General features: G+C 71.9%; 42 protein-coding genes, 1 pseudogene and 1 riboswitch. Of the genes and pseudogenes, 22 read left to right on the top strand and 21 right to left on the bottom strand.

Going from position 1 to position 43514, the window contains the following annotated elements:
- Window positions 1–134: 134 nt before the first annotated feature.
- Both VIW71_RS04745 and VIW71_RS04740 read right to left on the bottom strand, forming a co-directional pair.
- Window positions 135–1148: an AAA family ATPase gene (locus VIW71_RS04745; RefSeq protein ID WP_331620677.1), complete on the bottom strand. Its 1014-nt coding sequence runs from the start codon at window positions 1146–1148 to the stop codon at window positions 135–137.
- 46 nt (window positions 1149–1194) lie between these two features.
- Complete coding sequence (locus tag VIW71_RS04740) at window positions 1195–3195, bottom strand: trypsin-like peptidase domain-containing protein (RefSeq protein WP_331620676.1); 2001 nt, start codon at window positions 3193–3195, stop codon at window positions 1195–1197.
- A 223-nt stretch (window positions 3196–3418) separates the two neighbouring features.
- On the opposite strand from VIW71_RS04740, the gene VIW71_RS04735 reads away from it, so the two are divergent.
- From VIW71_RS04735 to VIW71_RS04725, 3 genes are all read left to right on the top strand, one after another.
- On the top strand, window positions 3419–3619 hold the full coding sequence (locus VIW71_RS04735; protein WP_331620675.1) for a DUF6104 family protein: 201 nt from the start codon (window positions 3419–3421) through the stop codon (window positions 3617–3619).
- A gap of 153 nt (window positions 3620–3772) precedes the next feature.
- The gene (locus VIW71_RS04730) at window positions 3773–4693 is read left to right on the top strand and encodes a DUF4097 family beta strand repeat-containing protein (protein WP_331620674.1); all 921 of its coding nucleotides are present in this window, start codon (window positions 3773–3775) and stop codon (window positions 4691–4693) included.
- A gap of 1 nt (window position 4694) precedes the next feature.
- On the top strand, window positions 4695–5657 hold the full coding sequence (locus VIW71_RS04725) for a PadR family transcriptional regulator (RefSeq protein ID WP_331620673.1): 963 nt from the start codon (window positions 4695–4697) through the stop codon (window positions 5655–5657).
- Window positions 5658–5670: 13 nt separating this feature from the next.
- On the opposite strand, the gene VIW71_RS04720 is transcribed toward VIW71_RS04725, so the two are convergent.
- Entirely contained in the window at window positions 5671–6633 is a 963-nt protein-coding gene (locus tag VIW71_RS04720; RefSeq protein ID WP_331620672.1) for a zinc-binding dehydrogenase, read from the bottom strand.
- Window positions 6634–6710: 77 nt separating this feature from the next.
- Window positions 6711–7106: a superoxide dismutase, Ni gene (gene sodN, locus VIW71_RS04715; RefSeq protein ID WP_329136320.1), complete on the bottom strand. Its 396-nt coding sequence runs from the start codon at window positions 7104–7106 to the stop codon at window positions 6711–6713.
- 138 nt (window positions 7107–7244) lie between these two features.
- On the opposite strand from sodN, the gene sodX reads away from it, so the two are divergent.
- Entirely contained in the window at window positions 7245–7679 is a 435-nt protein-coding gene (gene sodX / locus VIW71_RS04710) for a nickel-type superoxide dismutase maturation protease (RefSeq protein ID WP_331620687.1), read from the top strand.
- On the opposite strand, the gene VIW71_RS04705 is transcribed toward sodX, so the two are convergent.
- From VIW71_RS04705 to VIW71_RS04690, 4 genes are all read right to left on the bottom strand, one after another.
- Complete coding sequence (locus VIW71_RS04705) at window positions 7583–8215, bottom strand: CGNR zinc finger domain-containing protein (protein WP_331620671.1); 633 nt, start codon at window positions 8213–8215, stop codon at window positions 7583–7585. The two genes, sodX and VIW71_RS04705, sit on opposite strands and share 97 nt — an antisense overlap.
- A 73-nt stretch (window positions 8216–8288) precedes the next feature.
- On the bottom strand, window positions 8289–9041 hold the full coding sequence (locus VIW71_RS04700) for an amino acid ABC transporter ATP-binding protein (RefSeq protein WP_331620686.1): 753 nt from the start codon (window positions 9039–9041) through the stop codon (window positions 8289–8291).
- A 14-nt stretch (window positions 9042–9055) separates the two neighbouring features.
- Window positions 9056–10042 carry an amino acid ABC transporter permease gene (locus VIW71_RS04695; protein ID WP_331620670.1) on the bottom strand — a complete coding sequence of 329 codons (987 nt, stop codon included), beginning with the start codon at window positions 10040–10042 and terminating at the stop codon, window positions 9056–9058.
- 1 nt (window position 10043) lies between these two features.
- Window positions 10044–11006: an ABC transporter substrate-binding protein gene (locus VIW71_RS04690; RefSeq protein ID WP_331620669.1), complete on the bottom strand. Its 963-nt coding sequence runs from the start codon at window positions 11004–11006 to the stop codon at window positions 10044–10046.
- 434 nt (window positions 11007–11440) lie between these two features.
- On the opposite strand from VIW71_RS04690, the gene VIW71_RS04685 reads away from it, so the two are divergent.
- Window positions 11441–12700 (top strand): NAD(P)-dependent malic enzyme, encoded by a 1260-nt coding sequence (locus VIW71_RS04685; RefSeq protein WP_414720656.1) that lies wholly within the window; start codon window positions 11441–11443, stop codon window positions 12698–12700.
- A gap of 323 nt (window positions 12701–13023) precedes the next feature.
- Here the strand turns inward: VIW71_RS04685 and VIW71_RS04680 are convergent, their stop codons facing one another.
- The gene (locus VIW71_RS04680) at window positions 13024–13899 is read right to left on the bottom strand and encodes a MurR/RpiR family transcriptional regulator (protein WP_331620668.1); all 876 of its coding nucleotides are present in this window, start codon (window positions 13897–13899) and stop codon (window positions 13024–13026) included.
- Between the two features lie 670 nt (window positions 13900–14569).
- Between VIW71_RS04680 and VIW71_RS04675 the strand changes: the two genes are divergently transcribed.
- From VIW71_RS04675 to VIW71_RS04660, 4 genes are all read left to right on the top strand, one after another.
- On the top strand, window positions 14570–15529 hold the full coding sequence (locus VIW71_RS04675; protein WP_414720655.1) for a 1-aminocyclopropane-1-carboxylate deaminase/D-cysteine desulfhydrase: 960 nt from the start codon (window positions 14570–14572) through the stop codon (window positions 15527–15529).
- A 48-nt stretch (window positions 15530–15577) separates the two neighbouring features.
- Window positions 15578–16084, top strand: coding sequence for a GNAT family N-acetyltransferase (locus VIW71_RS04670; protein ID WP_331620667.1), 507 nt, complete (start codon window positions 15578–15580; stop codon window positions 16082–16084).
- A gap of 155 nt (window positions 16085–16239) precedes the next feature.
- Complete coding sequence (locus VIW71_RS04665; RefSeq protein WP_331620666.1) at window positions 16240–16653, top strand: anti-sigma regulatory factor; 414 nt, start codon at window positions 16240–16242, stop codon at window positions 16651–16653.
- 173 nt (window positions 16654–16826) lie between these two features.
- The gene (locus VIW71_RS04660) at window positions 16827–17750 is read left to right on the top strand and encodes an RNA polymerase sigma factor SigF (protein ID WP_331620683.1); all 924 of its coding nucleotides are present in this window, start codon (window positions 16827–16829) and stop codon (window positions 17748–17750) included.
- 84 nt (window positions 17751–17834) lie between these two features.
- On the opposite strand, the gene VIW71_RS04655 is transcribed toward VIW71_RS04660, so the two are convergent.
- Window positions 17835–18311 (bottom strand): hypothetical protein, encoded by a 477-nt coding sequence (locus VIW71_RS04655; protein ID WP_331620665.1) that lies wholly within the window; start codon window positions 18309–18311, stop codon window positions 17835–17837.
- 48 nt (window positions 18312–18359) lie between these two features.
- On the opposite strand from VIW71_RS04655, the gene VIW71_RS04650 reads away from it, so the two are divergent.
- The gene (locus VIW71_RS04650; RefSeq protein WP_331620664.1) at window positions 18360–19328 is read left to right on the top strand and encodes a diacylglycerol/lipid kinase family protein; all 969 of its coding nucleotides are present in this window, start codon (window positions 18360–18362) and stop codon (window positions 19326–19328) included.
- Window positions 19329–19650: 322 nt separating this feature from the next.
- Window positions 19651–19908 (top strand): WhiB family transcriptional regulator, encoded by a 258-nt coding sequence (locus tag VIW71_RS04645; protein WP_093742218.1) that lies wholly within the window; start codon window positions 19651–19653, stop codon window positions 19906–19908.
- Between the two features lie 278 nt (window positions 19909–20186).
- On the opposite strand, the gene VIW71_RS04640 is transcribed toward VIW71_RS04645, so the two are convergent.
- Together VIW71_RS04640 and VIW71_RS04635 are read right to left on the bottom strand one after the other, a co-directional pair.
- Entirely contained in the window at window positions 20187–21635 is a 1449-nt protein-coding gene (locus VIW71_RS04640) for a sensor histidine kinase (protein WP_331620682.1), read from the bottom strand.
- A 503-nt stretch (window positions 21636–22138) separates the two neighbouring features.
- Window positions 22139–23185: an SIS domain-containing protein gene (locus VIW71_RS04635; protein WP_331620663.1), complete on the bottom strand. Its 1047-nt coding sequence runs from the start codon at window positions 23183–23185 to the stop codon at window positions 22139–22141.
- A 177-nt stretch (window positions 23186–23362) separates the two neighbouring features.
- Between VIW71_RS04635 and nagB the strand changes: the two genes are divergently transcribed.
- Window positions 23363–24148: a glucosamine-6-phosphate deaminase gene (gene nagB / locus VIW71_RS04630; RefSeq protein ID WP_331620662.1), complete on the top strand. Its 786-nt coding sequence runs from the start codon at window positions 23363–23365 to the stop codon at window positions 24146–24148.
- Window positions 24149–24368: 220 nt separating this feature from the next.
- On the opposite strand, the gene VIW71_RS04625 is transcribed toward nagB, so the two are convergent.
- Both VIW71_RS04625 and VIW71_RS04620 read right to left on the bottom strand, forming a co-directional pair.
- Complete coding sequence (locus tag VIW71_RS04625) at window positions 24369–25898, bottom strand: glycoside hydrolase family 3 protein (RefSeq protein ID WP_331620681.1); 1530 nt, start codon at window positions 25896–25898, stop codon at window positions 24369–24371.
- A 17-nt stretch (window positions 25899–25915) separates the two neighbouring features.
- Window positions 25916–26074, bottom strand: a pseudogene (locus tag VIW71_RS04620) (carbohydrate ABC transporter permease); the annotation flags it as partial.
- Window positions 26075–26660: 586 nt separating this feature from the next.
- Between VIW71_RS04620 and VIW71_RS04615 the strand changes: the two are divergent.
- From VIW71_RS04615 to mctP, 3 genes are all read left to right on the top strand, one after another.
- Window positions 26661–27431 carry a GntR family transcriptional regulator gene (locus VIW71_RS04615; RefSeq protein WP_331620680.1) on the top strand — a complete coding sequence of 257 codons (771 nt, stop codon included), beginning with the start codon at window positions 26661–26663 and terminating at the stop codon, window positions 27429–27431.
- A gap of 113 nt (window positions 27432–27544) precedes the next feature.
- Entirely contained in the window at window positions 27545–27799 is a 255-nt protein-coding gene (locus VIW71_RS04610; RefSeq protein WP_331620661.1) for a DUF3311 domain-containing protein, read from the top strand.
- Window positions 27796–29451, top strand: coding sequence for a monocarboxylate uptake permease MctP (gene mctP, locus VIW71_RS04605; RefSeq protein ID WP_331620660.1), 1656 nt, complete (start codon window positions 27796–27798; stop codon window positions 29449–29451). Before VIW71_RS04610 ends, mctP begins: the two co-directional genes overlap by 4 nt.
- A 275-nt stretch (window positions 29452–29726) precedes the next feature.
- Here mctP and VIW71_RS04600 read toward each other — a convergent pair whose 3' ends face one another.
- Window positions 29727–29951 (bottom strand): hypothetical protein, encoded by a 225-nt coding sequence (locus tag VIW71_RS04600; RefSeq protein ID WP_331620659.1) that lies wholly within the window; start codon window positions 29949–29951, stop codon window positions 29727–29729.
- Between the two features lie 164 nt (window positions 29952–30115).
- Window positions 30116–30211, top strand: a riboswitch (adenosylcobalamin-variant (AdoCbl-variant) riboswitch).
- Between the two features lie 140 nt (window positions 30212–30351).
- On the opposite strand from VIW71_RS04600, the gene VIW71_RS04595 reads away from it, so the two are divergent.
- Together VIW71_RS04595 and VIW71_RS04590 are read left to right on the top strand one after the other, a co-directional pair.
- Window positions 30352–32865, top strand: coding sequence for a ribonucleoside-diphosphate reductase subunit alpha (locus VIW71_RS04595; protein WP_331620658.1), 2514 nt, complete (start codon window positions 30352–30354; stop codon window positions 32863–32865).
- Window positions 32865–33911, top strand: a complete 1047-nt coding sequence (locus tag VIW71_RS04590; protein ID WP_414720654.1) for a ribonucleotide-diphosphate reductase subunit beta — start codon at window positions 32865–32867, stop codon at window positions 33909–33911. The genes VIW71_RS04595 and VIW71_RS04590 overlap by 1 nt, the downstream gene beginning before the upstream one ends.
- Window positions 33912–34110: 199 nt before the next feature.
- On the opposite strand, the gene def is transcribed toward VIW71_RS04590, so the two are convergent.
- The 4 genes from def to VIW71_RS04570 form a co-directional block, all read right to left on the bottom strand.
- Window positions 34111–34734 carry a peptide deformylase gene (gene def, locus VIW71_RS04585; RefSeq protein ID WP_331620657.1) on the bottom strand — a complete coding sequence of 208 codons (624 nt, stop codon included), beginning with the start codon at window positions 34732–34734 and terminating at the stop codon, window positions 34111–34113.
- 207 nt (window positions 34735–34941) lie between these two features.
- On the bottom strand, window positions 34942–35946 hold the full coding sequence (locus VIW71_RS04580) for a tetratricopeptide repeat protein (protein WP_331620656.1): 1005 nt from the start codon (window positions 35944–35946) through the stop codon (window positions 34942–34944).
- A 380-nt stretch (window positions 35947–36326) separates the two neighbouring features.
- Entirely contained in the window at window positions 36327–36629 is a 303-nt protein-coding gene (gene rsrA / locus VIW71_RS04575; protein ID WP_331620655.1) for a mycothiol system anti-sigma-R factor, read from the bottom strand.
- Complete coding sequence (locus VIW71_RS04570) at window positions 36626–37291, bottom strand: sigma-70 family RNA polymerase sigma factor (protein ID WP_414720653.1); 666 nt, start codon at window positions 37289–37291, stop codon at window positions 36626–36628. The genes rsrA and VIW71_RS04570 overlap by 4 nt, the downstream gene beginning before the upstream one ends.
- 349 nt (window positions 37292–37640) lie before the next feature.
- On the opposite strand from VIW71_RS04570, the gene VIW71_RS04565 reads away from it, so the two are divergent.
- Complete coding sequence (locus VIW71_RS04565; protein WP_331620654.1) at window positions 37641–38228, top strand: helix-turn-helix domain-containing protein; 588 nt, start codon at window positions 37641–37643, stop codon at window positions 38226–38228.
- On the opposite strand, the gene VIW71_RS04560 is transcribed toward VIW71_RS04565, so the two are convergent.
- Complete coding sequence (locus VIW71_RS04560) at window positions 38167–38853, bottom strand: alpha/beta family hydrolase (protein ID WP_331620653.1); 687 nt, start codon at window positions 38851–38853, stop codon at window positions 38167–38169. The genes VIW71_RS04565 and VIW71_RS04560 overlap by 62 nt on opposite strands.
- A complete protein-coding gene (locus VIW71_RS04555; RefSeq protein ID WP_331620652.1) occupies window positions 38850–39665 on the bottom strand; it encodes an SOS response-associated peptidase in 816 nt (271 codons plus the stop codon). The genes VIW71_RS04560 and VIW71_RS04555 overlap by 4 nt, the downstream gene beginning before the upstream one ends.
- A 61-nt stretch (window positions 39666–39726) precedes the next feature.
- On the opposite strand from VIW71_RS04555, the gene VIW71_RS04550 reads away from it, so the two are divergent.
- From VIW71_RS04550 to VIW71_RS04535, 4 genes are all read left to right on the top strand, one after another.
- A complete protein-coding gene (locus tag VIW71_RS04550; RefSeq protein ID WP_331620651.1) occupies window positions 39727–40440 on the top strand; it encodes a M50 family metallopeptidase in 714 nt (237 codons plus the stop codon).
- A 98-nt stretch (window positions 40441–40538) separates the two neighbouring features.
- On the top strand, window positions 40539–41873 hold the full coding sequence (aroA, locus tag VIW71_RS04545; RefSeq protein ID WP_331620650.1) for a 3-phosphoshikimate 1-carboxyvinyltransferase: 1335 nt from the start codon (window positions 40539–40541) through the stop codon (window positions 41871–41873).
- A gap of 9 nt (window positions 41874–41882) precedes the next feature.
- Window positions 41883–42884, top strand: coding sequence for a ribosome small subunit-dependent GTPase A (gene rsgA / locus VIW71_RS04540; protein WP_331620649.1), 1002 nt, complete (start codon window positions 41883–41885; stop codon window positions 42882–42884).
- A gap of 153 nt (window positions 42885–43037) precedes the next feature.
- Window positions 43038–43361 carry a DMT family transporter gene (locus VIW71_RS04535; protein ID WP_331620648.1) on the top strand — a complete coding sequence of 108 codons (324 nt, stop codon included), beginning with the start codon at window positions 43038–43040 and terminating at the stop codon, window positions 43359–43361.
- Window positions 43362–43514: the final 153 nt, after the last annotated feature.

Below are 43514 nucleotides of genomic sequence, written 5' to 3'. Positions count from 1 at the left end.
TCAGCGCGCCGACGAGGGTGGCCAGCGGGTCGGGGGTGGCGGCCCACTGGCCACCCCCGTCGGCGGCCGGGCCGGGGCGGCCCGGCGGTTCGGCTTCCGGGCGCCCTGCGGGACCGTTCTCCGCCATCGCCGCCTCACCTGGGCCGGTCGAGCCGCTGGATGAGCATGTCGGCCAGCCGGGTGCGGGACGGCGGCGCGGCATGGTGGGTGAGGTAGATCGCGTTCAGCAGCTGGTCGGTGGCGAGGAGTTCGCTGCGCGACCGTTCCAGGAAGCGCGTCACCAGGTCGTCGCCGACGGTCGCCGCCTCGTCGCCGAGGTGCGCCCGAACCACCGTGGAGAGCCGTTTGTGGTCGGGGCGGCCCATGTCCAGGTGGATGCAGCGGCGCAGCAGCGGCGGCGGGAAGTCCCGTTCGCCGTTGCTGGTCAGGATCACGAACGGGAAGGCGCGGCAGCGGATCCGGCCCTCGCGCAGGGTGACCCGGGTGCTGTCGTCGGTCAGCACGTCGACCTGCGGCTCGCGTTCGGCCAGCCGCTCCAGCTCCGGTATCCCGAACTCGCCCTCCTCCATCACGTTGAGCAGGTCGTTCGGCAGGTCGATGTCGCTCTTGTCCAGTTCGTCGATGAGCAGCACCCGCGGTTTCGCGGTGGGCAGCAGCGCGGTGCCGAGCGGGCCGAGCCGGATGTAGCTGCCGATACCGCCGGGCGGCGCGGTGCCGGCATTCGCCGCGATCTGGGTGTCCTGGAGCCGGGCGATGGCGTCGTACCGGTACAGCCCGTCCTGGAGCACGCTGCGGCTGACGATCGGCCAGTGCAGCACCCGGCCGAGACCGAGTTCGTACGCGACCGCGTGCGCCAGCGTGCTCTTGCCGGTGCCGGGGCTGCCGGTGACCAGCAGCGGGCGGCGCAGGTACAGCGCCGCGTTGACCATCTCCAGCTCCTCGGGGCTGGGGCGGTGCATCTCGGCCATGTGCCGGTACGCGCCCAGCCGCCGGGCCGAGGAGCTGTCCGGGCCGGGTCCGCGCTCGACCAGCGGGCCGCCGTCGAAGTCCCGCCAGGGAGGGGGTTCCGGCAGGCCGTCGATTCCGGTGTGGGGCTCTCCCGTGCCTCGGTAGATGAGCCACTCGCCGGCCGGGTCGGCTTCGGTCATGTCACTCACCTCGATGCCCCTTTCGATCCCGGGTGGTCGCTCGTTGTCATGGAGTCTCCAGCAGCTCGTTGGTTCCCGGTAGGGGCCGGGTCGGGTCGTCGTAGAACAACATCAGCCCGGCGGACCACCAGGCCTCGGGAGTCCCGTCCGCCACCTCGGAGCGCAGGGCGCGCAGCGCGGCCGGCAGCCCGCCGGCCGTTCTCGCGTCCCGTACCGTGCGGACCACCCCGCGGTGGAAGTCTGCGCACGGCGCGTGCGGTGCGACCGGCTCGCGGCGCCACAGGGCTACGGTGTGGCCGCCGCCGACCAGGTCGTGCAGCACCTCGCGGGCGTCGGCGCCGCTGCGGCACAGCACGGGCAGCGCCTCATGGGGCAGGGCGCGCAGTTCGCTCTCGCCGGGGACGTCCCGCTCGGTGATCTCGTCGCAGTCCAGGACGTCGGCGTCGGGGCGCTGCCGGTGCAGGGTCCGCCACCGCACGCGGCGCTCCTCGGTGACGTCCGGGTCCTCGTCGGGCGGCGGGTCGCTGCGGCGGGTGACCAGCGGGCGCAGTGCGCCGAGCGGGCGGTCGCCGGGGCGCAGCCGCCAGGTGTCGGCGGCCAGCGCCACCAGGGCGCCGGGGACGGCGAGTTGCAGGGTGGCGGTGTAACCCGGCTCGTCGCAGCGGCGGAACGCCTCGGCGAGCGGGTCGGCGAGCCGCCCGGGGAGGTCGGGGAAGGCGGTGCCGCGGAAGTCCTCCGCGACGCAGTCCACTTCGCCGTTCTCCGGCACGACGCAGACCCGCCAGTCGTACCGGTTGGGCTCCCAGGCACGGGGGATGATCTCCAGCAGGGCCTCGGTCCCGGCGCGGTGCCGGGGGACGGTGGGCGCGGTGGCCACGCCGCGGGCGCGCAGCCGGGCCTTGCGTTCGGTGACCAGCGTGCTGCGGAACAGCCGGGACAGGGCGTCGGAGTCGGCGGCGATCTCCTGGGCCCAGCGCCACAGGGCCCGTTCGGCGGCCTCCTCGGCGGGGTGGGCGCGGTCGGCGGTGGCGGCGAGGACCGCGTACCGCAGTACGGCCTCCAGTTCGGTGGTGCCGCGCCGCAGGTCGTACAGGAGGCCGAGGCCGTCGCGCCAGGCGCGGGGGGCGAGCGGGAGGCCCTGCACCGGGCTGCCGCGTACCTCGGTGACGATGTCCTGGAGGCCGCGGGTGCCGGACGGCGGCGGGAGCTGGGCGAGCATGCTGAGCAGGTGGGTGCGGCGGCCGGGGGTGAGGGCGCGGCCCGCGGCGGCGCCTGTCTCGCTGTGCGCGTCGGTCCAGGTGTTCTCGTGGGCGCGGACGAAGGAGTGGCGGTCGGCGTGGTGCAGGTCGTGCGCGGTCATCACCCGGTGGTAGAGGTCGTCGTGCGGGTCGGTGCTGACCGGCAGCCGCCGTAACTGCTGGATGCCGACGGCCAGTCCGCCGTCCCGTCCGGTGCGGCGGGACTTGAGCACCCCGATCACCTCGCCGCGCACCAGATCCACCACCGGACCGCCGGACATTCCCTGCGGTATCTCGTTCTCGTTGCCGAGCTTGAGTATCCCGCCGCTGCCGGCACCGAGCTGGCCGCTGATCGTGCAGCGGCCGTTGTACGACATCACGTCGCCGTCCATCGGGACCCACCCGAAGAACGCGACCTGGTTGGTCGTGTACCCCTTGGCGGTGCGCTCGGTGAGCCAGACGCACGGGTGGTCCACCGGGTCGAGCATCCGGACCAGGGCGAGGTCCGGAGCGGGCCAGCGGCCGGTGCCGGGGCGGTCGGCGGGCTCGGCCCACTCCACGACCCCGCTGAGCAGATCGTCGCCGTACCCGACCGACACCCGGCGGGGTTTTCCCGGCTCGGGCTCCTCCGGGCCGGCCAGCGCGACGTGGGCGCAGGTGAGCACCCAGTTGGGCGCGACGAAGAAGCCGCTGCCCAGAAACGGGTTCCCGGGCTCGGAGCCGTGGATGCGGACGGTGGCCGCGTTGACGAGGGGGACCAGGACCTCGGCCGGGTCGACCGGGTCCTCCAGCGCGCCCGCGGGGATCACCGCGCGCCCCCCGACTGCGCCGATCCGCCGGTTCCAGCCCTCAGCACGCCCCTCATTCCCCCCACTGGCCAGGTCGTGTCCGAAGGCTAGCCCGGCGCCCGGACCGGACGCGAGATCCCTCGGGAACACTGCCTATCCTTGCCGTGTACGTCCCGTCTCGTCCCCTGTTCTGGGCTGTTCCTGCCCGTCCGTCATCCGTCCCATCCCTGTTCCGGAGCAGATCTTGTACTTCACCGACCGCGGCATCGAGGAATTGGCCGACCGGCGCGGCGAGGAGGAGGTCACCTTCGAGTGGCTCGCCGACCGGCTGCGCGAGTTCGTCGACCTCAACCCCGAGTTCGAGATTCCGGTGGAGCGCCTGGCCACCTGGCTGGCGCGGCTGGACGAGGAGGATTCCTCGTACCAGGACGAAGGCCTGGAGTAGATCGAGCAGATCGAGCAGATCGAGTTGGCCGGGCAGGGCGCCCCCGCGTCCCGGCGGCGGCAGCCGGTCCCTTGACTTCCGCATTACGCGATATATCGTGTCTCCTGGCAGACGCGATATGTTGCGTTGCGCGGATACCCGAGGAGGGGCACGATGAGCGGCACGTCGGAGCGGACCGTCACCGAGCCGGAGAAGTTCGTCTTCGACGAGCATGTCGACGCCCTGAACGTCAGGATCGTGGGCGGCGCGGTCAACGTCGTCGGTACCGACGGCGGCCCCGCCCGGGTGGAGGTCACCGAGATCGACGGCCCGCCGCTGAAGGTCCGGTTGTGCGGCTCCACGCTCACCGTCGCCTACGACGACCTGCCGTGGAAGGGCTTCCTGAAGTGGTGGGACCGCGTGGGTCGGCGCCGGCACGCGGTGGTCTCGCTCGCGGTGCCGCAGCGCACCCGGGTGGAGGTCGGCGTGGTCGGCGCGGGCGCGGTGATCTCCGGCATCTCCGGGCCGACCAGCGTCCAGGGCGTCAACGGCGACACGACGCTGGTGGGCCTGACCGGCCCGGTACGGGCGCACACGGTGGCGGGCAGCGTCGAGGCGCAGTCCGTCTCCGGCGACATCGAGGTCAACACCGTCTCCGGTGACCTCACCGTGGTCGAGGGCAGCGGCTCCGCGGTGAAGGCCGACTCGGTGAGCGGCACCATGGTGCTCGACCTGGACCCCACCGCGGGCGCCGACGTACGCCTGACCACTGTCTCCGGCGCGATCGCGATCCGTGTCCCGGACCCCGGCGACGCCGAGGTGAACGCCAACACCACCTGCGGCAGCGTCAGTTGCGCCTTCGACGAACTGCACGTGACCAGCCGGTGGGGCGCCAGGAACATCAGCGGCCGGATCGGCAACGGCAGCACCCGGCTGCGGGCGTCCACCGTCTCCGGCGCGATCGCGCTGCTGCGCAGGCCACCGTTCGAGGAGGCCGAGGGCGCCGCGGACGCCCCCGGACCCGCCGGCCCGGTCGGCCCCGCCGGCATCCCAGGCCCGGAGGGCGACGCGCCCTCGTCCCGGAAGGACCGCTGACATGGCACCCGTCTTCGCGCACGGCCGGCTCCGGCTGTACCTGCTCAAGCTGCTCGACGAGTCGCCGCGCCACGGCTACGAGGTGATCCGGCTGCTGGAGGAGCGTTTCCAGGGGCTGTACGCGCCCTCGGCCGGCACCGTCTACCCGCGGCTGGCCAAGCTGGAGAAGGAGGGCCTGGTCACGCACTCCACCGAGGGCGGCCGGAAGGTGTACGCGCTCACCGACGACGGCCGCGCCGAACTCGCCTCCCGTGCCGACGAGATCGCGGGCCTGGAGGCCGAGATCCGCGAGTCCGTCTCCGCACTGGCCGCCGAGATCCGCGAGGACGTCCGGGGCGCCGCCGGTGATCTCCGGCGCGAGGTGCGGGCCGCCGCCCAGCAGGCCCGTACCGACCAGCCTGACCCGGGCGCGCGCCGGCTCCGGCAGGAGTGGCAGGAGCAGACCCGGCGAGCCGAGGAGGAGAGCCGCCGCGCCCAGGAGGAGGCCCGCGACGCCCGCCGCCAGGCCAAGGCGGCGCGCGACGCGATGGACAGCGCGCGGGAGGAGGTGCAGCGGATGGCCCGGCAGGTGCAGGAACAGGTCCAGCCGCACGCCCGGGCCGGCGAGTGGCAGGCCGGGCTGCGCGAGGGGCTGGCCGAACTCACCCGCGAGCTGGGCCAGTTCGGCCGGCGCATGGACGCCCCGACCTCGCCCTGGGGATACGCCACCGCGTACCCGCCGCCGGCCCCGCCCGCCGAGCCGGCCCCGCCCGCCCCGGACCAGGACACCCGGTACGTGGACGACGGCCCGCCCTCCGCCGACCCCTTCCGCGACCTCGAACGGCTCCTCGACCGCTTCCGCGACGACATCCGCGACGCCGCCCGCGACCTCGGCGTGGACGACGGCCGGCTCCGCGAGGCCCGCCGCCACCTCTCGGCGGCGGCGGCCCACATCACGGCGGCGCTGCACCGCGAGGGCGGGTAGGCGCTGTACGGCGCTACGGCGTCAGCACGATCTTCCCGAACACCTCGCCCCGCGCCAGGTTGGCGAACCCCTCCCGTGCCCGGTCCAGCGGCAGCACCGAGTCGATGACCGGCCGTACACCGGTCGTCGCGCAGAAGGCCAGCAGGTCCGCCAGTTCGTCCTTGCTGCCCATGGTGGAGCCGACGACCTTCAGCTCCAGGAAGAAGATCCGGTTGAGCTCGACCGACCGGGGGTTGAACCCGCTGGTCGCCCCGGAGATCACCAGCGTGCCGCCGGGCCGCAGCGACTTGACCGAGTGCGACCAGGTGGCCGCCCCCACCGTCTCGATCACCGCGTCCACCCGCTCGGGCAACCGCGCGCCCGGCTCGAACGCCCCGTGCGCCCCGAGCTCCAGCGCCCGCTTGCGCTTGCCCTCGTCCCGGCTGGTGGCGTACACCCGCAGGCCGCCCGCCTTCGCCAGCACGATCGCGGCGGTCGCGACCCCGCCGCCCGCGCCCTGCACCAGGACCGCGTCGCCCGGCCGCACCCCGGCGTTGGTGAACAGCATCCGGTACGCGGTCAGCCACGCGGTCGGCAGGCAGGCGGCCTCCTCGAAGGAGAGCTCCGCGGGCTTGGGCAGCAGGTTCCACACCGGTACGGACACCCGCTCGGCGAACGTCCCCTGGTAGCGCTCGGTCAGGATCGACCGCCGCTCGCGCGGACCCACCCCGTACCCGCTCTCCCCGATCACCGAGTGGACGACGACCTCGTTGCCCTCCTCGTCCACCCCGGCGGCGTCGCAGCCGAGGATCATCGGCAGGCTCTCCTCGCCGAGGCCGACTCCTCTCAGCGACCACAGATCGTGATGGTTGAGCGACGCGGCCTTCACCTGGACGGTCGTCCACCCCGCCCGCTCCTCCGGCTCGGGGCGCTCCCCCAGCTCCAGGCCGTTCAGCGGCTGCTCGGCATCGATACGCGTGGCATATACGGCAAACATGGGGCCGACCGTAACGCACCCGCGCCCGGCTCATCCCTTGGGGGGACAGGCCGGGCGCGGGGTTGACCCAGGAGTGGTCAGGCCTGCTTGGTCTCCCAGAAGATCTTGTCGATCTGGGCGATCAGGTCGAGGGCCTTCTGGCCGGTGGCGGGGTCGTTGCTGGCCTTGGCCGCGCTGAGTGCCTTGAGCGTGTCGTTCACCAGCTGGTGGAGCTGCGGGTACTTCTCGAAGTGCGGCGGCTTGAAGTAGTCGCTCCAGAGCACCGAGACGTGGTGCTTCGCGAGCTCCGCGCGCTGCTCCTTGATCAGGACGGCCCGGGTACGGAAGTCCGCGTCCTCGTTGGCCTGGTACTTCTCCTGGACCGCCTTGACGGACTCGGCCTCGATACGGGCCTGGGCCGGGTCGTAGACGCCGCAGGGCAGGTCACAGTGGGCGCTGACCTTGACCTTGGGCGCGAACAGGCGAGTGAACATGGCTGTCCTTCCTCGTGATCGTCTTTCAGATGGGACATTACTCCCTGGACGAGTCGTTTTCTCGGGTGCCCCCAGATGGCTTACGGCAAAAGTCTGGTGCCACTCTGGGGCTGGTGGAGTAACGAGCCGGGAGGCGAGATGCGGGAGCAGGGGGCCGGCCGGACCAGGCTGTCGTGGGAGCTGGTCGAGGTCACAGGTCCGTCGATGGTCCCCACGCTGCTGCACGGGGACTGGCTGCTGATCCAGCGGATCAGCAGCGGCGCCGAGCTGGTGCGCGCGGGGGACGTGGTGGTGCTGCGACATCCACTGCAACAGGATCTGCTGATCGTCAAGCGCGCCGTGGAGCGGCGTGAGGGCGGCTGGTGGGTGCTGGGGGACAACACGTTCGTGGAGAACGACAGCCGGGAGTTCGGCACGGTGCCGGACGAGCTGGTGCTGGCCCGGGCCCGAGCGCGTTTCCGTCCGCCGCGGGGGCTTCAGCGCTCGGTCGCCGGGGTGGCCTCCTGGGCCGCCTCCTGCGTCCGGCCGCTGCGTCCCGACCGCTCGTTCTCCAGGCGCTTGCGGGCCCGGTAGGCGGCCACGTTGGCGCGGGTGGCGCACCGGTCGGAGCAGTAGCGGCGGGAGCGGTTGGTCGAGGTGTCCACATAGGCGTTGCGGCACGGGGTCGCCTCGCAGATCCCCAGCCGGTCCACGCCCAGCGAGGTGAGCTGGACGGCCAGGCCCATGCAGGCGGTCGCCGAGAAGCTCGCACTGGCGTTCGCCGCCTGTTCGGCCAGGTGCATGTGCCATGCCGGGCGCCCGGCGGCGTCGTGCAGGTGGGCGTGGCCGGAGACCTGCGGGCTGACCGGGAACTCCAGCAGCAGCGCGTTGAGCAGGTCGACCGCCCTGACCTCGTCACCCTCGTCCGCCGCCTCGAAGACGCCGCGCAGCCGGGTGCGCACCGCCCGCAGCCGCGCCACGTCGGCGTCGACAGCCCGCACGGCGGCGTGCGTCCCGGCGCCGAACAGCTCCCGTACGGCCTCGACCGAGGTGAGCGCGTCGGTGCCGCGCTGCGGCTCCTCGCTGTTCACCAGCCGCACGGCGTACTCCGAGTAATGAGCCAGTTCCACCTGGGGTCCTCACTGCGTACAGGCACCGGGGGTACGGGCCGCCACCCGTACCCCCTTGAAGCGTGACGGCGCGTCACAGTACCTTTGATAGGAAGGCCTTCGTACGGTCGTGCTGTGGGTTGCCCAGCACCTCGCGTGGATGTCCGGCCTCGACCACCATGCCGTCGTCCATGAAGACCAGCGCGTCGCCCACCTCGCGGGCGAAGCCCATCTCGTGCGTCACCACGATCATCGTCATGCCGTCCTCGGCCAGGCCGCGCATGACGTCCAGCACGTCGCCCACCAGCTCCGGGTCGAGCGCGGAGGTCGGCTCGTCGAAGAGCATCAGCTTGGGCTCCATGGCCAGGGCCCGGGCGATCGCCACCCGCTGCTGCTGGCCGCCGGAGAGCTGCGCCGGGTAGTTCCCCGCCTTGTCGGCCAGCCCCACCCGGTCCAGCAGCTTGCGGGCCCGCTCCCGGGCCACCGCCCTGGACTCGCGCTTGACCTGGACCGGGCCCTCCATGACGTTCTCGATCGCGGTCATGTGCGGGAAGAGGTTGAACCGCTGGAAGACCATCCCGATGTCGCGGCGCTTGGCGGCGACCTCGCGGTCCTTCAGCTCGTGCAGCCGGCCGCCGTACTCCCGGTAGCCGACCAGCTCGCCGTCGACCCACAGCCGCCCGGCGTTGATCTGCTCCAGGTGGTTGATGCACCGCAGGAAGGTGGACTTGCCCGACCCGGACGGGCCGATCAGGCAGAACACCTCACCCGGGGCGACCTCCAGGTCGATGCCCTTGAGGATGTGCGCGGCCCCGAAGGACTTGTGCACCGCCTCCGACTTCACCATCGGCTGGACACTCATCAGGCCACCTTCGGTCGGCGCAGGGTGGACAGGCTCGCCTTGACCTTCTGCCACGGCGTGAGCGGCAGGGACCGCAGCGAACCGCGGGCGTAGCGCCGTTCCAGATAGAACTGGCCGACGCTGAACACGCTGGTCAGCACCAGGTACCAGATGGAGGCCACGAAGAACATCTCCATGATCGCGCCGGATGCGGTACCGATGTCGGAGGTGGCCCGCAGCAGCTCCGAGTACTGCACGGCCGACACCAGCGAGGAGGTCTTCAGCATGTTGATGAACTCGTTGCCGGTCGGCGGGATGATCACCCGCATCGCCTGCGGGAGGACGATCCGGCGCATGGTCCGGGCAGCGGTCATGCCGAGCGCGTGCGACGCCTCGGTCTGCCCCTCGTCCACCGACTGGATGCCGGCCCGCACGATCTCCGCCATGTACGCGCCCTCGTTGAGGCCGAGCCCGAGCAGCGCGACCAGGAAGGGGGTCATCACGTCGACGGTGTTGTTCTTGTAGATCGGCCCCAGGTTGATCACCGGGAAGATCAGCGAGAGGTTGAACCACATCAGGAGCTGCACGTACACCGGAGTGCCGCGGAAGAACCAGATGTAGAGCCACGCCACGCCACCGGTGACCGGGTTCTTCGACAGCCGCATCACCGCGAACACCACGCCCAGCACCAGGCCGAGCGCCATCGAGGTCACCGAGATCACCACGGTGTGCCACAGTCCCTTGAGCACCGTCGTGTCGTCCAGCTTGTCGGCGACGCTGCTCCAGATCACCTCGCCCTGGGCGGCGGTCCAGATCAGCCAGGCCAGCAGGACGACGACCACGACGGCGCTGATCCACCGGCCGTAGTGCCGTACCGGAACCGCCCGTATCGCCTCGTACGGAGACGAGGCGGAGCCGGTGGCGGCGGGCTCGCGCGGGGCCGGGGGCCCGGCGGCGTCGGCCGGTGCGGTGACGCCGTCGGGCCCCTTGTCAGACTTGTCCGTCACGTCACGATCCGCCGTTGATGGTGACCTCGCTGATGGCGCCGGTGGTCGCGTTCCACTTCTCCAGCACCTTGGTGTACGAACCGTCGGCGATGACCGCCTCCATGGCTGCCTTGAGGGCGTCCCGCAACTGGCTGTTGCCCTTGTCCAGCGCGATACCGAACGGTCCCGCGTCGGCCGGCTCGCCGGCCACCTCGAAGTCGTTGCCGCCGCCGGACTTCTGGGCGATGTACGCGGCGACCGGCGTGTCGTTGAGGTCGGCGACCGCGCCGCCGGCCTTGACCCGGGTCTGCGCCTCCGCGTCGGTGTCGAACGACTGGATGGTCAGACCCTCGCTGCCGCAGTCCGTCTTCAGCTTCTTGAAGGCGTCCTCGTAGATCGTGCCGCGCTGGACCGCCACCTTCTCGCCGCACAGGTCCGGGAGGGTCTTGATCCCCTTCGGGTTGCCCTTCTTGACCAGGATGGACGACCCGGAGAGGTAGTAGTCCACGAAGTCGACACCCTTGCCGATCTTCTTGCCCTCGTCGTCCAGGCCCTCCTGGCGGGCCTTGGTGTCGCTCATAGCGGACATCACGATGTCGGAGCGGCCGGTGTAGAGAGAGGTGATCAGCCCGTCGAACTTGCCGTTGGTGAACTCGAACTTCACACCGAGCTGCTTGGACATCGCGTCCGCGAGGTCCGGGTCGATGCCGACGATCTTCCCGCCCTCGGTCTGCTCCATCGGAGCGTACGAGGCGTCGGTGCCGACCTTGATCACACCGGAGTCCTGGTACTTCTTCGGCAGCTTGTCGAAGAGCGGCGCCGCGGACGTGCTGGGCGAGGCGGAGGTGCCGGTGGTACCACTGGACTCGTTCTTCTTCGTCTGGTCGCCGCACCCGGTGAGCACCAGGGTTCCGGCGACCGCGACGGCGGCGACCGCGCTGAGACGTGACAGGGCCGCGGTGCGCCTGGTGGTACATGCGGTCATCGCTGTGTCCTCCTGCGAGGTGAGGGTTGGTCGGCCGGGCGGCGCGGCGCGCGCCATCGGGCACCGCCACCCTGTGTGATCTGTGCATCTTGCCATCCGGACAGCCCCGAGCAGGGGGCTCGTTGTGTCAAAATCGGATAACGGGCGATCCCCGGGCACCCATCCAGCCGGTACACCAGGGCCGGACCGATGTGGAGCCATGCCGATCAATGTCACTCGTCAGCGGAAACCGGTTTCCGGTAGAACGGGTCCTCACCCCTCATCCGGGGCCCACAGCGCGCGTGCGGCGCGCCCGACATCGGCTGCCGTCGCGCTCACTCGTACCTGGCGACACGGATGCCGCGCCCACCTCCTCCCGTTCCTCGGGGGGATTCCTTTTTTTCCCGTACGTTTCCCGCAAGTTTCCCTCAAATTATGACAAAGGGGTCCAAAAAGTGGCAGCGGAGATCGTTAATCCCCCGACCGGGACCGAACCGGGCGACACGGTGAACGCAGGCGTCACGAGCGAAGCGGGCCGGACCGGACAGGCCGACGAGGGCTTCCCCATCGACCCGGTCTTCGCCCTGCACCGCGGCGGCAAGATGGAGGTCGTCTCCACCGTGCCGGTGCGCGACGCCGACGACCTGTCGCTCGCATACACGCCCGGGGTGGCGGAGGTCTGCACGGCCATCGCCGAAAAGCCGGAACTCGTCCACGACTACACCTGGAAGTCCCAGGTCGTGGCGGTCGTCACGGACGGCACGGCGGTGCTGGGGCTCGGCGACATCGGCCCCGAGGCGTCCCTCCCGGTGATGGAGGGCAAGGCGATCCTGTTCAAGCAGTTCGGCGGGGTGGACGCGGTGCCGATCGCGCTCGCCTGCACCGACGTCGACGAGATCGTGGAAACGGTGGTCCGGCTCTCGCCGTCCTTCGGCGGGGTGAACCTGGAGGACATCTCCGCGCCGCGCTGCTTCGAGATCGAGGAACGGCTCAAGGAGCGGCTGGACATCCCGGTCTTCCACGACGACCAGCACGGCACGGCGGTCGTCACCCTCGCGGCGCTGCGCAACGCCTGCACGCTGACCGGACGCACCCTCGGCGACCTGCGCGCGGTCATCTCCGGCGCCGGCGCCGCCGGGGTCGCCATCGCGAAGATCCTGATCGAGGCCGGCATCGGCGACGTCGCGGTCACCGACCGCAAGGGCGTGGTGCACGAGGGCCGGGACGACCTCAACCCGGTCAAGCGGGACCTGGCCGCGTACACGAACAACGCAGGGCTGACCGGCTCGCTGGAGTCGGCGCTGTCCGGCGCGGACGTCTTCATCGGCGTGTCGGGCGGGACGGTGGCCGAGGAGGCGGTCGCGACGATGGCCGAGGGCGCGTTCATCTTCGCGATGGCCAACCCGACCCCGGAGATCCACCCCGATGTCGCGCACAAGTACGCGGCGGTCGTCGCCACCGGGCGCAGCGACTTCCCCAATCAGATCAACAACGTCCTGGCCTTCCCCGGCATCTTCGCCGGTGCCCTCCAGGTCCGCGCCTCCGCCATCACCGAGGGCATGAAACTCGCCGCCGCCGAGGCGCTGGCCGCAGTCGTCGCCGACGAACTCTCCCCCGACCGCGTCATCCCCTCCCCCTTCGACACCCGGGTCGCGCCCGCCGTCACCGCGGCGGTGGCCGCCGCCGCCCGGGCCGAGGGCGTCGCCCGCCGCTGACCGCCACCGCCGGAGGCGGGTCCCGTGCGGGGCCCGCCTCCGGCGCGGCAGGCACCGGGCCTGCTCTCCAGTCCGCGGGAACACACCCGGGGAAATGTGGCGTACGCCACATTCAGATATGTCACACCGGGCCCTCCCCGCGCCTCTTATATGTGCCGGGACAAAAACCCGGCGCGAAGAGCGTCCCCGCCCGCCTGGTCCCCCGTACCGGCGGGCGGGGGCTTTCGCATGCGGCGACTTACGCGTGCGGGGCGTTTCGCATGCGGCGACCGACAAAACCCCGCGGCGGGCCGCGAACTTCCGGCGGGTGACACGCCAGTCGGCTAATGAGCCCGGTCGGTTTCCAGGGCCTGGTGGGTGATGCGCAGCGCGCGGCTCGACGTGTCGTACGTGCGCTGGGCCACGCAGACGAACAGGCAGTCCACGACGACCAGTTGGCTGATCCGGCTGGCCATGGCGCCGGGCCGGAACGTGGTCTCCCGGCCGGCCGACACCAGGACGAAGTCGGCGAGCCGGGCGGCGGTCGACAGCGGGTGGTTGGTGATCACCACGGTGGTCGCGCCCTCGGCGGAGGCGCGGCGCAACGGTTCGAGCACGTCACGGCTCTCGCCGGAGTGGGAGACGGCGAGGAAGACGTCGCCCTCGCCGAGGAGTACGGCGCTGGTGAGCGCGGACTGCGAGTCGCCGTGGGCGTGGCAGGGGCGGCCGATCCGGGCCAGCTTCTGCTGGAGGTCCTGCGCGACCAGGCCGGACGCGCCGACCCCGGCTATGTGCAGTTGCCCGCCGCCGCAGACCGCCTTGACCGCGCCGGTGAGCTGCTCGGGGTCGAGCTGGGTGGCGGTCTCCAGCACCGCCTGCGACTCGGTGTGCACGAGCTTGGCGATCACCTCGGCTGCCGAGTCCTCGGGCGTGATCCCGGAGGTCAGCGTGGAGCGCGGCGTCTGCCGCGCGGCGGAGGCGGCCAGCGCCAGCCGCAACTCGGGATATCCGGCGAATCCCAGCGCCCGCGCGGTGCGCACGATGGACGACTCACTGGTCCCGGCCAGAACACTGAGCTCCGAGATCGTGCTGCGTGCCACCTGCGCCGGGTCCTCCACGATCAGCGACGCGATCCGCGCGGCGGCGGGCGTGAGCGAGGGCAGCAACCCGCGCACGGTGGCGGTGAGCGCGTCGCCGCCGTCGCCCGCCGCGCCCACCACGCCACCGGGCTCTCCCGAGGGAGCAGGCCCACCCGGCAGACCATCCGCCCCCGAGGCGGTCCCCCGGGCCCGGGTCGCCTCACCGGCGGCGATCGCGTCACCGGGCGCAGCGGCTCTCGCCGGTCGGGCTGCCTGCGGGCCCGCGACATTTTCGTGCACGGGAGAAGAATGCACCGTGATTCCGCCTTGCGGGACCCGGTGCGGCGGAATCCCCTGCCGCCGGGAGCGCCCGGTAACGCCGGGACCGACCCGACTGTCACACCCGCGGGTGACAGCCGGAGCACCCGGGCCCGGTGGGAGCCGCACGGCCGTGCCGGGCCGGGCTGGGCAACGAGCCGCACGGCGGCACCCGGAGTGAGAGCGCCCCGCGGCGGCGGGTGGGCCACGAGGGTGCCCCCGGGGCAAGCGCGGCCTGCGCCGTAACCGGGCGGGCGGGTGGCACGCGCCCGGTAACGCCCGGACCGGCGGAACCCGCCCGGCGGCGCCCGAGCTGGCCAGGAGCCGCGGGGCGGCGCCCGGGGTGCGGGTCGCCCGGCGGCGCCCGGACCGGCGGAACCCGAGGGTGCCCCGGGGGCGCGCACGACCTGCGGGGTAATCAGGTGGGCGGGTGGGCGGAAGACCCGGGAAAGGCCACACCCGTGCCGCCGGGTGCGGCGGAGACAATGGCCCGGTGACCGATGCCCGTGCCGATCCCCTGTCCCGGTGGGACGGAAACGATCCCCTCTCCCGGCTGGACGCAACGCTGCCCTCCCCGCTGGTCGCCGTCGGGGACGACCGGCTGGCCCGGCACGGAGTGACACTGCTGCTGAAACGGGACGACCTCATCCATCCCGCGCTGCCCGGCAACAAGTACCGCAAGCTGCGGCTCAACCTGGCGGCGGCGGTGGCCGCGGGCCACGACACCCTGCTCACCTTCGGCGGCGCCTACTCCAACCACCTGCGGGCGACCGCTGCCGCCGGACGGCTCCTGGGGCTGCGTACGGTCGGCGTCGTCCGCGGCGACGAGCTCGCGGCCCGCCCGCTCAACGACTCGCTGGCCCGCGCCGCCGCAGACGGGATGCGGCTGGACTTCGTGGACCGCACGACGTACCGCCGCAAGGCCGACCCCGAGGTGCTGGCGGCGCTGCTGGCCCGGCACGGTCCGGCCTACGTCCTGCCCGAGGGCGGCTCCAACGCCCTCGCGGCGCGCGGCTGCGCCGATCTGGGGCGGGAGCTGCGCGGCGCCGCCGACGTGGTGGCCGTCGCGTGCGGTACCGGCGGCACGCTGGCGGGCCTCGCCGCGGGACTGGCCGTCCCCCAGCGGGCCATCGGGTTCGCGGCCCTGCGCGGCGGCGGCTTCCTGACCGAGGAGGTACGGCGGCTCCAGGCGGCGGCCTTCGGCGGCCCGCGGGGGGACTGGCGGATCGAGGACCGTTTCCACCACGGCGGGTACGCCCGCACCACCCCGGCGCTCGACGCGTTCGCGGCGGACTTCGCGGCACGCCACGGGGACGCGCCCGGCGCGCAGGCCGGTCCGCCCCTCACCCTGGACCGGATCTACGTCGCCAAGATGCTCCACGGCGTCTTCGCCCTCGCCGAGGAGCGCGCCTTCCCGCCGGGCACACGGATCGCCGCGGTGGTCACCGGGTGACAAACGCCCTTGATGTCGGTATCGCCGCCCGGCCTTACCCTGGGTGGCATGATCCGCGCCGCGATGCCCGCCGACATCCCGGTCATCCACTCCCTCGTCCGCGAACTCGCCGCGTACGAGCGTGCGCTGGACGAGGCCCGGGCCACCGTGGAGCAACTGCGCGAGTCACTGTTCGGCGCGGACCCGGCGGCGTACGCGCTCATCGCCGAGCAGGAGCCGGACGGCGGAGCCGTCGGTTTCGCACTGTGGTTCCGGAACTTCTCCACCTGGACCGGCACCGCCGGGCTGTACCTGGAGGATCTGTACGTACGGCCGGACGCCCGCGGCGCCGGGCACGGCACCGCGCTGCTGGCCGCGCTCGCCGCGATCTGCGTGGAGCGCGGCTGGTCCCGCTTCGAGTGGTCGGTCCTGGACTGGAACGAGAAGGCACTCGGCGTCTACCGTTCCATTGGCGCTCTGCCCCAGGACGAGTGGACCGTACAGCGGCTTTCCGGATCCGCACTGCACGCGCTGGCCGCGCGGGCCGACAATCCGGCGAATTCGCATGCGAATTGAGACCTCGCACCCGCTACCGACGGTGCGTACTCATGTGCTTACCATGGGTGACAGAACAACGGGTGACCGCGCTCCGCCGGGCGACATCAGGGTACGGATCGCGATAGCGTCGCTGCGAACCAGAGCAATCACTGTGTGCCACCGTGGAGGTGAGGGTGTCCCAGATCGCAGGCGAGCCCGGGTCGAAGGACTTCGTCGAGGTCCGGCTGCCCGCGGCGGGGGCCTATCTGTCGGTGCTGCGTACGGCCACGGCCGGACTCGCGGCCCGGCTGGACTTCACCCTCGACGAGATCGAGGATCTGCGGATCGCCGTGGACGAGGCGTGCGCGATCCTGTTGCAGCAGGCCGTCCCGGGTTCCGTGCTGAGCTGCGTGTTCCGGCTGGTCGGGGACTCGCTGTGGGTGACCGTGTCCGCGCCCACCACTGACGGCCGGGCGCCGGAGCGGGACACCTTCGCCTGGACGGTGCTCTCCGCGCTGGCCGGCGAGGTGGATTCCCACGTGGCCGAGGACAAGACGGTCAGCATCAGCCTGCACAAGAAGCGCGGCGCCGTACCAGGACTGTCGTGAAGTCCGCGGACAGTCCCGGCACGCCCGCGGAGCAGGCGGCTCCCGCGGCGCGCGGCCGTGCCTCCGTACCCGCCCAGCAGTCGGACCCGGTGGGTCCGGCCGGGCGGCGTCACGCGGCCAGGCCGCATCCCGAACCCGGTGGGGAGACCCGCGGGGAACCCGGTACGGAAGTGATGGACGCGGCGGAGCAGGCGGACCCGATGGATCAGCACGAGCACGTGGCGCAGGCGGCGCAGGCGGACGGGCACAAGCGCGTGACGCCCGCCACCGCGGGCAGGCCGGTGACGCACGTCGACGGCGTCGACGGCGTCGATCACCACGCGCCGCCGGAGCCGCACGACCCGCACGACCGGTCCGGCGCCCGAGCGCTGTTCGTCGAGCTGAGCAGGCTGCCCGACGGTTCTCCGGAGCGCGCGGAGCTGCGCAACCAGTTGGTACGGATGCACCTGCCGCTGGTCGAGCACCTGGCCCGCCGGTTCCGCAACCGAGGGGAGCCGCTGGACGACCTGACGCAGGTGGCCACGATCGGGCTGATCAAGTCGGTGGACCGGTTCGACGTGGAGCGCGGGGTGGAGTTCTCCACCTATGCGACCCCGACGGTGGTCGGCGAGATCAAACGGCACTTCCGGGACAAGGGCTGGGCGGTACGGGTGCCCCGCCGGCTCCAGGAGCTGCGGCTGTCGCTCACCACGGCCACCGGTGAGCTCTCCCAGCGGCACGGGCGCGCCCCGACCGTGCACGAACTGGCCGAGCACCTCAAGATCTCCGAGGAGGAGGTCCTGGAGGGGCTGGAGTCCGCCAACGCGTACAGCACGCTCTCGCTCGACGTCCCCGACACCGACGACGAGTCCCCGGCGGTCGCCGACACCCTCGGCTCCGAGGACGAGGCACTGGAGGGCGTGGAGTACCGCGAATCCCTCAAGCCCCTCCTCGAACAGCTCCCGCCGCGCGAGAAGACGATCCTGCTGCTGCGGTTCTTCGGCAACATGACCCAGTCCCAGATCGCCCAGGAAGTCGGCATCTCCCAGATGCACGTCTCCCGCCTCCTGGCCCGCACCCTCGCGCAGCTCCGCGACAAGCTGCTGATCGAGGAGTAGCGAGGCGTAGCCGGAGGCAGCCAGGGGCAAGCCCTGCCCGGGCGGCGGGCGGCGGGCGGCGGGCGGCGGCCAAGCTTGCGCGGCTTACGAGGACGCCGTGCGCTTGATGCCGAGGGCGTCGGTGGTGGCCGGGTGGACGAGCAGGACGAGCCCGGACAGGGCGAGGGCGCCGAGCGCGGCGCCGCCGGCGATCACCGCGCCGGTACTGTGCAGCATGGTCCAGGCGACGGGCAGCGAGAGCAGTTGCATGATCAGCGCCGGGCCGCGGCTCCAGCGGCGGGCGCGGCGCAGCCCGTAGGCCGCGGCGAGCGGGAAGCCGGCCAGGACCAGGATGAGGAGCCCGGCGAGGATCGCGGTCTCGCCGCCGGTGAAGAACGTGGTGACCCCCCATCCTGCCAAGGCCAGCCCCTCAAGGGCGGCGACGGCGGCGGCGAGGTTCAGCCGCAGCGGCGGCGGCCCGGCGGGAACCGCGGGGGAAGCCGGGGAAGCCGTGGTGGAGCCCGGTTTCCGGGGGCTGGCCGGGGCCGGAGGGCGGGGGCGGCGTCGGGGCGTCTTGCTCACACCGGCCAGCGTAGCCCGGGGTGAAAATCCGTAGGTACGCTGTCCGCCATGCGTGCTCTCCTCGTGGTCAATCCCGCCGCCACCACCACCAGCGCGCGGGTGCGTGACGTGATCGGCTCCGCGCTGTCCAGCGATCTCAAGCTGGAGGTGGCCACGACGGAGTACCGGGGGCACGCGCGGGATTTGGCGCGGCGGGCCGCGGAGGGCGGCGCCGTGAAGCTGGTGGTGTCGCTGGGCGGCGACGGCACGGTCAACGAGATCGTCAACGGGCTGCTGCACCACGGCCCGGACCCGCAGGCGCTGCCGGGGCTCGCCGTGGTGCCCGGCGGGTCCACCAATGTGTTCGCGCGCGCCCTCGGCCTGCCCAACGACGCGGTGGAGGCGACCGGCGCGCTGCTGGACGCGCTCCGTGCGGGCTCCTCACGCACGGTGGGCCTCGGCCTGGTGAGCGGCGCCGCGGGGACCGAGGACGAGGGCGTGCCGGCCCGCTGGTTCACCTTCTGCGCCGGGCTCGGGTTCGACGCCGGCGTGGTGGGGCGGGTCGAACAGCAGCGGGAGTTGGGCAAGCGCTCGACGCCGACGCTGTATCTGCGGCAGGTGGCACGGCAGTTCCTCGCCGACCCGCACCGCACGCACGGGACGATCACGCTGGAGCGCCCGGACGAGGAGCCGGTCCCAGGCCTCGCGACCGCGATAGTCTGCAACACCGCGCCATGGACCTATCTGGGCACCCGGCCGGTGTACGCCTCTCCGGGCGCGTCCTTCGACACCGCCCTTGACCTGCTGGGTGTCACCAAGATGTCCGCGGCGTCAGGCGCGCGTTACGCCGCACAGCTGCTCCGTTCGACCCCTGAGCGGGGCCCGCACGGGAAGCACGCGCTCACGCTGCACGATCTCACCGACTTCACCTTGCATTCGCAGGCACCACTGCCCTTCCAGGTGGACGGTGACCACCTGGGACTGCGCCGGAGCGCAACCTTCACAGGCGTACGCCGTGCACTGCGTGTGATTGTGTAAGTCGAAGAGCCTAAAGTCCTTTTAGTCGAACGTTTAAGCTGCCCCCCACCCCATGGAAGTACGGCTGTGATCGAGGCGACACCGACGATTCCAAAAAAACTTCCCTGAGGGGGTTGTATCTCCCGCCGAGGTTTGCGAGTCTCTAGGTGGCGATCGGGACGGGCCGGGTAGACGGCCCCCATGAGAGCCCGAATCCCTCCACTTCACATCAGCGGGACCGCACCGGCGAAGGCTGGGTGGCGTCCCGTTCCCTGTGAAGGGATTCGTGAAAGCGTTCACATTCACAAGCAACGTGCTTGTCACACAAGGAGTTGGAGCAGCCATGGACTGGCGTCACCGCGCCGTTTGCCGCGAGGAAGACCCCGAGCTCTTCTTCCCCATCGGCAACACCGGTCCTGCGCTGCTGCAGATCGAGGAAGCCAAGGCCGTCTGCCGCCGCTGCCCCGTCATGGACCAGTGCCTCCAGTGGGCGCTGGAGAGCGGCCAGGACGCCGGTGTCTGGGGTGGCCTCAGCGAGGACGAGCGCCGCGCGATGAAGCGTCGCGCCGCTCGTAACCGGGCCCGTAACGCCACTGCCTGACCGTCCCACCCGGACACAGTCTTCCCACCGAGCCGCAGCGCGCAGCACCTGCGACACACGCGCAGCACGCAGCATCGCGAGAAGCCCCCGCACCGCACAACGGCACGGGGGCTTCTTGCTTTGCCGCCCTCTCGCCTCCGGCCGCTCAGACCCGGTGCCGACGGTCGACCGTGCTCACTCGCTCGTCCCTCGCTCACTGCGCGCGCTCTCCACTTTCAACACCGGCGCGGCCTTTGGCTCGATGGCTGCGCGGCGAACCCCAAAAGGGAGGTGAAGGGTCAGTTGTCCAGGGGTAGTTCGAGGACCACCCTGGTACCGCCGCCCGGAGCCCGCACCATGTCGAACGCGCCGCCCAACTCCCCCACCACCAGGGTCCGGACGATCTGGAGCCCCAGGTTGCCCGCCTGCTGGGCGTCGAAGCCGTCGGGCAGGCCGCGGCCGTCGTCCTGGACGACGACGGTGATGCGTTCGCGGCCCCGGGTGACGGTGACCTCGACCGTGCCCGTGTCGCCGGGGCCGAAGCCGTGTTCCAGGGCGTTCTGCAGGAGTTCGGTGAGCACCATGGACAGCGGGGTGGCGATCTCGGCGGTGAGGATGCCGAACCGGCCGGCCCGGCGGGTGGTGACCGTGCCCGGGGAGATCTCCGCGACCATGGCGAGCACGCGGTCGGCGATCTCGTCGAACTCGACCCGCTCGTCCAGGGTCTGGGAGAGCGTCTCGTGCACAATGGCGATCGAGCCGACCCGGCGCACCGCTTCGTCCAGCGCCTCGCGGGCACGGGACGACTCCATCCGGCGGGCCTGGAGCCGCAGCAGGGCAGCGACCGTCTGGAGGTTGTTCTTCACCCGGTGGTGGATCTCCCGGATGGTGGCGTCCTTGGTGATCAACTCGCGTTCGCGGCGGCGCAGTTCGGTGACGTCGCGCAGCAGCACCAGCGAGCCGATGTGGGTGCCCTTGGGGCTGAGCGGGATGGCCCGCAGCTGGATGACGCCGTCACCGCCCTCGACCTCGAACTCGCGGGGCGCCCAGCCGCTGGCGAGTTTGACCAGCGCCTCGTCGACCGGGCCGCGCACCGGGGCGAGTTCCGCGGTGGCCTTGCCCAGGTGGTGGCCGACCAGGTCGGCGGCCAGGCCCAGGCGGTGGTAGGCGGACAGGGCGTTGGGGCTGGCGTACTGGACCACGCCGTCGGCGTCCAGCCGGATCAGCCCGTCGCCGGCCCGCGGTGAGGCGTCCATGTCGACCTGCTCGGCCGGGAACGGGAAGGCGCCGACCGCGATCATCTGGGCCAGGTCGGAGGCGCTCTGGAGGTAGGTGAGTTCCAGGCGGCTCGGGGTACGGACGGTGAGCAGGTTGGTGTTGCGGGCGATCACGCCGAGCACCCGGCCGGCCCGCCGTACCGGGATGGACTCGACCCGGACCGGCACCTCCTCGCGCCATTCGGGATCGCCCTCCCGTACGATCCGGCCCTCGTCGAGCGCGGCGTCGAGCATCGGGCGCCGGCCGCGGGGAACCAAATGGCCCACCATGTCGTCCTGGTAGGAGGTGGGGCCGGTGTTGGGCCGCATCTGGGCGACGGAGACGTACCGGGTGCCGTCCCGCGTCGGGACCCACAGCACGAGGTCGGCGAAGGAGAGATCGGAGAGCAGCTGCCACTCCGAGACGAGCAGGTGCAGCCATTCGAGGTCGGTGTCGTCGAGGGCCGTGTGCTCGCGGACGAGATCGTTCATGGAGGGCACGCCTGCGAGCGTACCGCCAGAGCCGGCCAGGACCAGGACGAGGAGCCGGTGTTTGGGCGGGGGCGCCACCGGGAATCCCCGTACGGATTCCGTGACAACCCATGGACACGGATCAGTGGTCTAGTCCACAATGCACGGCATGACTTCCGCACTCCCCGCACAGGAGAGCGGATGAGGCACGGCGTTCTCTGCCCTGACTACGCCGCCGCCTCACTGGTCGGCCCTAGCGGGCCGGAGGGGGCCGCACACCCCGCCGGTCACGGCGCCGACGGCGACTCCGGGCTGCGGTGCCGGAGAGGTTGAGGGTCCTCTCCCGGCACCGCGGCCCGAAGTCCTTTTTTGCCGCCCTCTCGCCTCCGGGCGCGGATGGACACCGCGGCTCGACGGCCACACGGCGAACCGTTCCTCCGCTTGCGGCCACGCGGCCGTCGCGTGGGTGCCGTGGGGGCCGCCCGGGCGCCGTCAGCGGGTCCCGGGCGCCTTCACCAGAGCCGTCAGCGGGTCCCGGTCTCCTTCGCCATCGCCCGCGGCGCGTCCGGGTCCTGGCCGCGGGCGATGGTCACCTCGTACGCCAGCTTCTGGAGCGGCAGAATCTCCAGCACCGGTTGAAGGGCCTCCGGCACCGCACCGGTGGGCAGCGCGAAGCCGTGCGCGACCGCGGCCACCTGGCGCGAGGGCCCGACGACGACCAGGTCGGCGCCCCGGCCGCGCAGGCGGTCGAGCACGGGCTGGAGAGCCTGGCCGCCCTGCCCCTCCGTGACGATCGCGATGACCGGCGAGATGTTGTCCACCATCGCCAGCGGGCCGTGCAGCAGATCGGCCCCGGAGTAGGCGAGCGCCGGGATGTGACTCGTCTCCATCAGCTTCAGCGCCGCCTCCTTCGCCGTGGGGTAGCCGAACCCCCGCGCGGTGATCACCATCCGCTCGGCGAACCGGTACCGGCCGGCCAGGTGCCGCACCTCCTCGCCGCGGCTCAGCACCCCCTCCGCCAGTTCCGGCAGGACCCGCGCGGCGGAGCCGTCCCTGTCCCGCAGCCCCTGCACCAGCAGGTAGAGGCAGAGCAGTTCCGCGGTGTACGTCTTGGTCGCCGGCAGCGCCTTCTCCGGTCCCGCCAGCAGGTCGATGTGGAACTGCGCGACCTCCGCGAGCGGCGAGTCCGGGTTGTTGGTGACGGCCAGCGTGAGGGCCCCCGCCTCCCCCGCGGCCTTCGTGGTGGCCGCCAACTCCGGTGACCCGCCGGACTGGCTGACCGTGATCAGCAGGACGTCGTCGAGGTGCGGCTTCGCACCGTACGCCGTGGTGGTGGACATCGAGGTCAGCCCGCACGGCAGCCCCAGCTCCACCTCGATCAGGTACTTCGCGTAGAGCGCTGCGTGGTCGGAGGTGCCCCGCGCGCTGAGCAGCACGAAGCGCGGGCGCCGGGCCGCGATCCGCCGCGCGGTCTCGCGGATCCGGGGCGCGCCCTCGGACAGGATGCGGTGCAGCACCTGCGGCTGTTCGGCCATCTCCCCGAACATGATCCAGCCCGGCTGGCCTCTCATCGGCGCCGACATCGTCACCGCCTCCTCCGGCCACGCCCGACGCCCACCAGTCGACCACAGGAGACCCCCAGCCGCAGGACCGGTACCACCACTCTGCTAAATTGGTCTATACCACTTTTCGGTTCGTGCACATTCAGGATCACTCAACGGTCCGCACCCCAGAACGGCAGGCCCAGCGTGGAAGTTGTCATCGTCCCGGACGCCGCGGCAGGCGGCGAACTCATCGCGGAGGCCGTCGCCGCACTCCTGCGCCGCACACCCGACGCCCTGCTGGGCGTGGCCACCGGCTCCACCCCGCTGCCCGTCTACCAGGCCCTGGCGGCGAAGGTCCGTTCCGGCGCGGTGGACGTCTCCCGCGCACGGGTCTGCCAGCTCGACGAGTACGTGGGGCTGCCCGCCGGGCACCCGGAGTCCTACCGTTCCGTCGTCCTGCGCGAGGTCGTCGCCCCCCTCGGCCTCTCCCCCGACGCCTTCCTCGGCCCGGACGGCACCGGCGAGGACGTCCTCGCCGCATGCGAGGCCTACGAGGCCGCGCTCGCCGCGGCCGGCGGGGTCGACCTCCAGCTCCTCGGCATCGGCACGGACGGTCACATCGGCTTCAACGAGCCCTGCTCCTCCCTCGCCTCCCGCACCCGCATCAAGACCCTCACCGAGCAGACCCGCGTCGACAACGCCCGCTTCTTCGGCGGGGACATCGAGGCGGTGCCGCACCATGTCATCACCCAGGGCATCGGCACCATCCTCGACGCCCGCCACCTCGTCCTCCTCGCCACCGGCGAGGGCAAGGCGGAGGCCGTCGCCCGGACCGTCGAAGGCCCCGTCGCCGCGATCGTCCCGGCGTCCGCCCTCCAGCTCCACCCGCACGCCACGGTCGTGGTGGACGAGGCCGCCGCCTCCGGACTCGAACTGGCCCCCTACTTCCGCGCCACCCGCGCGGCCAAGCCGTCCTGGCAGGGGCTGTAGCGAGGGGGTTCGGGGTGCGTCCCGCAGAGGCACGCGGAACTGCGCGACCAGTTACGGCGGCGCGGCCCGGGGGACCACGGCGCCGGACGACGCGGGCCGGCCCGCCGGGATCGGCACCACCATCGGGGGCGGCCACGCCACCTTCCCGGGCGTCGTGGGCACGGCGCCGGACGACGCGGGCTGATCCGGCCGGGATCCGCCGGGATCCGCCGGACAGGCCTCAGCGCGCCGTCGCGATCGCCTCCGCCGCGGCCTCGCCGCACACCCGCGCGGCGCCGTGGGTCGCGATGTGGAGGGCGCCGGACGGGGGTGCCTGGGGGACGCCCATTTCGACGACCACCGTGTCCGGGCGGGCGGCGAGCAGGGCGGAGAGGGCGGCGGCCATCCAGTCGTGGCGGTGGACGTCGCGGACCACGGCCACGACGCGCCGCGGGCCGGCCGCCGCGAGCAGCGCTTCCGTCTCGGCCGCGCGGTAGGTGTGCGTGACCGTCCCCGGGAAGAGGCGGGCCAGTTCCGCGGCCACGCCCCAGGGGGTGCCGTCGCCGACCGCGATGTTCGCCATGGGGGTGAACGCGGCGACGTAGGGCGGCTCGGTGAGCGGGACGAAGGCGTCCGTGCGGGTGACGCGCAGGGCCCGGCGGGCCGCTTCGAGGCCGACCTCGGCGCTGGGGGCGATGGTCTCGGCCGCGCCGGACCGGGCGAGCGTCCAGGCGGCGAGGGACCGTACCCGGGCAGCGGCGTCGGCGAGGCGGGCGGCCGGCAGGGAGCCGTCGCGTACCGCGGCGACGATGGCGTCCCGCAGGACGACGACGGTGTGCTCGTCCGCGAGACCGCCGCCGACGCAGATCGCGTCGGCGCCCGCGGCCAGCGCCATGACGGTGCCGCGCTCGATCCCGTACGTCGCCGCGATCGCCCGCATCTCGATGCCGTCGGTGACGATGAGGCCGTCGTAGCCGAGGCCGCCCGCGGAGCGCGGGGCGCGCAGCAGCCCGGTCAGCACCGACGGGGACAGGGTGGCGGGCCGTTCGGGGTCGAGAGAGGGCACCAGGATGTGCGCGGTCATCACCACCTTGCTGCCGGCCGCGAGCGCGGCCTTGAAGGGGACCAGCTCGCGGGTGCGCAGGGTGGTCAGGTCCACGTCGATCCGGGGCAGCGCGTGGTGGGAGTCGGTGGCGGTGTCGCCGTGCCCCGGGAAGTGCTTGACGCACGCGGCGACGCCGGCCGACTGCAGGCCCTCCACATAGGCGGCGGTGTTACGGGCCACCAGCTCCGGGTCCGCGCCGAAGGACCGCACCCCGATGACGGGGTTGCCCGGGTCGGAGTTGACGTCGGCGGAGGGCGCCCAGTTGAGATTGACCCCGCACGCGGCGAGCCGCCGGCCGAGTTCGGCGGCGACCGCACGGGTCAGCTTGAGGTCGTCCACCGCGCCGAGGGCGAGGTTCCCGGGGAAGGAGGAGCCGCCGCGCGCCTCCAGCCGGGTGACGTCACCGCCCTCCTCGTCGGCGGCGACCAGCACGTCCGGCCGTACCTTGCGGAACTGCGCGGTGAGCGCGGCCAGCTGGGCGGGCGATTCGATGTTGCGGGCGAACAGGGCGACCGCGCCCAGCCCCTCCGCGAGCTGCCGCAGCAGCCACTCGGGTGCGGTCGTACCGGTGAAGCCCGGCTGGAGGACGGTGAGCGCGTCGCGGGTGACGGGGGTACCTCCCGAGCCACCGGGCCCAGAGGGAGTGTCCGCGGGCAGGTCAGGCATGTCGCTGGACATGACGGTCATCCCTTCACCGCTCCGGCCGTCAGACCGGAGGCAACCTTGCGCTGGACGAAGAGGAAGAAGATCACCACGGGGAGCGCGATCAGAATCGAGCCCGCCATGAGAGCGCCGTAGTCGGTCCCGCGCTGCGTGGTGAAGTTCAGCAGCCACACGCTCATGACCAGGACCGCCGGGTTCTTCTCACTGGTGCAGTCGGCGATGAACTCCTTGGCCGGGTCCTGGACCTTGGACCTGGCCACCACCGCGAGGTCGGAGCCGCCGATGAAGGACGGTAACGCCTTGCCGTTGGGGCCGGGCGTGCCGGCCGTCCTGATGACGTCCTTGAGCCCGGCGTTGCCGGTCGGCGGGGTGATGACGCTGCCCGCCTCCCACCTGTTGCCGTAGAGCAGGCCGGCCTTCTCGTGCGCCATGACGTGCGCCTCACGTCACCCTCCTCAAGGATGTGCCCGAAACTCCCCCCACCGCCCGAAATGACGGCTGCAACGGAGCACGCCTCAGCAGCGTTCTGCCCGTGGGTCTGGGGCTGCCGTTAATGGTTTAGACCAACACCGGGAGCTTGGCCTGGACCTTTGAGGGTGTCAAGGGTGCGCAAGAGCCCGCGTCGCGGCTGTTACCGGACCGACACCCGGCAGGACCCGGGCGCGTACCGCCTCCTTGCGCCGGAGCGGCCCATGCCACCATGTGAGCCGCGATGACACGGAGGAGCCGGTGACGGCAGCGCGACACCAGTCGGGAGTGGACGTCATGGAAAGCGACGCGGGCACGGCGACGGAGACCACGGGGAACGGCACCGCGGGCCGCACCGCCCGCGTGCCCAAGTACTACCGGCTCAAGCGCCACCTGCTGGACATCACCCGGACCATGCCCCCCGGCACCCCGGTCCCCCCGGAACGCACCCTGGCCATCGAGTTCGACACCTCCCGCACCACCGTCCGGCAGGCGCTGCAGGAACTCGTCGTCGAGGGACGCCTCGAACGCATCCAGGGCAAGGGCACCTTCGTCGCCAAGCCCAAGGTCTCCCAGGCGCTCCAACTCACCTCGTACACCGAGGACATGCGCGCCCAGGGCCTCGAACCCACCTCGCAGCTCCTGGACATCGGCTACATCACCGCCGACGACCGGCTCGCCGGACTGCTCGACATGAAGGCCGGCGGCCGGGTGCTGCGCATCGAGCGGCTGCGGCTCGCCAACGGCGAACCGATGGCCATCGAGACCACCCACCTGTCCGCCAAGCGCTTCCCGGCGCTGCGCCGCAGCCTCGCCAAGCACAGCTCGCTCTACACCGCCCTGGCCGAGGTCTACGACGTGCGCCTCGCCGAGGCCGAGGAGACGATCGAAACGTCGCTGGCCACGCCGCGCGAGGCCGGACTGCTCGGCACCGACGTGGGCCTGCCCATGCTGATGCTCTCCCGGCACTCCATCGACACCACCGGCGAGCCGGTGGAGTGGGTGCGGTCGGTGTACCGCGGCGACCGGTACAAGTTCGTGGCCCGGCTGAGCCGCCCCAGAGGGTGACACACCTGACCGCTTGGGCCGATCGGCCTACGCACACGTAGTGACGGCCGTCCCCGCCATCCCCTAGATTCACGCGCGCAACAGACGTAGCTCTAGGGGACGGAGCAGTACGTATGTCCGAAGATCAGCCGGCGAAGACGCCGGTCATCACCCCCCGGCGGGCACTCGCCGGGATCTGCCTGGTCATTCCGTTCGTCGCCCTGCTGTGGGTCGACTCCTACTCCCGCCTCACACCCGAGTTCATCGGGATCCCGTTCTTCTACTGGTACCAGCTCGCCTGGGTGCCGGTGGGCGCCGCGCTGACGTACGCCGCGTACGTCCTGGTACGGGCCGAGGAGCGCGCCCGTAAGGAAGGTGGGGCCCGATGAAGGACGGCGTCAACGGCGTCGCCCTCGGCGTCTTCGTCTTCTTCTTCCTCGTCGTCACGGTGATGGGCTTCCTCGCCGCGCGCTGGCGGCGCGCGGAGAACGCGCTGCACCTGGACGAATGGGGCCTGGGCGGAAGGAGTTTCGGGCCCTGGGTCACCTGGTTCCTGCTCGGCGGCGACATCTACACCGCGTACACCTTCGTCGCCGTGCCGGCCGTGATCTACGGCGCGGGCGCGGCGGGCTTCTTCGCGGTCCCGTACACGGTCATCGTCTACCCGCTGGTCTTCCTCTTCCTGCCGCGCCTGTGGTCGGTCTCGCACAAGCACGGCTACGTGACCTCGTCGGACTTCGTCCGCGGGCGGTTCGGCTCCAGGAGCCTGTCGGTGGCGGTCGCGCTCACCGGCATCCTCGCCACCATGCCGTACATCGCCCTCCAACTGGTCGGCATCCAGGCCGTCCTGGACGTGCTGGGCATAGGCGGCAGCGACTCGACCAACTGGTTCGTCAAGGACCTGCCGCTGCTCATCGCCTTCGGCGTGCTGGCCGCGTACACGTACTCCTCCGGTCTGCGGGCGCCCGCGCTGATCGCCTTCGTCAAGGACGCGCTGATCTACATCGTCATCGTGGTGGCGATCATCTACATCCCGTACAAGCTGGGCGGGTTCGACGACGTGTTCGGCAAGGCCGACGCCGCGTACCAGGCCACCAGTCCCAGCACCGGCAAGCCGCGCGGCTCACTGGTCCCGGCGCCGCAGGCCCAATGGGCGTACGCCACGCTCGCGATGGGCTCGGCGCTGGCGCTCTTCCTCTATCCGCACTCGGTGACGGCCGTGCTGTCCAGCCGGAGCCGCAACACGATCCGCCGCAACACCACCGTGCTGCCGCTGTACTCCCTGATGCTCGGTCTGCTGGCGATGCTCGGCTTCATGGCCATCGCCGACGGCGTCGGCAAGGGCGTCAAGGGCTACAACGCGCAGCTGGCCATCCCGCAGCTCTTCGAGAACATGTTCCCGTCCTGGTTCGCCGGGGTGGCCTTCGCGGCGATCGGCATCGGCGCGCTGGTTCCCGCCGCGATCATGTCCATCGCGGCGGCGAACCTGTTCACCCGCAACATCTACAAGGACCTGATCAAACCGGACGCCACGCCCGCGCAGGAGACCGCGGTCTCCAAGGTGGTGTCGCTGCTGGTGAAGGTCGGCGCGCTGGCCTTCGTCCTGACCATGGACAAGACGGTGGCGATCAACTTCCAGCTCCTGGGCGGCATCTGGATCGTGCAGACCCTCCCGGCCATCGTCGGCGGCCTGTTCACCCGCTGGTTCCACCGCTGGGCGCTGCTGGCCGGCTGGGCGGCGGGCATGGCGTACGGGACCTGGAAGGCGTACGAGCAGTCCAGCCCCACGCAGGCGCACTTCGGCGGGAACGCGGACATCATCCCGGGCATCGGCGAGAAGGGCTACATCGGCCTGACCGCCTTCGTGCTCAACATCGGTGTCGTGGTGGTGCTCACCGTCGTCCTCAAGGCGCTGCGGGCGCCGGCGGGCGTCGACGAGACCGCGCGGGACGACTACGTTGCCGAGGCCGCCGAGCCGGCGCGGCCGCCCACCGAGGAGCCGGGCGTGTCCCCGGGCCTCCCGGAACCGGCCGGGGCGTAGCTCTTCCCGCACCCCGGGGGCATGCTCTTCCGCACCCGGGGTGCGGGTCCGCGGCCCGGAGCCGGGGCTTTCCGCAGCACGGCGTCAGACGGTGATCCTGCCCCCGGCCGCGGAAGGCGCGGCGGTACGCCTGCGGCGTCGGCCGGTCCAGCGGTCGACGTGGCTTCGGGCTCTCGGGCACTCGTCGGTGGTCGCCGCTCGCACCAACTCGGCTGACTTCTCCGGTAAGCCGCGGTGCCCTGTTATCCCGACACGCATACTGCCGCCTCCTTTCGTCACAGGTATACGCCGTGCAGCTTCTCAGCGAAGTCACGCACGGTCTTGGGCGGCGTGCTGGAGGAGTACGAGCGCCGGAAAATCCGTGCCCGGTCCACGACACGACCAGACCGGTACCGCAACCCCGCCTCGACGGCCTGACCTGCGAGCACGTATCCGGCTTCCAGCCGACCGCCGGTACGTGCCCTGTGCGGGGACAGCTGACGGCTGTCCCCGCGGGTCACCTCGGCTCCCTTGCGAGCGGGCCGCCCGACCAGGCCGCGGCACGCAGGCGGACCGGCGCCCGAGTGTGCTGCGCCAACCGTCGCCTCGGCAGCCCGAGAGAGAAGGTCGACACAAGATATGGGGGCGCCGCACCCTGTAGCCACAACATGTATGCTCAAGCTCGCTACCGCAGGGGAAGCCGGTGGAAATCCGGCGCTGCCCCGCAACGGTGAGCGGGTGCGTTTCGGCGTGCCCGCGCAGCCCGATCGCCTGCCGGTAGGGCGTTCGCCGCGTGCGAGCGCAGTTGTCCGGGCCTCGCGGATTGGGCCGGCGGACGCGGTCCGGTATGCCCGCACGCATCGCCGTACCCTGCCCGCTTCCCTCGCGCGGCCACCGCCGCTACGAGGGAGAGCATCACCCGTGACCATCGCGCCCGCAGCCCCCGCTCCGGTTCAAGCAGCCGATTCAGCCGAAACATCCGAGGCAGCCGAACCCGAGAGCACCGCCGGAGCCGCACTCCTGCGTCACCTGGTCGCCCTCACCGCCGACCTCCCCGACACCGATCCAGGCCGGGTGGCCGCCGCCGCGCTGCGCGGCCGCAGCGCCGGGGCCGACGCCGCGGAACTGCGGGCCCTGGCCACCGAGTCCGCAGCCGGGCTGATCTCCGAGGACCCGGCGTACTCCCGGCTGGCGGCCCGACTGCTGACCCGTACGGTCGCCGACGAGGCGGCGGGCCAGGGCGCCGTGTCGTTCTCGGCGTCGATCGCGGTCGGCCACCGCGAGGGTCTGATCGCCGACCGTACGGCCGCCTTCGCGTCGCTGCACGCGGCCCGGCTGGACGCACTGGTCGAGCAGGCACTGGCCGACGGCGCAGACGACCGGTTCGGGTACTTCGGACTGCGGACCCTCTACAGCCGCTATCTGCTGCGGCACCCGCTCACCCGGCAGGTGATCGAGACCCCGCAGCACTTCATGCTGCGGGTCGCCACCGGGCTGGCCGGAGACGCTCCCCCTGAGCCTGGCGGCTCCAGAGGTACCCCCGCGCCGCAGGCCGTGGACGAAGTGGCCGCCCTGTACCGGCTGATGAGCGCGCTGGAATACCTGCCCAGCTCCCCCACCCTGTTCAACTCCGGGACCCGGCACCCCCAGATGTCCTCGTGCTACCTGCTGGACTCCCCGCTGGACGAGCTGGACTCGATCTACCAGCGCTATCAGCAGGTGGCGCGGCTGTCGAAGCACGCGGGCGGCATCGGCCTGTCGTACTCCCGGATCCGCTCCCGCGGCTCGCTGATCCGCGGCACCAACGGGCATTCCAACGGCATCGTGCCGTTCCTGAAGACCCTCGACGCCTCGGTGGCCGCGGTCAACCAGGGCGGCCGGCGCAAGGGCGCCGCCGCGGTCTACCTGGAGACCTGGCACTCCGACATCGAGGAGTTCCTGCAACTGCGCGACAACACCGGTGAGGACGCCCGGCGCACCCACAACCTCAACCTCGCGCACTGGGTCCCCGACGAGTTCATGCGCCGCGTCGAGGCCGACGCCCAGTGGTCGCTCTTCTCGCCGTCCGACGTGCCGGAACTGGTCGACCTGTGGGGGGACGGCTTCGACGCCGCGTACCGGGCGGCGGAGGCGGCCGGTCTGGCGCAGCGCACCATCCCGGCGCGCGAGTTGTACGGCCGGATGATGCGTACCCTCGCGCAGACCGGCAACGGCTGGATGACCTTCAAGGACGCCGCGAACCGTACGGCCAACCAGACCGCCGGGCCGGGCCGTACCGTGCACTCCTCCAACCTGTGCACGGAGATCCTGGAGGTCACCGACGACTCCGAGACCGCGGTGTGCAACCTCGGCTCGGTCAACCTCGGCGCCTTCGTCGTCCCGGACGCTCCGGAAACAGCGGACGCACCGGAAACGCCCGGCGCCCCGTACGACGGCGCCATCGACTGGGAGCGCCTGGACGCGACCGTCCGCACCGCCGTGACCTTCCTCGACCGGGTGGTGGACATCAACTACTACCCCACCGAGGAGGCGGGCCGGTCCAACGCCACGTGGCGCCCGGTGGGCCTGGGCGTGATGGGCCTCCAGGACGTGTTCTTCCGGCTGCGGCTGCCCTTCGACTCGCCCGAGGCGAAGGAGCTCTCCACCCGGATCGCGGAGCGGATCATGCTGGCCGCGTACGAGGCCTCGTGCGACCTGGCCGAGGTGAACGGCCCGCTGCCCGCCTGGGACCGGACCCGCACCGCCGCGGGCGTACTGCACCCCGACCACTACGGCGTCGCGTTCCACTGGCCGCAGCGGTGGGCCGCGCTGCGCGAACGGGTCGCCGCCACCGGCATGCGCAACGCGCTGCTCCTGGCCATCGCCCCGACCGCGACCATCGCGTCGATCGCGGGCGCGTACGAGTGCATCGAGCCGCAGGTCTCCAACCTCTTCAAGCGCGAGACGCTGTCCGGGGAGTTCCTGCAGGTCAACTCGTATCTGGTGGCGGACCTGAAGCGGCTCGGTGTGTGGGACGCGACCTCGCGGGAGGCGCTGCGGGACGCGAACGGCTCGGTACAGGGCTTCGGCTGGATCCCGGCGGAGGTGCGCGAGCTGTACCGCACGGCCTGGGAGATCCCGCAGCGCGCCCTGATCGACATGGCGGCGGCCCGTACGCCCTTCCTCGACCAGAGCCAGTCGCTCAACCTCTTCCTGGAGACGCCGACCATCGGCAAGCTCAGCTCGATGTACGCCTACGCCTGGAAGCGGGGCCTGAAGACCACGTACTACCTGCGCTCCCGGCCCGCCACCCGGATCGCCCGCGCGGCCCAGGCCCAGGCCGTGGCCCACGTCCCGGCCGACTCCGCCCCCGCCCTCCCCGTACCGGTGACCGCCGGCCCCGACGCGGTCGCCTGCTCCCTGGAAAACCCCGAGTCCTGCGAGGCCTGCCAGTAATGACGTCCCCTGCCCCCGCCCCCGCCGTGGAAAAGAACGCGGTGGACAAGAACCTGCTCGACCCGGGCTTCGAACTCACCCTGCGCCCGATGCGCTACCCCGACTTCTACGAGCGCTACCGCGACGCCATCAAGAACACCTGGACCGTCGAGGAGGTGGACCTGCACTCCGACCTCGCCGACCTGGCCCGGCTCACCCCCGCCGAGCAGCACCTGATCGGCCGCCTGGTCGCCTTCTTCGCCACCGGCGACTCCATCGTCGCCAACAACCTGGTGCTCACCCTCTACCGGCACATCAACTCCCCCGAGGCGCGCCTGTACCTGAGCCGCCAGCTCTTCGAGGAGGCCGTCCACGTCCAGTTCTATCTGACCCTGCTCGACACCTACCTCCCCGACCCCGACGACCGGGCGGCCGCCTTCTCCGCGGTCGAGAACATCCCCTCCATCCGTGAGAAGGCCCAGTTCTGCTTCCGCTGGATGGACTCGGTGGAAACCGTCGACCGTCTCACCTCCCGTGAGCACCGCCGGCGCTTCCTGCTCAACCTCGTCTGCTTCGCCGCCTGCATCGAGGGCCTGTTCTTCTACGGCGCCTTCGCCTACGTCTACTGGTTCCGCTCGCGCGGGCTGCTGCACGGCCTGGCCACCGGCACGAACTGGGTGTTCCGCGACGAGACCATGCACATGAGCTTCGCGTTCGACGTGGTGGACACCGTACGCAAGGAGGAGCCGGAGCTGTTCGACGACGAGCTGCGTCAGCAGGTCACCGACATGCTGCGGGAGGCGGTCGAGGCGGAGTTGCAGTTCGGGCGGGACCTGTGCGGGGACGGGCTGCCCGGGATGAACACCGAGTCGATGCGCGACTATCTGGAGTGCGTCGCCGACCAGCGGCTCGTACGGCTCGGCTTCCCGCCGGTGTACGGCTCGCAGAACCCCTTCTCCTTCATGGAGTTGCAGGGCGTGCAGGAGCTCACCAACTTCTTCGAGCGCCGGCCGTCCGCGTACCAGGTCGCCGTGAAGGGCTCGGTGGCCCTGGACGAGGACTTCTGAGTCGTCCGAGTCCGTCCCGGGCCGCTTCGTTTGCCGCTGTCTCGCCTCCGCTCGTTGGACCCGGTGTCCGGCGGTCCCGCCGGACGAAGCCCGGGCGAGGTCGACCGTGCTCGATCGCTCGTTCCTCACGATCAGCGCGCGCCCTCCCTTTCGGCACCGGCGCGGCCTTTGGCTCGACAGCCACCCGGGACGGGCTCGCTCAGTCGTTGGGAACCGTCTCGAAATTCGGCGTGGCCTCGGCCATCTGGCGCAGGACGTCCCTGCGGTCGCGCTTGGAGAGGCGGTCGATGTAGAGGCGCCCGTAGAGGTGGTCGGTCTCGTGCTGGAGGCAGCGGGCGAAGTAGCCGGTGCCGTGGACCCGGACGGGGTTGCCGTCGGCGTCCTGGCCACGGACCACTGCGTAGTCGGGGCGGGCGAGTTCCATGTAGGCGCCGGGCACGGACAGGCAGCCCTCGTTGGAGTCGTCCAACCGCCGCTGGTCCGCGGGCAGTTCCTCCAGCACCGGGTTGCACACCACGCCGACGTGCCGGACGCCGTCGTCGTCCGGGCAGTCGTAGACGAAGACCTTGAGGTCGACGCCGATCTGGTTGGCGGCCAGGCCCACGCCCTCGGCGGCGCGCTGGCTGGCGAACATGTCGTTGATCAGCGCGGCCAGCCCGGCGTCGAAGGTGGTGACGTCCTCGCACTCCCGGTGCAGCACCGGGTTGCCGACCACGGTGATCGGGCGGACGGTGCCGCGCTCGCGGTACGCCTGCTCGCGCGCCTCGGCGTCCGTGACGTCGTCGTAGAACTCGTGGCCTTGCTCGGTCTGCTGCTGGGACATCTGCGCCGTACGCCTTCCGGGAACGTAAATGATCCTTCCCAGGGTACGGGCCGAGGCAAGAGGGCAAGCCGCGGCGAGTGAGCCAAAGGGCGCGCCGGTGCCGAAAGGGAGAACGCGCGCAGATCCCGAGGCACCAGGGACCGAGCACGATCGACCGTCGACACCGGACCCAGCGCCCGGAGGCGAACCGAGCCAACAAAGGGCCGTTCAGCAGACCTCTTCCAGGTCCCGCCAGTCGCGTGTGTCCGGGCTGTCGGCCACCCAGCCGTCCAGCAGGCCGCGGACCAGGGGGGCGGGGGCCGCGATCCCGCACTCGCGCTCCGGGGACCAGTGCGGGCCCTCGCTGCCGTGGCTGAGATGGCTGAGGTGGCCGGGGTGCCCGGGTTCGCCCTGGTCGTGCGGGTCGCGGGTGGCCAGCGAGCCGTCGTCGGTGGGCATCCGGCTCTCCGAGCAGCTGCGGCAGAGCAACCGTACCGAGGAGGACCAGTCCTCGGCCGCGTAACCGGCCTCGGCGGCCAGCCGCTCCAGCGCGTCCCGGTCGGCCTCGGTGTCGGCCTCCAGCAGTACCAGCCAGGTGGGGACCGGGGACGGCGCCCACAGCTCGATCTCGTCGAAGACCGGGTAGACCGCGCCGCCCGAGGTGTCGGGGGTGGCCCGCTCGCCGTGCGGGACGCCGTCGTGCAGTACGACCTCGCCCCAGCGGCGGCCGGAGGACGGCAGCGGGATGGAGAGCACCTCTGTCCGGGCCGGGTCGAGCCGGCGGCCCCACACCACCTCGGCCTCGCCCTCGGGGGACAGCCGTACCGCGGCGCTGCCCAGCGGCAGCCGGGCGGACTCCTCGCCGATCCGGCCCGCGGTGCCGGCGGGCATGCGCAGGCCGTACGCCTGCCAGGCGCGGCGGGCCAGCGGCCAGTCCTGGAGCGCGGTGGCGGCGATGCCCAGGTTCCACCAGTCGGGGGCGCCGACCGGGCGGTCCAGCAGCGCGACGGCGCGCAGCCCGGCGATCCGGGCCTGCGTCCAGTCGTGCCGGAACTTGTGCAGCAGGGCGAGGTTGTACCAGGACTCCGACAGCCACGGCTCCAGGTCGGCGGCGCGCGTGAGCAGTGCGCCCGCGTCCTCGTAGCGGCCGTCGTCGATCAGCGAGAACGCCCGGTCGGTGGCCTGGCGCCAGGTGGGCGACGGCCGGTGCCGCACTCTTCCGAAGATCTTCAACGTCGTTACCCGCCTGCCCGCTCAGCCGACCACTGCCAGGACGTCGCCTTCCCGCACCCCGAACACGTCCCCCCATACGACACCAACCTTGCACATTCTGTCTGTTGTCTCAGCCCGGTTGTCCACAGCCCCGATCCCCCTGTCCGGAACCGGATCCTCCGGCCGAGTCGCGCGGTCCTCACCGGACCTCCTTGCCATCCCCACGGGCATCCAACCATGCCCAGGTGGGAGGTGTGCCAACGGGCGCGGCCCGAACCGTCCCGGTGCCGTTTCGGACTCGGGAGGACAGGGCCGCGCCCGTCTACGTGGCAGGGGGGCGTCGGCGCTCACCCGCACGGGTGACACGCGGAAGCGTCGGGCAGACGCGTGACGCGGGAGCGTCAGGCCGAGGGGGCCTCGGTGAAGGCGTCCAGCTCGGGCACCGCCTGGCCGGACCTGATCATCTCGATCCGCATCAGCACCTTGGACCGCAGGTCCGTGGGGACGTCGTCCGACCCGCAGCAGCGTTTGACCAGATTCTTCACGGCCTGTTCGAGCCCGTACTTCTCCAGGCAGGGATGGCACTCCTCGAAGTGCTCCTTGAACTTCGCGCAGGAATCGGCGGACATCTCGTTGTCGAGATACTCGTAGAGGTGGTCGAGCACCTCTGAGCAGTCCGTCTCGTGCGGGTGGCCGCAACTCATGACTCCGCGCCCTTCTCGTCTCCCGCGCCCGCCGGTACGAGCCCGCGGTCGCGGGCGTAGTCCTCGAGCAGTTCGCGCAACTGCCGGCGCCCACGGTGCAGCCGGGACATCACCGTGCCGATGGGCGTACCCATGATGTCCGCGATCTCCTTGTACGCAAAGCCCTCCACGTCGGCGAGATAGACCGCGATGCGGAACTCCTCCGGTATGGCCTGCAGGGCTTCCTTCACGTCGGAGTCGGGCAGGTGGTCCAGAGCCTGCGCCTCCGCCGACCGCAGTCCGGTGGACATGTGCGACTCGGCGCGGGCCAGCTGCCAGTCCTCGATCTCCTCCGAGCCGCTGCGCAGCGGCTCGCGCTGCTTCTTGCGGTAGGAGTTGATGAAGCTGTTGGTCAGAATGCGGTAGAGCCAGGCTTTCAGGTTGGTGCCCTCTCGGAACTGGTGGAAGGACGCGTACGCCTTCGCGTACGTCTCCTGCACCAGGTCCTCCGCGTCGGCCGGATTGCGGGTCATCCGCAGCGCGGCCGAGTACATCTGGTCGAGGTAGCCCAGGGCATCCCGCTCGAAGCGCCCGCTGCGCTCAGCGTCGCTCTCCTGTGCCGCCTGACCGGACGCACCCGCGGTATCCGCCGTGCTGTCGTCGGTGCCGGTGACCGGACCCACCTCCTCAGAAACGCCAGCGAGTCCCAAAGCGGACACGCTCGTCTGGGAGGATATTGCACCGTTGACGGACGTGCGGGATCCGCCTTTGCGCTCGGCCTTCGAGGGCCACTCGGACCAGTTCACGTAGGGCGCGGCCACCGCCTGCCGCGCGGCCGTCCGCGCTGCGGTGGCCTCCGCGTCCGGTCGGCATGCGGCTGAAACCATGCGGCTTGCCTCTCTCACCATGCGTCGTCACTGCGCTTACGTGTTGCACACCGCACAACACCGCCACCGCTGTCGTCATTCCCCGGGACGAGACGTGTCCGCGATTTCGGCAAGAGGCATGTGCCAGGCTGGCAAAATGGGACACATGAGCGAGCTGAGCGCGGACGTGCGGCGGACCCTGGCGGAGGTGGGTCCGCGGCTGCGGGCGGCGCGGCTGGAGCGCGGGGTGACGCTGGCGGCGCTCTCGGCGGTGACCGGGATCTCGGTGAGCACGCTGTCCCGCCTGGAGTCCGGGCAGCGCAAGGCCTCCCTGGAGCTGCTGCTGCCGCTGGCCCGCGCCCACCGGATGCCGCTGGACGAGCTGGTCGGCGCCCCCGAGGTGGGCGATCCGCGGGTGCGGGCGGTGCCGCGCCGCCTGGCCCGGATGACGGTGATCCCGCTCACCGGCCGGCCGGGGGCCCTGCAGGCGTACAAGTTGATCATCGACCCGTCGCCGCCGCCCGCCGAGCAGCGCGCCCACGAGGGCTACGAGTGGCTGTACGTGCTCTCCGGCCGCCTGCGGCTGCTGCTCGGGGAACGGGACCTGGAGCTGCGCGCGGGAGAGGCGGCGGAGTTCGACACCCGGCTGCCGCACTGGTTCGGCCCGGCCGGGCCGGAGCCGGTGGAGGTGCTCAGCCTCTTCGGCCGCCAGGGCGAGCGGATGCATGTCCGAGCCCGGCCAGCCAGTCGGTGACCGCGCCGGTCAGCAGCGCCAGCGCCGCCTCCTGGGTGAGGTCCGCCCGCTTGGGCACCGCGAAGCCGTGGTCGCCGTGGGGCACCTCCACCGGCTCGTGTCCCTCGGGGAACTCCCCGGGCCGCCCGAACGGGTCGTTGCCGCCCTGCACGGTGAGCAGCGGGCAGGCCGCCGCGCCCTCGACCAGCTCCTGCGCGCGGGACTTCTCCGGCTTGCCCGGCGGGTGCAGCGGGAAGGCCAGCGCCACGATCGCGGCGGCGCCGAGTCGCCCCGCGGTACGGCAGGCGACCCGCGCCCCGGCGCTGCGTCCGCCCGCCACCACCGGCAGCCCCGGCCCGGCCAGCGCCGGCCACAGCCCGGTCCACCCGGCGTCCAGCGTCTTCGGCGCCGGCCCGAGCTTCCTGCCCGCCACCCGCCACGGCTGCTCGACCAGCGCCACGGTCACCCCGCGGGCGGGCAGCGCGGCGGCCAGGGCCACCAGGTCGCGGGCCTGGACGCCGCCGCCGGCGCCGTGCCCGAGGGCGAGCACGCTGCGGGGCGTGCCGGTGGCGTGGTGCCAGGTGATCCGGGCGTCGCCGGCCGGAGTGGCGACGAGCTCCTCCCGCGGGTCGTTCCGGTGCGTCAAAACAGCGTCTCCTCCTCCGGTGCCGGAAGCGGCTCCACCAGCTCCGGACCGTTGTTCTGCACGCTGCTGACGGCCGTGCCGACCGGGAAGGCCCGCATCAGGCCCTCCGGCGGGGCGCCCAGCAGCTCCTGCAGCGCGTCGGGGTGCGTGGTGGCCGGGGTGAGCCAGGTGTCCCAGCGGTCCGGCGTCATCATCAGCGGCATCCGCGGGTGGATGTCGGCCAGCGAGCGCGGGCCGTGGCCCTCGTACCCGGCCAGCGCGCCGGTCTCGGCGGCGGTGGTGAGCACCGAGCAGGTGACCCACCACGCCCGCGGGTGGTCGTCGGGCAGGGTGGGGTCGCGCCAGAACTCGTACAGCCCCGCCATCGCCATCACCGAGCCGTCGGCCGGCGTGACGAAGTACGGCTGCTTGCGGGTCCGCTTCCTCCTGCCCTGCTCCTCCAGCTTCCGCTCCTCGGCGGCGGTCATCCACTCGTAGTAGCCGTCTGCGGGTATCAGGCAGCGCCGGGCGGTCAGTGCCCGGCGGAAGGACGGCTTCTCGAGGGCGGTCTCGGCGCGCGCGTTGATCAGCCGGGCCCCGCCCTCGGGGGTCTTCGCCCACGACGGCACCAGGCCCCAGCGCAGCACCCGCAACTGCCGGACCGGCTCGGTGGAACCGGAGTCCCGCACCGGGCGGTCCAGTACGGCGTACACGTCTTTCGTCGGGGCGACGTTCCAATCGGGGGCGATGGTCTCGGTGGGGTCCCACTGGCGGACCTCGAAGAGATCCGCGAGATCCTCTGGTTTCCGGCTCGCCGCATATCGACCGCACATAGCTGCCACACTGCCACGACCGTGACCCCGCAGGGCAAGGACCGTAAGGAATGAGCGCCAGATGAACGTCGCGAGCATCACCGAGATGTGGGACCGGCTGACCGGCACGCAGCCCGACCCGTCGCGCTGGCTGGTCGGGGTGACGGCGCTGCTCGCGCTGGGGGCGGTCCTGGTGGGGGACGTGTGGCGGATCACCCGGAACGCGGTGACCATCGCGCACGAGGGCGGGCACGGTCTGGTCGCACTGGTCACCGGACGGCGCCTGGACGGCATACGGCTGCACTCCGACACCTCGGGCCTGACCGTCTCGCGCGGCAAGCCGCACGGTCTGGGCATGGTGCTGACCGCCGCCGCGGGCTACACCGCGCCACCGCTGCTGGGGCTGGCCGGCGCCGCGCTGCTCGCCGCCGGGCACATCACCGCGCTGCTGTGGGGCGCCACCGCACTGCTTCTGGTCATGCTGGTGATGATCCGCAACGCCTACGGCGCCGTCACGGTGGTGCTCACCGGTGCGCTGTTCCTGCTGGTGTCGTGGCTGACCAAGGCCGAGGTACAGGCCGCGTTCGCCTACCTGGTGGTGTGGTTCCTGCTGGTCGGAGGCGCGCGGCCGGTCGCCGAGCTGCAGCGCGGCCGCCGCCGGGACCGCAGCGGCGCCTCCGATGCCGACCAGCTCGGACGGCTCACGCACACCCCGGCGGCGCTGTGGCTGCTGCTCTTCTACACGGTCGCGCTGTGTTGCCTGGTCGGCGGGGCGCGGTGGCTGCTGCCCGGGTGAGTGGGGAGTGGCCGGGAGTAGCAGCGTCCTGTTTCCAGTAGGTTTCGCCGGATTCGCCGTCTCATCTCCTTGTACCCGAGCCACTACGCTTGGGCCCCATGAGCGACAGCACCGCGCAGATCGACCTGTGGCCGGCCCCGACCGCGTCCGGTGCCGTGGACGCGACCGTCACGGTGCCCGGCTCGAAGTCGGTGACCAACCGCGCCCTGGTGCTCGCCGCCCACTCCACCGAGCCCGGCTGGGTACGCCGCCCGCTGCGCAGCCGGGACACCGTGCTCATGGCCGACGCGCTGCGCACGATGGGCGTGCAGATCGACGAGACGGTCAATCCCGACGGCGGCGAGGCCTGGCGGATCATCCCGGCCGGGCTGCACGGCCCGGCCACCGTCGACGTGGGCAACGCGGGGACGGTGATGCGCTTCCTGCCGCCGGTGGCCGCGCTCGCCGACGGCGTGGTGCGCTTCGAGGGCGACGCGCGGGCGTACGAGCGCCCGCTGCACGGCGTGATCGACGCGCTGCGGGTACTCGGTGCCCGGGTCGACGACGAGGGCCGCGGTTCACTGCCGCTGACCGTGCACGGCGCCGGGTCGCTGGCCGGCGGCAGCGTGGACGTGGACGCCTCGTCCTCCTCGCAGTTCGTCAGCGCGCTGCTGCTGTCCGGGCCGCGCTTCAACAAAGGCCTGGAACTGCGGCACACCGGGCGGACGCTCCCCTCGGTGCCGCACATCCGGATGACCGTGGACATGCTGCGGATAGCGGGAGCCAAGGTGGACGCGCCGCAGGACGGCGGCGCCCGCAACGTGTGGCGGGTCGCGCCCAGCGCGCTGCTCGGCCGCGATCTGACGGTGGAGCCCGACCTGTCCAACGCGGCGCCCTTTCTGGCCGCCGCGCTGGTCACCGGCGGCCGGGTCACCGTTCCCGGCTGGCCGCGCCGTACGACCCAGCCGGGCGACGCGCTGCGCGGTATCTTCACCCGGATGGGTGGAACGTACGAGCTGGGCGAGCGCGGCCTGACCTTCTCGGGGACGGGGACGGTCCGCGGCCTCACCGCCGACCTGCGCGAGGTCGGCGAGCTGACCCCGGTGATCGCCGCGGTCGCGGCGCTGGCCGACGGCCCGAGCGAACTGTCCGGGATCGCCCATCTGCGACTGCACGAGACCGACCGGCTGGCCGCGCTGGCCAAGGAGATCAACGTGCTCGGCGGTGAGGTCACCGAGACCGAGGACGGCCTGCGCATCCGCCCCCGGCGGCTGCACGGCGGTGTCTTCCACACCTACGAGGACCACCGGCTGGCCACCGCGGCGGCCGTCCTCGGCCTGGTGGTGGACGGCGTCGAGGTGGAGAACGTGGCGACGACCGCCAAGACGCTTCCCGACTTCCCCGACCTGTGGACCGCGATGCTGGCCGGCGCGACCCCGGCGGGGCGGGGCTGACGGCCTGCCATGCGTCGCTACGGCAAGAACCCGGACGAGGACGACATCCGTACCCGTCCCAACCCCAAGGGCAACCGGCCGCGCACCAGCATCCGCCCCAAGCACGAGGACGCCGCCGAGGGCACGGTGCTCACCGTGGACCGCGGCCGGCTGACCGTACTTGTCGGCGACCGCGAGGTCACCGCGATGAAGGCCCGCGAGCTGGGCCGCAAGTCCGCGGTGGTCGGCGACCGGGTGGCGGTGGTCGGCGACCTGTCGGGCGCCAAGGACACGCTGGCGCGGATCGTACGGGTCGAGGAGCGGTCCTCGGTGCTGCGCCGCACGGCCGACGACACCGACCCGTACGAGCGGGTCGTGGTCGCCAACGCCGACCAGTTGGCCATCGTCACCGCGCTCGCCGACCCCGAGCCGCGACCGCGGATGATCGACCGCTGCCTGGTCGCGGCGTACGACGCCGGGCTCGATCCGCTGCTGGTGCTCACCAAGTCCGACCTGGCGCCCGCGAAGCCGCTGCTGGAGACATACGGCACGTTGGATCTGGCGTACGTGGTGACCAGCCAGGAGGACTTCCTGACCGGCGGGGTGGAGCAGATCCGCGAGCGGCTGGCCGGGCGGGTCACCGCGTTCGTCGGGCACAGCGGCGTCGGCAAGACCACGCTGGTGAACGCGCTGGTCAAGCGGCAGCGCAGCACCGGCGTGGTGAACGCGGTGACCGGCCGCGGCCGGCACACCACCACCTCGGCGCTGGCGCTGCCGCTGCCCGATGACGCGGGCTGGGTGATCGACACTCCGGGCGTACGCTCCTTCGGCCTCGCCCACATCGATCCGTCGCGGGTGATCCACGCCTTCCCCGACCTGGAGCCGGGCACCGAGGGGTGCCCGCGGGCGTGTTCGCACGACGAACCGGACTGCGCGCTGGACGCGTGGGTCGCCGCCGGTCACGCCGAGCCCGCCCGGCTGGACTCGCTGCGGCGGCTGCTGGCCACGCGGGAGCGGCGCGAGGGCGACTGAGAGCCCGTTCCCGCCGTTCTCGGCACCGGATGCCGACTCCCGGCTCCGTTTCCGGCCATGCTGTGTGATGATCGACAGCGCACAAACGCACAGTGCGGCGTGTTCGGCGCGCGGCGCGGCGGACACGGAACAGCGGGAACGACGGAGGAACTGATGGCCTGGCTGCTGGTGGTGGTCGCCGGTCTCTTCGAGACCGGGTTCGCCGTCTGCCTCAAGCTCTCGCACGGCTTCACCCGGCTCTGGCCGACCGTCGCCTTCTGTGTCTTCGCCCTCGGCTCCTTCGGCCTGCTCACCCTGTCGCTGAAGAAACTCGACGTCGGGCCGGCGTACGCGGTCTGGACCGGCATCGGCGCGGCGGGCACCGCGATCTACGGCATGGCGTTCCTCGGTGACATCGTGTCAGTGCTGAAGATCGTGTCGATCACGCTGGTCATCGTGGGCGTGGTCGGGTTGCAGATCTCCGGTTCCGCGCACTGAACCCGCGGGTGATGCCTCGCCATCCCGCGGACCACGCCGGCCGGGCCGCGGACGCGTCGCGCCGGGCGCGGGCACGCGGCCTCGTCGCCGGCGGCCGGGGCGATCACGCGAGAGGGCGTGCGCCCGGACACTGTGGCCTGGGCCTCGGGGGCC

This window comes from Streptomyces sp., assembly GCF_036524955.1.
Taxonomy (GTDB): Bacteria; Actinomycetota; Actinomycetes; order Streptomycetales; family Streptomycetaceae; genus Actinacidiphila.
The sequence above is the reverse complement of the archived record's forward strand: the minus strand, read 5'-3'. Positions and strand labels throughout refer to the sequence as shown.

Excerpts from the sequence above, each read along its gene's own strand:
- VIW71_RS04745 (WP_331620677.1), bottom strand. The coding sequence starts at position 1,148 with ATGACCGAAGCCGACCCGGCCGGCGAGTGGCTCATCTACCGAGGCACG.
- VIW71_RS04730 (WP_331620674.1), top strand. The coding sequence starts at position 3,773 with ATGAGCGGCACGTCGGAGCGGACCGTCACCGAGCCGGAGAAGTTCGTC.
- VIW71_RS04725 (WP_331620673.1), top strand. The coding sequence starts at position 4,695 with ATGGCACCCGTCTTCGCGCACGGCCGGCTCCGGCTGTACCTGCTCAAG.
- VIW71_RS04720 (WP_331620672.1), bottom strand. The coding sequence starts at position 6,633 with ATGTTTGCCGTATATGCCACGCGTATCGATGCCGAGCAGCCGCTGAAC.
- sodN (WP_329136320.1), bottom strand. The coding sequence starts at position 7,106 with ATGTTCACTCGCCTGTTCGCGCCCAAGGTCAAGGTCAGCGCCCACTGT.
- sodX (WP_331620687.1), top strand. The coding sequence starts at position 7,245 with ATGCGGGAGCAGGGGGCCGGCCGGACCAGGCTGTCGTGGGAGCTGGTC.
- VIW71_RS04700 (WP_331620686.1), bottom strand. The coding sequence starts at position 9,041 with ATGGTGAAGTCGGAGGCGGTGCACAAGTCCTTCGGGGCCGCGCACATC.
- VIW71_RS04690 (WP_331620669.1), bottom strand. The coding sequence starts at position 11,006 with ATGACCGCATGTACCACCAGGCGCACCGCGGCCCTGTCACGTCTCAGC.
- VIW71_RS04670 (WP_331620667.1), top strand. The coding sequence starts at position 15,578 with ATGATCCGCGCCGCGATGCCCGCCGACATCCCGGTCATCCACTCCCTC.
- VIW71_RS04660 (WP_331620683.1), top strand. The coding sequence starts at position 16,827 with ATGGACGCGGCGGAGCAGGCGGACCCGATGGATCAGCACGAGCACGTG.
- VIW71_RS04650 (WP_331620664.1), top strand. The coding sequence starts at position 18,360 with ATGCGTGCTCTCCTCGTGGTCAATCCCGCCGCCACCACCACCAGCGCG.
- VIW71_RS04645 (WP_093742218.1), top strand. The coding sequence starts at position 19,651 with ATGGACTGGCGTCACCGCGCCGTTTGCCGCGAGGAAGACCCCGAGCTC.
- VIW71_RS04640 (WP_331620682.1), bottom strand. The coding sequence starts at position 21,635 with ATGAACGATCTCGTCCGCGAGCACACGGCCCTCGACGACACCGACCTC.
- VIW71_RS04635 (WP_331620663.1), bottom strand. The coding sequence starts at position 23,185 with ATGAGAGGCCAGCCGGGCTGGATCATGTTCGGGGAGATGGCCGAACAG.
- VIW71_RS04625 (WP_331620681.1), bottom strand. The coding sequence starts at position 25,898 with ATGCCTGACCTGCCCGCGGACACTCCCTCTGGGCCCGGTGGCTCGGGA.
- VIW71_RS04615 (WP_331620680.1), top strand. The coding sequence starts at position 26,661 with ATGGAAAGCGACGCGGGCACGGCGACGGAGACCACGGGGAACGGCACC.
- VIW71_RS04610 (WP_331620661.1), top strand. The coding sequence starts at position 27,545 with ATGTCCGAAGATCAGCCGGCGAAGACGCCGGTCATCACCCCCCGGCGG.
- mctP (WP_331620660.1), top strand. The coding sequence starts at position 27,796 with ATGAAGGACGGCGTCAACGGCGTCGCCCTCGGCGTCTTCGTCTTCTTC.
- VIW71_RS04590 (WP_414720654.1), top strand. The coding sequence starts at position 32,865 with ATGACGTCCCCTGCCCCCGCCCCCGCCGTGGAAAAGAACGCGGTGGAC.
- def (WP_331620657.1), bottom strand. The coding sequence starts at position 34,734 with ATGTCCCAGCAGCAGACCGAGCAAGGCCACGAGTTCTACGACGACGTC.
- rsrA (WP_331620655.1), bottom strand. The coding sequence starts at position 36,629 with ATGAGTTGCGGCCACCCGCACGAGACGGACTGCTCAGAGGTGCTCGAC.
- VIW71_RS04565 (WP_331620654.1), top strand. The coding sequence starts at position 37,641 with ATGAGCGAGCTGAGCGCGGACGTGCGGCGGACCCTGGCGGAGGTGGGT.
- VIW71_RS04555 (WP_331620652.1), bottom strand. The coding sequence starts at position 39,665 with ATGTGCGGTCGATATGCGGCGAGCCGGAAACCAGAGGATCTCGCGGAT.
- VIW71_RS04550 (WP_331620651.1), top strand. The coding sequence starts at position 39,727 with ATGAACGTCGCGAGCATCACCGAGATGTGGGACCGGCTGACCGGCACG.
- aroA (WP_331620650.1), top strand. The coding sequence starts at position 40,539 with ATGAGCGACAGCACCGCGCAGATCGACCTGTGGCCGGCCCCGACCGCG.
- rsgA (WP_331620649.1), top strand. The coding sequence starts at position 41,883 with ATGCGTCGCTACGGCAAGAACCCGGACGAGGACGACATCCGTACCCGT.
- VIW71_RS04535 (WP_331620648.1), top strand. The coding sequence starts at position 43,038 with ATGGCCTGGCTGCTGGTGGTGGTCGCCGGTCTCTTCGAGACCGGGTTC.